This is a genomic window from Nocardioides aquiterrae, from assembly GCF_039526625.1.
Classification (GTDB): Bacteria; Actinomycetota; Actinomycetes; order Propionibacteriales; family Nocardioidaceae; genus Nocardioides; species Nocardioides aquiterrae.
In genome coordinates this window covers 277,622-333,341 of sequence record NZ_BAAAJE010000002.1, presented here as the reverse complement: position 1 = coordinate 333,341, position 55,720 = coordinate 277,622, and the positions used below count along the sequence as shown (strand labels likewise).

58 protein-coding genes and 2 pseudogenes (2 of these 60 cut by a window edge) are annotated in these 55,720 nt (G+C 70.4%); 42 read left to right on the top strand and 18 right to left on the bottom strand.

What is annotated here, in order from left to right; genetic code table 11:
* The 5 genes and pseudogenes from ABD086_RS04150 to ABD086_RS04135 form a co-directional block, all read left to right on the top strand.
* Positions 1-367, top strand: a pseudogene (locus tag ABD086_RS04150) (heavy metal translocating P-type ATPase); its annotated part reaches 1,589 nt to the left of the window's first position; the annotation flags it as partial.
* Positions 368-456: 89 nt separating this feature from the next.
* Entirely contained in the window at positions 457-819 is a 363-nt protein-coding gene (locus ABD086_RS25295; protein WP_425571525.1) for an HAD hydrolase family protein, read from the top strand.
* Between the two features lie 28 nt (positions 820-847).
* On the top strand, positions 848-1,387 hold the full coding sequence (locus ABD086_RS04145) for a hypothetical protein (RefSeq protein WP_343905925.1): 540 nt from the start codon (positions 848-850) through the stop codon (positions 1,385-1,387).
* A gap of 129 nt (positions 1,388-1,516) precedes the next feature.
* Positions 1,517-2,158 carry a DUF305 domain-containing protein gene (locus ABD086_RS04140; RefSeq protein ID WP_343905923.1) on the top strand — a complete coding sequence of 214 codons (642 nt, stop codon included), beginning with the start codon at positions 1,517-1,519 and terminating at the stop codon, positions 2,156-2,158.
* Positions 2,159-2,271: 113 nt separating this feature from the next.
* On the top strand, positions 2,272-2,862 hold the full coding sequence (locus tag ABD086_RS04135; protein ID WP_343905921.1) for a hypothetical protein: 591 nt from the start codon (positions 2,272-2,274) through the stop codon (positions 2,860-2,862).
* 322 nt (positions 2,863-3,184) lie between these two features.
* On the opposite strand, the gene ABD086_RS04130 is transcribed toward ABD086_RS04135, so the two are convergent.
* Positions 3,185-4,594, bottom strand: a complete 1,410-nt coding sequence (locus ABD086_RS04130) for a dihydrolipoyl dehydrogenase family protein (RefSeq protein WP_343905919.1) — start codon at positions 4,592-4,594, stop codon at positions 3,185-3,187.
* Between the two features lie 188 nt (positions 4,595-4,782).
* On the bottom strand, positions 4,783-5,082 hold the full coding sequence (locus ABD086_RS04125; protein ID WP_343905917.1) for a DF family (seleno)protein: 300 nt from the start codon (positions 5,080-5,082) through the stop codon (positions 4,783-4,785).
* 54 nt (positions 5,083-5,136) lie between these two features.
* Between ABD086_RS04125 and ABD086_RS04120 the strand changes: the two genes are divergently transcribed.
* Complete coding sequence (locus ABD086_RS04120) at positions 5,137-5,589, top strand: heavy metal-responsive transcriptional regulator (protein ID WP_343905915.1); 453 nt, start codon at positions 5,137-5,139, stop codon at positions 5,587-5,589.
* Positions 5,590-5,988: 399 nt separating this feature from the next.
* Here ABD086_RS04120 and ABD086_RS04115 read toward each other — a convergent pair whose 3' ends face one another.
* Positions 5,989-6,918: a LysR family transcriptional regulator gene (locus tag ABD086_RS04115; protein WP_343905913.1), complete on the bottom strand. Its 930-nt coding sequence runs from the start codon at positions 6,916-6,918 to the stop codon at positions 5,989-5,991.
* Between the two features lie 200 nt (positions 6,919-7,118).
* Between ABD086_RS04115 and ABD086_RS04110 the strand changes: the two genes are divergently transcribed.
* The 7 genes and pseudogenes from ABD086_RS04110 (at position 7,119) to ABD086_RS04075 (ending at position 12,146) form a co-directional block, all read left to right on the top strand.
* A complete protein-coding gene (locus ABD086_RS04110) occupies positions 7,119-8,108 on the top strand; it encodes a YeiH family protein (protein WP_425571549.1) in 990 nt (329 codons plus the stop codon).
* A gap of 280 nt (positions 8,109-8,388) precedes the next feature.
* The gene (locus ABD086_RS04105) at positions 8,389-8,961 is read left to right on the top strand and encodes a fluoride efflux transporter FluC (protein ID WP_343905909.1); all 573 of its coding nucleotides are present in this window, start codon (positions 8,389-8,391) and stop codon (positions 8,959-8,961) included.
* A pseudogene (locus tag ABD086_RS04100) lies at positions 8,958-9,325 on the top strand (DUF190 domain-containing protein). The gene ABD086_RS04105 and the pseudogene ABD086_RS04100 overlap by 4 nt, the downstream one beginning before the upstream one ends.
* Positions 9,322-9,693, top strand: coding sequence for a fluoride efflux transporter CrcB (crcB, locus tag ABD086_RS04090; protein WP_343905904.1), 372 nt, complete (start codon positions 9,322-9,324; stop codon positions 9,691-9,693). Before ABD086_RS04100 ends, crcB begins: the two are co-directional and overlap by 4 nt.
* Before the next feature lie 38 nt (positions 9,694-9,731).
* Positions 9,732-10,361: a phosphatase PAP2 family protein gene (locus ABD086_RS04085; protein ID WP_343905902.1), complete on the top strand. Its 630-nt coding sequence runs from the start codon at positions 9,732-9,734 to the stop codon at positions 10,359-10,361.
* Positions 10,358-11,197 carry an undecaprenyl-diphosphate phosphatase gene (locus ABD086_RS04080; RefSeq protein WP_343905900.1) on the top strand — a complete coding sequence of 280 codons (840 nt, stop codon included), beginning with the start codon at positions 10,358-10,360 and terminating at the stop codon, positions 11,195-11,197. Before ABD086_RS04085 ends, ABD086_RS04080 begins: the two co-directional genes overlap by 4 nt.
* Positions 11,198-11,531: 334 nt before the next feature.
* Positions 11,532-12,146, top strand: coding sequence for a recombinase family protein (locus tag ABD086_RS04075; RefSeq protein WP_343905897.1), 615 nt, complete (start codon positions 11,532-11,534; stop codon positions 12,144-12,146).
* A 144-nt stretch (positions 12,147-12,290) separates the two neighbouring features.
* Here ABD086_RS04075 and ABD086_RS04070 read toward each other — a convergent pair whose 3' ends face one another.
* The 3 genes from ABD086_RS04070 to trxA are packed head-to-tail and all read right to left on the bottom strand — an operon-like array spanning position 12,291 to position 13,323.
* A complete protein-coding gene (locus ABD086_RS04070) occupies positions 12,291-12,554 on the bottom strand; it encodes a metal-sensitive transcriptional regulator (RefSeq protein WP_343905895.1) in 264 nt (87 codons plus the stop codon).
* A complete protein-coding gene (locus ABD086_RS04065) occupies positions 12,554-12,964 on the bottom strand; it encodes a DUF302 domain-containing protein (RefSeq protein ID WP_343905893.1) in 411 nt (136 codons plus the stop codon). The genes ABD086_RS04070 and ABD086_RS04065 overlap by 1 nt, the downstream gene beginning before the upstream one ends.
* Positions 12,964-13,323 (bottom strand): thioredoxin, encoded by a 360-nt coding sequence (gene trxA, locus ABD086_RS04060; RefSeq protein WP_343905891.1) that lies wholly within the window; start codon positions 13,321-13,323, stop codon positions 12,964-12,966. Before trxA ends, ABD086_RS04065 begins: the two co-directional genes overlap by 1 nt.
* Positions 13,324-13,511: 188 nt before the next feature.
* On the opposite strand from trxA, the gene ABD086_RS04055 reads away from it, so the two are divergent.
* The 6 genes from ABD086_RS04055 (at position 13,512) to ABD086_RS04030 (ending at position 18,901) form a co-directional block, all read left to right on the top strand.
* Positions 13,512-13,832, top strand: a complete 321-nt coding sequence (locus ABD086_RS04055) for a rhodanese-like domain-containing protein (protein WP_343905889.1) — start codon at positions 13,512-13,514, stop codon at positions 13,830-13,832.
* Positions 13,833-13,891: 59 nt separating this feature from the next.
* Positions 13,892-15,310 (top strand): MBL fold metallo-hydrolase, encoded by a 1,419-nt coding sequence (locus tag ABD086_RS04050; protein WP_343905887.1) that lies wholly within the window; start codon positions 13,892-13,894, stop codon positions 15,308-15,310.
* A complete protein-coding gene (locus tag ABD086_RS04045; protein WP_343905885.1) occupies positions 15,307-16,137 on the top strand; it encodes a sulfite exporter TauE/SafE family protein in 831 nt (276 codons plus the stop codon). The genes ABD086_RS04050 and ABD086_RS04045 overlap by 4 nt, the downstream gene beginning before the upstream one ends.
* 58 nt (positions 16,138-16,195) lie before the next feature.
* Positions 16,196-18,379 carry an MMPL family transporter gene (locus ABD086_RS04040; protein ID WP_343905883.1) on the top strand — a complete coding sequence of 728 codons (2,184 nt, stop codon included), beginning with the start codon at positions 16,196-16,198 and terminating at the stop codon, positions 18,377-18,379.
* A gap of 53 nt (positions 18,380-18,432) precedes the next feature.
* Positions 18,433-18,615 (top strand): hypothetical protein, encoded by a 183-nt coding sequence (locus ABD086_RS04035; RefSeq protein WP_193591305.1) that lies wholly within the window; start codon positions 18,433-18,435, stop codon positions 18,613-18,615.
* Between the two features lie 82 nt (positions 18,616-18,697).
* Positions 18,698-18,901: a YgaP family membrane protein gene (locus ABD086_RS04030; RefSeq protein WP_343905879.1), complete on the top strand. Its 204-nt coding sequence runs from the start codon at positions 18,698-18,700 to the stop codon at positions 18,899-18,901.
* Between the two features lie 489 nt (positions 18,902-19,390).
* On the opposite strand, the gene ABD086_RS04025 is transcribed toward ABD086_RS04030, so the two are convergent.
* On the bottom strand, positions 19,391-19,858 hold the full coding sequence (locus ABD086_RS04025) for a hypothetical protein (protein WP_141003361.1): 468 nt from the start codon (positions 19,856-19,858) through the stop codon (positions 19,391-19,393).
* A 164-nt stretch (positions 19,859-20,022) separates the two neighbouring features.
* On the opposite strand from ABD086_RS04025, the gene ABD086_RS04020 reads away from it, so the two are divergent.
* A complete protein-coding gene (locus ABD086_RS04020; protein WP_141003360.1) occupies positions 20,023-20,250 on the top strand; it encodes a DUF2188 domain-containing protein in 228 nt (75 codons plus the stop codon).
* 212 nt (positions 20,251-20,462) lie between these two features.
* Here the strand turns inward: ABD086_RS04020 and ABD086_RS04015 are convergent, their stop codons facing one another.
* The gene (locus tag ABD086_RS04015; protein WP_181410975.1) at positions 20,463-21,308 is read right to left on the bottom strand and encodes a PIN domain-containing protein; all 846 of its coding nucleotides are present in this window, start codon (positions 21,306-21,308) and stop codon (positions 20,463-20,465) included.
* Between the two features lie 534 nt (positions 21,309-21,842).
* Between ABD086_RS04015 and ABD086_RS04010 the strand changes: the two genes are divergently transcribed.
* The 13 genes from ABD086_RS04010 to ABD086_RS03950 all read left to right on the top strand — a co-directional run bounded on the left by ABD086_RS04010 (position 21,843) and on the right by ABD086_RS03950 (position 37,610).
* The gene (locus ABD086_RS04010; RefSeq protein WP_296211294.1) at positions 21,843-22,796 is read left to right on the top strand and encodes a hypothetical protein; all 954 of its coding nucleotides are present in this window, start codon (positions 21,843-21,845) and stop codon (positions 22,794-22,796) included.
* 61 nt (positions 22,797-22,857) lie between these two features.
* Positions 22,858-23,076 (top strand): hypothetical protein, encoded by a 219-nt coding sequence (locus ABD086_RS04005; RefSeq protein ID WP_343905868.1) that lies wholly within the window; start codon positions 22,858-22,860, stop codon positions 23,074-23,076.
* Positions 23,073-23,933: a CpaE/TadZ family protein gene (locus ABD086_RS04000; protein WP_343905866.1), complete on the top strand. Its 861-nt coding sequence runs from the start codon at positions 23,073-23,075 to the stop codon at positions 23,931-23,933. The genes ABD086_RS04005 and ABD086_RS04000 overlap by 4 nt, the downstream gene beginning before the upstream one ends.
* A gap of 38 nt (positions 23,934-23,971) precedes the next feature.
* Positions 23,972-24,265: a hypothetical protein gene (locus ABD086_RS03995; RefSeq protein WP_056890610.1), complete on the top strand. Its 294-nt coding sequence runs from the start codon at positions 23,972-23,974 to the stop codon at positions 24,263-24,265.
* A gap of 1 nt (position 24,266) precedes the next feature.
* Complete coding sequence (locus tag ABD086_RS03990) at positions 24,267-25,151, top strand: hypothetical protein (protein WP_343905858.1); 885 nt, start codon at positions 24,267-24,269, stop codon at positions 25,149-25,151.
* Position 25,152: 1 nt separating this feature from the next.
* Complete coding sequence (locus ABD086_RS03985; RefSeq protein ID WP_343905856.1) at positions 25,153-25,950, top strand: hypothetical protein; 798 nt, start codon at positions 25,153-25,155, stop codon at positions 25,948-25,950.
* Entirely contained in the window at positions 25,947-27,929 is a 1,983-nt protein-coding gene (locus ABD086_RS03980) for a type IV secretion system protein (RefSeq protein ID WP_343905854.1), read from the top strand. The genes ABD086_RS03985 and ABD086_RS03980 overlap by 4 nt, the downstream gene beginning before the upstream one ends.
* 65 nt (positions 27,930-27,994) lie before the next feature.
* Positions 27,995-29,500 (top strand): SCO6880 family protein, encoded by a 1,506-nt coding sequence (locus ABD086_RS03975; RefSeq protein WP_343905852.1) that lies wholly within the window; start codon positions 27,995-27,997, stop codon positions 29,498-29,500.
* Complete coding sequence (locus ABD086_RS03970) at positions 29,500-31,038, top strand: ATP-binding protein (RefSeq protein WP_343905850.1); 1,539 nt, start codon at positions 29,500-29,502, stop codon at positions 31,036-31,038. Before ABD086_RS03975 ends, ABD086_RS03970 begins: the two co-directional genes overlap by 1 nt.
* Before the next feature lie 21 nt (positions 31,039-31,059).
* Positions 31,060-33,756 carry a VldE C-terminal domain-containing protein gene (locus ABD086_RS03965; protein WP_343905848.1) on the top strand — a complete coding sequence of 899 codons (2,697 nt, stop codon included), beginning with the start codon at positions 31,060-31,062 and terminating at the stop codon, positions 33,754-33,756.
* Between the two features lie 116 nt (positions 33,757-33,872).
* On the top strand, positions 33,873-35,000 hold the full coding sequence (locus ABD086_RS03960) for a tyrosine-type recombinase/integrase (RefSeq protein ID WP_068111598.1): 1,128 nt from the start codon (positions 33,873-33,875) through the stop codon (positions 34,998-35,000).
* Positions 34,997-35,356 (top strand): helix-turn-helix domain-containing protein, encoded by a 360-nt coding sequence (locus tag ABD086_RS03955; RefSeq protein ID WP_039346915.1) that lies wholly within the window; start codon positions 34,997-34,999, stop codon positions 35,354-35,356. The genes ABD086_RS03960 and ABD086_RS03955 overlap by 4 nt, the downstream gene beginning before the upstream one ends.
* On the top strand, positions 35,346-37,610 hold the full coding sequence (locus tag ABD086_RS03950; protein ID WP_343905841.1) for a hypothetical protein: 2,265 nt from the start codon (positions 35,346-35,348) through the stop codon (positions 37,608-37,610). The genes ABD086_RS03955 and ABD086_RS03950 overlap by 11 nt, the downstream gene beginning before the upstream one ends.
* A gap of 127 nt (positions 37,611-37,737) precedes the next feature.
* On the opposite strand, the gene ABD086_RS03945 is transcribed toward ABD086_RS03950, so the two are convergent.
* A complete protein-coding gene (locus ABD086_RS03945; RefSeq protein WP_343905839.1) occupies positions 37,738-38,334 on the bottom strand; it encodes a cadmium resistance transporter in 597 nt (198 codons plus the stop codon).
* Positions 38,331-38,690: a Cd(II)/Pb(II)-sensing metalloregulatory transcriptional regulator CmtR gene (cmtR, locus tag ABD086_RS03940; protein ID WP_207007912.1), complete on the bottom strand. Its 360-nt coding sequence runs from the start codon at positions 38,688-38,690 to the stop codon at positions 38,331-38,333. Before cmtR ends, ABD086_RS03945 begins: the two co-directional genes overlap by 4 nt.
* Positions 38,691-38,798: 108 nt before the next feature.
* On the opposite strand from cmtR, the gene ABD086_RS03935 reads away from it, so the two are divergent.
* The 6 genes from ABD086_RS03935 (at position 38,799) to ABD086_RS03910 (ending at position 43,474) form a co-directional block, all read left to right on the top strand.
* A complete protein-coding gene (locus ABD086_RS03935) occupies positions 38,799-39,320 on the top strand; it encodes a M23 family metallopeptidase (protein WP_343905834.1) in 522 nt (173 codons plus the stop codon).
* Positions 39,321-39,383: 63 nt separating this feature from the next.
* Positions 39,384-39,986, top strand: a complete 603-nt coding sequence (locus tag ABD086_RS03930; RefSeq protein ID WP_343905832.1) for a hypothetical protein — start codon at positions 39,384-39,386, stop codon at positions 39,984-39,986.
* Entirely contained in the window at positions 39,983-41,446 is a 1,464-nt protein-coding gene (locus tag ABD086_RS03925; protein WP_343905830.1) for a type IV secretory system conjugative DNA transfer family protein, read from the top strand. Before ABD086_RS03930 ends, ABD086_RS03925 begins: the two co-directional genes overlap by 4 nt.
* Positions 41,443-42,141, top strand: coding sequence for a hypothetical protein (locus tag ABD086_RS03920; RefSeq protein WP_343905828.1), 699 nt, complete (start codon positions 41,443-41,445; stop codon positions 42,139-42,141). Before ABD086_RS03925 ends, ABD086_RS03920 begins: the two co-directional genes overlap by 4 nt.
* Complete coding sequence (locus tag ABD086_RS03915; RefSeq protein WP_343905826.1) at positions 42,138-42,506, top strand: hypothetical protein; 369 nt, start codon at positions 42,138-42,140, stop codon at positions 42,504-42,506. The genes ABD086_RS03920 and ABD086_RS03915 overlap by 4 nt, the downstream gene beginning before the upstream one ends.
* 146 nt (positions 42,507-42,652) lie before the next feature.
* The gene (locus ABD086_RS03910) at positions 42,653-43,474 is read left to right on the top strand and encodes a M48 family metalloprotease (protein ID WP_343905824.1); all 822 of its coding nucleotides are present in this window, start codon (positions 42,653-42,655) and stop codon (positions 43,472-43,474) included.
* On the opposite strand, the gene ABD086_RS03905 is transcribed toward ABD086_RS03910, so the two are convergent.
* A complete protein-coding gene (locus ABD086_RS03905; RefSeq protein WP_343905822.1) occupies positions 43,471-43,968 on the bottom strand; it encodes a hypothetical protein in 498 nt (165 codons plus the stop codon). The two genes, ABD086_RS03910 and ABD086_RS03905, sit on opposite strands and share 4 nt — an antisense overlap.
* 67 nt (positions 43,969-44,035) lie before the next feature.
* Positions 44,036-49,933 (bottom strand): MobF family relaxase, encoded by a 5,898-nt coding sequence (gene mobF / locus ABD086_RS03900; RefSeq protein ID WP_343905820.1) that lies wholly within the window; start codon positions 49,931-49,933, stop codon positions 44,036-44,038.
* Between the two features lie 300 nt (positions 49,934-50,233).
* On the opposite strand from mobF, the gene ABD086_RS03895 reads away from it, so the two are divergent.
* Complete coding sequence (locus ABD086_RS03895; RefSeq protein ID WP_343905819.1) at positions 50,234-50,626, top strand: hypothetical protein; 393 nt, start codon at positions 50,234-50,236, stop codon at positions 50,624-50,626.
* On the top strand, positions 50,592-51,131 hold the full coding sequence (locus ABD086_RS03890; RefSeq protein ID WP_343905818.1) for a hypothetical protein: 540 nt from the start codon (positions 50,592-50,594) through the stop codon (positions 51,129-51,131). The genes ABD086_RS03895 and ABD086_RS03890 overlap by 35 nt, the downstream gene beginning before the upstream one ends.
* 61 nt (positions 51,132-51,192) lie before the next feature.
* Here the strand turns inward: ABD086_RS03890 and ABD086_RS03885 are convergent, their stop codons facing one another.
* The 6 genes from ABD086_RS03885 to ABD086_RS03860 all read right to left on the bottom strand — a co-directional run bounded on the left by ABD086_RS03885 (position 51,193) and on the right by ABD086_RS03860 (position 55,365).
* Positions 51,193-51,564 (bottom strand): hypothetical protein, encoded by a 372-nt coding sequence (locus tag ABD086_RS03885; RefSeq protein WP_343905816.1) that lies wholly within the window; start codon positions 51,562-51,564, stop codon positions 51,193-51,195.
* Positions 51,561-51,812, bottom strand: coding sequence for a hypothetical protein (locus tag ABD086_RS03880; RefSeq protein ID WP_343905815.1), 252 nt, complete (start codon positions 51,810-51,812; stop codon positions 51,561-51,563). The genes ABD086_RS03885 and ABD086_RS03880 overlap by 4 nt, the downstream gene beginning before the upstream one ends.
* Positions 51,809-52,114, bottom strand: a complete 306-nt coding sequence (locus tag ABD086_RS03875; protein WP_343905813.1) for a hypothetical protein — start codon at positions 52,112-52,114, stop codon at positions 51,809-51,811. The genes ABD086_RS03880 and ABD086_RS03875 overlap by 4 nt, the downstream gene beginning before the upstream one ends.
* Positions 52,114-52,449, bottom strand: a complete 336-nt coding sequence (locus ABD086_RS03870) for a hypothetical protein (protein WP_343905811.1) — start codon at positions 52,447-52,449, stop codon at positions 52,114-52,116. The genes ABD086_RS03875 and ABD086_RS03870 overlap by 1 nt, the downstream gene beginning before the upstream one ends.
* Positions 52,450-52,651: 202 nt before the next feature.
* Complete coding sequence (locus ABD086_RS03865) at positions 52,652-53,656, bottom strand: DUF932 domain-containing protein (protein ID WP_343905809.1); 1,005 nt, start codon at positions 53,654-53,656, stop codon at positions 52,652-52,654.
* Positions 53,657-53,778: 122 nt separating this feature from the next.
* Positions 53,779-55,365 carry a ParB/RepB/Spo0J family partition protein gene (locus ABD086_RS03860; RefSeq protein WP_343905806.1) on the bottom strand — a complete coding sequence of 529 codons (1,587 nt, stop codon included), beginning with the start codon at positions 55,363-55,365 and terminating at the stop codon, positions 53,779-53,781.
* A 321-nt stretch (positions 55,366-55,686) separates the two neighbouring features.
* Between ABD086_RS03860 and ABD086_RS03855 the strand changes: the two genes are divergently transcribed.
* Positions 55,687-55,720, top strand: partial view of a hypothetical protein gene (locus tag ABD086_RS03855; protein WP_343905804.1) — the beginning only. Its footprint extends 422 nt past the window's final position; the window shows 34 of its 456 coding nt (coding positions 1-34); the start codon lies at positions 55,687-55,689; the stop codon falls past the right edge of the window.

Here is a 55,720-nt window from a genome sequence, read left to right as displayed (position 1 = left end):
CGTCGACAAGGCCCAGGCTGAGCTCGCTGGGTCTGCCAACCGCACGCTGCCCGAGGTTGCTGACTTCGATGCACCCGCCGGCAAGGGCGTACTCGGCACCGTCGAGGGCCACCGGGTCCTCATCGGCACCGCCGGGTTCCTCACCTCCCAGGACGTCGACTCGGGCGCCCTGGCCGAGAAGGCCGACCAGCTGCGCCGTACCGGCGCGACCGCCGTTCTCGTCGCCGTCGACGGCACTCCTGCGGGTGTCATCGGCATCGCCGACCAGGTCAAGGACACCACCCCGGCCGCGCTCGCCGAGCTCCGCGAGGAGGGCATCGAGGTCATCATGCTGACCGGCGACAACCGGGTCACCGCGGCCGCTGTCGCCGCCGAGCTCGGCATTGATCGGGTCGAGGCCGAGGTGCTTCCCGACCACAAGGCCACGTCGTCAAGAGGCTCCGCGCCGAGGGTCGCGTGGTCGCGTTCGCCGGTGACGGCGTCAACGACGCCCCCGCCCTCGCCGCAGCTGACGTCGGCCTCGCGATGGGCACCGGCACCGACGTGGCCATCGAGTCCGCCGGCGTCACGCTGCTGCGCGGCGACCTCAACGGCATCGCCCACGCCCGCAAGCTCTCCCACGCCGTCATGAGCAACGTCCGCAGGGGCCTCGTGCTTGCTTTCGGGTACAACACCGCCGGCATCCCCATCGCCGCCGGGGTGCTCTACCCGGTGTTCGGATGGCTGCTCTCACCCATGGTCGCCGCAGCCGCAATGGCCCTGTCCTCGGTCAGCGTCATCATCAACGCGCTCAGGCTGCGGACCCAGCGGCTGCCCTGACACCACCTTCTCCGTAGCATCGAAGCCGATGAGCCCCTTGCCCGCGACCAGCCGCCGCACCCGCAACTCTCTGTGGGTGCAGATGGCTGCGCGGCTGACCAGCCGCAGCGCAATGGCCGTCCTCGTAGCGGCCCTGGCCGTCGGCATCCTCGGCATGCACGCCTTCGCCAGCCACGGCGCTTCGTCAACCCCCACGGCCCCAAGCAGGATGAGCATGACGGGTACGGCGACCATGACTTCTGCCCATGAGGCGGCGATGGCCTCAGGGGACTCGCACGCCGGACACGCCCACCCCGCGCGGTCCTCGATGGCAGCCACCGGATCCAGCGTTGGCGTCGGTGCTGACCCTGGTTCCGGCTCGGGTCACGGCATGGCGAGCATGGTGATGCTGTGCGTCGTCATGCTCGCCGCTGCAGCGCTCACGCTGCTGGCGCTCCTCGCCACCGGCTTCCTCCGGAGGCTGCATCCGGAGGCGTTCATGCCCGCAGCCGTCCGCGAACGGGCGCTGCAGTGGGTGCGTAGCACCGGGCCACCCCATCAGTGGCAGTTCTCCGTCATCAGGTGCTGACATGCCCTGCGACCACCCGCCACCGCTGACCTCGACCGTGAAGTCGTCGGCACCAGCGTCCCGGCCGGGTGTCGCTCCCGCCTGCCCGCAATACAGCCCACCTGACCACCTGACTTCAGGAGAACTCGCATGCACACCAAGACCAAGACCCGTACGCGCGCCCTCGGCGCCGTCGCGCTCACACTCCTCCTCGGCGCCGGCGTGACCGCCTGCGGCGAGGACACCTCCGACGCGGCCGGCCAGTCCGAGATCAGCACCACCGAGCACAACGACGCCGACGTCGCGTTCGCGAGCGACATGATCACCCACCACGCACAGGCGCTGTCGATGGTTGACCTGACCCTTAAGCGCGACCTCGACCCCCAAATCCAGGCCCTCGCCGAGGACATCCGCGACGCCCAGGGTCCGGAGATCGAGACCATGGCCGACTGGCTTACCCAGTGGGACGAAGACGTCCCCGAGACCATGCGCGACCACGTCAACTCCGGCCACGACATGGGCGACATGTCCGACAACATGGACGACATGGGCCACGACGACATGCCCGGAATGATGACCTCCGATGACATGGACGCCCTCGAGAACGCCTCCGACGCCGAGTTCCAGGACATGTGGCTCGAGATGATGATCGATCACCACGAAGGCGCCATCGAGATGGCCGAGACCGAGCAGGACGACGGCCAGTTCAAGGACGCCGTCGACCTCGCCGGCCAAATCATCGACGCCCAGCAGCAGGAGATCGACACCATGCAGGGCCTCCTCGACTCCTGAACCCGCAGCGCGGGCGGACGCCACCGCGCCGGTGGCGTCCACCCCGTTCGCGCACCCCACGTCCCCCACGCCGCCGGCGACCGCGACACGCCACCACAGCAAAGGCACACCCCGTGAAGACACCCACTCCCGCTCAGCTGGCGGCCGCCGCCGTCACAGCAATCCTCACCCAGACCGCCGCCGGATGCGGCACGGACCCGGCGCAGACCGGTGCCACTAGCGACACCAGCGAGACCAGCTCGAGCCCGTCGAGCACCGCCGGCGTCGAGCCCGATGACATCTCCCTCCCGCCATGGCCAGCACCCGGCGACGTTCCCGCGCGAGTCGCCGCCGCCGGCCTCGACCTCGGCCCCATGGGCACCGCCGAGCACTACCACCCCACGCTAGCCATCACCATCGACGGCCAGCCGGTCCCCGTCCCGCCCAACATCGGCGTCGACCCCGATACCGGCGCCATGTCCGCGGTCCACACCCACGAAGCCGACGGCACCATCCACATCGAAGCCCACACCGTCGGAGAGAAGTTCACCCTCGGCCAGCTGTTCACCCAGTGGGGCGTCGCCCTGACGCCGACCCAGATCGGTGGCGCCAAGGCGAACGCCGGTGAGGAGATGAGGGTGACTAGCAACGGTGCCCCCGTGCCCGGCGACCCCGCCGAGCTCCAGCTCGAACCCGACCAGCAGATCGAGCTGCTCCTTCCCTGACCCACGCCCACGCCCAAGAGGTCCGCGACCTCGCTGGAGGGACCGTTGAGGTCGTTCTCTCCAGTGGCACCGCACGTACGCTCTCCGGCCTGGACGTTCCGAGAGCCGAACCGCCAGTGGCGATCTGGTCCGCTCGGATCTTCCGTGGCGAGGTCGTCCCGGCAGGGGGCTCCTGGACTGGCACGCTCCAAGAGCCGATTCGCCTGCGGCCACGGTGCACCACATCTGCTCGTCGTCACGCGGACGCGACTACAGCCGGACCGTCGCCCGGAGCGTGCCACCACATGACCCTGTCTTGGTGCCCTGGGTCGGAGCGACGCACTCAGACCATGGATCCGAGATCGGACCCCACGGTCGGGTACGCGGCCGTGGTCGACTTGAGTTGACGGGTGGTGAGCCCGAGCGTGATGGCTAGGCCGAAGGTGTTGATGAGCTCCCCGTACTCGGGTCCCAGCAGATGGGCGCCCACGACCTGGTCCGTGGACCGGTCGATGAGGACCTTCGCGGCCGCAGTGGTCTCGCCGACGCGGTAGTTGGAGTACCAGCCGCTGGTGTCGCTATGACGGACGATCAGGTCGATGCCTTGCTCGCGAGCCTCTGCTTCGAGCATGCCGACGCGAGCGAGCTCGGGGATGGTGAACACCGCCGTCGGGATACCGCTGTAGTTGGGGGCAGTCGTGGTGCCCTTGATCATGTTGGAGGAGGCGACCTTGGCCTCGATGACCGCCACCGGCGTCAGCGGCATCCCCGCGGTGTCCGCGGAGTCCCCGGCAGCCCACACGGCCGGGTTCGTGGTGCTCTGGAGGTGATCCGAGACGCTCAGGCCACGCTCGCCCCATTCCACCCCGGCGGCGCCGAGGGCAAGGCCGCTGAGGTCCGCGACACGACCCGCGCCGTGCACGACGAGGTCTGTCTCGATGGTGTCGCGAACTCCGGCCCGGTCCAGGGTGACGATGTAGCCGTGGCCGTTCGGCTCGACAGTCGCGATTTCGGTGGAGCGTCGCAGCTCGACGCCGATCTCGGCGCCACGGGCGACCAGCAGCTCGACGAGGTCGGGGTCGAATCCCCCCAAGGGGCGTTCGCCGCGGTCCACGATGACCAGTGACGCGCCGGCGCGGGCGGCGATGTGGGCGAACTCGAAGGAGATGAAGCCGCCTCCGACGAACAGGATCCGTGACGGCAGGTCATCGAGGTCGAGGAAGCCGGTGCTGTCGATCAGGTGCTCGTGCCCCGGGACGTCCAGGGGGCGGGGCGTGGCGCCGGTGGCGATCAGGAAGCGATCGGAGCCGTAGCGGGTGCCGTCGACGTCGATCTGTCGCTCACCGGTGAAGCGCGCCGGGCCGTGGAGCGTCTCGACGCCGTTCCGGTTTAGGCCGGCCTCCATGCTCTCCGGCACCGGGTCGGTGAAGCCGTGCTTGTGCTTCATCAGGTCGCCCCAATTGATCGACAGACCGCCTGCGTCGATGCCCTTGCCCTCCATCAGGCGCGCGCTGTCGATGATCTCCGCGCCGCGGCGGAGGATCTTCTTCGGGTCGCATCCCCGCAGCGCGCACGTGCCGCCGTAGGGCAGCGGGTCGACGATCGCGACGCGCCACCCCTGGCTTGCGCACTTGTTCGCAGACGCCACACCGGCCATCCCGGCGCCAAGGACGATCAGGTCATAGCTTTCGCTCATCGGTGGTTCTCCCTCAACAGGTTGTTGGCGGTCTCGTTGACGTCTGACGCGGGACATCTCCGGCGCCGCACCCGCGTCACCCAACCGAGGACGAGGAGCACGAGGCCGACCCCGATCAGGGCCCAGCTCTGGAGGGATATGTCTGCCACCCCACCGAGCACCCCAGCGACAGCAGCACCGGCAGTCCGCAACAGATGCCACTGCGCCGACGACGACGGCCACGGGTGCGGCAGTGCTCACCTGGGTCACGCATCGGCGAGGGCCTCGCGGATCTGGTCGAGTGTCGGCGAGCCTTCGTGGCCACCGGGCACCGCGTATCTCCGGCAAGCCAGCCCGACGTGTGCGCCGGGTTCGGCGAACATGTCGACGCCGTCGATTTGGATGCTGGGTGAGCCCAGGAATCCGACGCGCTCGGCGTCCTCCGGGGTCTCAACCAGTCGGCGGGTCACCGTCACGTCGCCGCGCTCGGCTGCGATCAGCGCCAGGCGCTCGCCCGCGACCTTCCAGTTCGGGCAGTCCTCGAAGTAGAGCAGCGTGATGTCCATGCCCCGACGCTAAACCTTGAACCGCAGCTTAAGGTCAAACCGTAAGGTGGGGTCATGCGCATCGGAGAAGTCGCCGAGGCCGTCGGGGTCCCGACCGCCACCATCCGCTTCTACGAACGCAAGGGACTGCTGCCGCAACCGCGCCGGGGACCCAACGGCTACCGCGAGTACGACGACTCGACACTCACCACGCTCGCTTTCATACGCAACGCTCAAGCCGCCGGCCTCACCCTGGTCGAGATCGCCACGATCCTCGACCTGCGCCGCGAAGGCGCCACTCCGTGCCGACACGTGCAAGACCTCCTCGCCGCCAAGTTGCTCGACGTGCAGCAGCGGCAACGCGAGCTGGCCATCCTCGAAGCGGAGCTCGGCCACTTGATCAGCGTCAGCCGTCGGCTCGACCCCGCCGACTGCTCCGACGAGGCGATCTGCCACATCATCACCCAACCGCAGGCCCCACGACCGCGCACGGATGCCGTGGGCCCAGAGGTAGGTTCACCGACATGAGGCGCCGCATCATCATCCTGGTCGCCCTCTACCTCACTGCGGCGCTGGGGAGTCGGGCCGCCGAAGAGGCGGGCTTTCAACGGTGCCATTGCTCGGCGACGTGCTGGTGCCGCACGCCCCTGCTGAGCGCCTTCCGCTGGGTTCTGCCTATCGGCCACCGCTAAAGGTCGACCGCTCGAATCGCACTATGGCCCGAACGGTGTACGACTCGTGACCGCGGTCCCGGACGCAACGGTGCCGGCGGATGACCACGAGCGGATCGTCACACGGAGCCTGACCAGTACGGGATCCCGTACTGGCACGCTCCGCGAGCCGATCCTGCTGCGGTCGCGCTCTGTGTGACCAGTAGTTTGTGGCGCGTTGACCAGCTCGCGCGAGTCACGGTAGCGCCAGCGATCCTCAACGAACTCGCGCTCTGCTCCGGGGTAGACGCCGGGCTCGTGGCCTCTCGGGGACTGCAAGACGAAGCAGGTCCTCTGCCGGGCCGACCGGTCGCTGGCCGGTGAGCCAGACGGCACGTAGCGAGCGGTCGAGGTCGACTCCGTGAACGGGGACCTGGACTAGGCGGCCGGCTGCGACGTCGTCGTGCACTGCCAGGTCGGAGAGCACGGCCGGGCCGGCTCCGGCGATGACTGCGGAGCGGACGCCGCTGCTGGTCGACACCTCGAGCAGGGGTTGGGTGGGGGTGCCGAACGGGGTCAGGGCTCGGTCCAGCGCGGTGCGGGTCCCCGACCCGGCTTCGCGGTGCACCAGCCGCGTTGCGGCCAGCTCCTCAGCCTCTACCGATTTACGGCGGTGGGCCCACGGGTGAGCGGGCGCGACGACGACCACGAGCCGGTCGGTCGCCACGACCTGAGCGGACAGGCCGGAGGGAAGGTCGGGGCCCTCGATGAAGCCGAGGTCGGCGTCGCCCGCGAGAACCGCGGCCGCCGTGGTGTCGCTGTTGCCTGCGGTCAGGCTGACGGCGGTGTCCGGATGCGTGGCGGCCAGCACGACGAGCCAGCCCGGCAGTAGATGCTCGGCCACGGTCAAGCTCGCCGCGACCCGCAGCCGCGCGATGCGGTCGCTGCGCAGGGACGCGATGCCCGCCTCGAGGACGTCCGCAGCAGCGAGGACCCCACGTGCCCACTCGGCCAGCAGTGCACCGTTGGGGGTGAGGTTCGAGCCACGGGCTGAGCGAGTGAGGACCGCGAACCCGACCAGCCGTTCGAGTCCGCGCACCCGTGCGCTCACGGCAGGCTGGCTTAGCCCGCGGGAGGCACCGGCCTTGCTCAGGCTGCCGCTGGCAGCGATCTCGAGGAGCAGCGACAGGGTGTCGAGGTCGGGCACCCGGGTGAGAGTCATCGACCCACTCTAGAGCCCGCCATCAGTCCGGTGGATGACGTCATCGATCCAGGATGTCTACCGAGCGCCCGTCTGCCGGCGCAGGCTGGAAGTACCGACGAAGGAGAATGCCTGTGACCACGGCCCACGAAGCCCCTGTCCACCGACACCGCACCGGCAGCCGCTGCCGCCCGTCCTGCCCGCCCATTCCCGAGCCCGGGCACCGCAGTCCGGTACCTGGGTTGCTCGCCGTCGCAACCGCCACCGGCGTCGCGTTCGGCGTGCATGCCTTGGTCCCAGCGGTGAACCCCTCCACCGTCGCTGTGGTCATCGGCGCGATCGCGGTCAACATCGGGCTGCACCACCCCTCCCTGCACGTCGGCACCCACGTCGCCTCACACCGGTTCCTGCGCCTGGCCGTCGTGCTGCTTGGCCTGCAGCTGGGGCTGCAACAGCTGCTCGACCTGGGGCCGCGCGGTGCCCTCGTCGTGGTCACCACCGTCACGGTCACGTTCACCGGAACGCGCCTGCTTGGGCGGCTGCTGGGTGTGCCGCCGGCCCGGTCCCTGCTCGTCGCCACCGGCTTCTCGATCTGCGGCGCCTCCGCCGTCGCCGCGATGGAGGAGGTCGCCGGCGGGGACGAGGACGACACGGCGGTCGCAATCGCGCTCGTCACGTTGTGCGGGAGCCTGGCCATCGTGCTGCTCCCGCTGCTTCGTGAGCCCCTCGGGCTCGACCCTGCTGCGTTCGGCAGCTGGGTCGGCGCAAGCGTGCACGACGTGGGCCAGACCGTCGCGACAGCCGACCGCGTACCGGGAGCCCTGACGACCGCGGTCGTCGTCAAGCTCAGCCGCGTCGTGCTCCTCGCCCCGCTGGTCGCCGGGACCGCCGTTGCGCTGCGGCGTCGCACTCCCGCGGCGGCGACGGGGCGCCGCCCACCGCTGCTTCCCCTGTTCGTCGCCGGCTTCCTGGCAGCGATCGCCGTCGCGAGCACCGGGCTCCTGCCCGATCCGGTCCTGCACGGCGCGAAGGTCCTCCAGGAGGTCTTGCTCGCCGCAGCCCTGGTCGGTCTGGGCACCGGGATCCACCTCCCGGTGCTGCGGCGCACCGGAGGCCGCGCGCTGGTGCTCGGCCTCATGTCATGGGTCCTCGTCGCGGGGGTCGCCTACGCCGGCGTACAGCTCACCGGCGCATGACGGGCAAGGGGTGGTGGTCGGTTCGACCAACCCCGCGGTGGGTGGGTCGTGTGGTTCGGGCACTCCTGCGCCCAACCTGGCCCAACTTGGCCCGACCCTTCGGCGTGATCGTCGGGGATCCCAAACGCTGGGCGGTCCGCGCTGATGTGTTCGGGGTGTCCGGGTTCGCCGGTGAGTGTCGCAGTTGGTTAGCATGAGCGCACACGATGGCGGTGGGGCTCGCCGACAACCGTGGCGGCAGGCCACCAACAGTCCCTACCTGAGACAGGTAGGAGTTCGTGTGCCCGAAAATAGTTACCCCGACGTCGGCGATCTGCCGATCGATCCCGATACGTCCGGTGACAGGCTCACCGGCACGGTCCACCGGTTGCCTTCCTTATTCACGTCGCAGTGGGACGTGCTGCTCGCCATCAGCGCCGGCGGCGCACTGGGGAGCCTGGCACGTTGGGGTGTCGGTGAGCTCCTCCCATGGTCCGGGACCGAGTTCGCGTGGGGGACCTTCGTTGAGAACGTCTCTGGTGGGTTCGCGCTCGGCGTGCTGATGGTGTTCGTGCTGGACGTGTGGCCGTCGCAGCGGTACGTGCGCCCGTTCCTGGGCGTCGGCCTCCTCGGTGGCTACACCACCTTTTCGACCTACATGCTCGACGCACGCCTCCTGCTCGGCGAAGGACAGGTCCTCACCGCGTTCGCATATCTAGGAGGGTCCCTCCTGGCCGGCCTGCTCGCCGTCTGGGCCGGGATCGCCTCCGCACGGTTGATCGCACTCAGGCCGAGACGGTCACGACGCCGACATCCAGCACCTCCCGAGTCTTCCATGTTCGCGCACGACGATGACGAGGTGAGGAACCGATGACGCTGCGGGGTCCAGCGAGCAGGCTGACGATCATGGTGGGGGAGTCCGACCAGGTGCACCACCATCCCGTTTACACCGAGATCGTGCATTTGGCGCACCGGGCCGGGCTGGACGGGGCCAGCGCCTTTCGTGGCATCGAGGGGTTCGGCAAGTCGAACCACATCCACACCCCCAGGTGTGGTCGCTCCGCAAGGACCCGCCTGTCGCGGTGGTCATCGTGGACACCGACGAGCAGATTCGTGGCTTCCCCGAGCTGGAGCGGCTGGAGCTCGAGGGCATGGTGATCGTGGAGCCGGTCGAGGTCATCCGCTACGCGGGCAGAGGACCAGCCGGCCCGGCCGGCCCGGGGGAGGACCGGCGATGACAGTTGCGATGGTGCTGCTGGGTGGCGCTATCGGCGCTCCGTTGCGCTACCTCACCGACCTGGTCGTCCAGTCCCGCCACGACAGCGTCTTCCCGTGGGGAACCTTCACCGTCAACATGACCGGCTCGCTGGTCTTGGGCGTCACGGCGGCTGCGGTGACCGGCGCTGGGGTGCCGTCGTGGGTGCTGGCCTTGGTCGGCACCGGGTTCTGCGGTGCCCTCACCACGTTCTCCACCTTCGGGTTCGAGACCGTCCGGTTGCTCGAGGAAGGCTCGGTCCTCACCGCGGGGTTGAACTGCCTCGCGAGCCTGGCGGTCGGTCTGGGCGCGTGCGCCGGCGGGTACGCGATGACGGCCGCGCTCCTGTGAGCGAGGTGACGCCGGTCCGAGGACCGCGGCCGCGCTGGGTGAGATGGCTGCTGGCTGTCGCGGCCGTCCTGCTGTGCGTGCTGACCATCGCGTTGGCCGTGGGCTCGGAGCAGCTCGCGCGGCTCGACCAGACGGTCGCTGACTGGGGCTACCACTCCACCTGGGGCCACGCCGGTCGAAGCTCGTTCTGGGTCGCGGTGGCGACCTACGGGCAGCCGATGGTCCTGCGTGCGGTGCTGGTGCTTCTCCCGCTGCTGCTGGCCCGGAAGCGCAACTGGTGCTTGGCGGCGTGGCTCGTCGCCGTCACCGTGACCGAGAACGTCATCGCCCCCTCGACCAAGCTCCTGCTCAGCCGCCCGCGCCCGGAGTGGCTCGAGCCGATCGCGGTCGAGCACAGTTTGTCCTACCCCTCGGGGCATGCCGCGATGGCAGGGACCTTCGCGGCCGCGGTGATCCTCGTGGCGCTGGCGATGATGGGTCCGGGATGGAGTCGGCGGCTGGTCGTGCTACTCGCTCTGCTGGTCTACCTTGTGATCTCGGTGGACCGGATCTTCTTGGGTGTCCACTACCTCAGCGATGTCGTCGCCGGAAACCTGCTGGGGCTGTGCATCGCTCTGGCGGGGTGGCTGCTGCTCCTCCGGGTCACGTCCTCCGGGAGCGGGTGGTGAACTTGTGGGAGGCGGTGCTGCTGGGCATCGTCGAGGGGGTCACGGAGTTCCTGCCGATCTCGAGCACCGGCCATCTCACGATCGCCGAGGAGCTGCTCGGGTTGCCGGTTGATGACCCCGGCGTCACCGCCTTCACCGCTCTCATTCAGGTCGGGGCAATCGCTGCGGTTCTCGTCTACTTTCGCACCGACATCCGCACACTGGCGGTGGCGTGGTGTCGGGGACTTGTCGTGCCCGGGGAGCGGCACCGACCCGAGTACCGGATGGCCTGGTGCGTCATTGCGGGGTCCGTCCCGATCGGTGTCGTGGGCTTGCTCGCCAAGGACCTGGTCGCCGGCTCCCTACGCTCCCTGTGGGTCGTGGCCGTCGCACTCGTGGCGTGGAGCTTCGTCATGGTCTTGGCGGAGCGGTCTTCCTCGCGGCGCGGGCAAGCGGGCCGCGACCTCACCGTGCGCGATGCGGTGGTGATCGGGATTGTCCAGTGCGTGGCGCTGGTGCCGGGGGTTTCTCGTTCCGGAGCCACCATCAGCGCAGGGCTCTTTCTTGGACTGGACAGGGTCACTGCCACCCGGGTGTCGTTTTTCTTGTCCATTCCAGCGCTGGTCGCGGCCGGCGCCTACGAGGGGCTAATCACGGCCTCGCAGATCTCCACCACCGTCGGCTGGGGGCCCACCGTGGTGGCGACGGCGGTGAGCTTCGTCGTGGCCTACGTATCAATTGCGTGGCTACTCCGCCTCGTGGCCGGACACCCGATCACCGTCTTCGTCCCCTACCGGTTGGGATTGGCAGCGGTGCTCGTCGGGGGACTGCTGACAGGCCTGGTCAGCGCCACGTGACTCGTCCTTGGTCCGGAATCTTCAAACCGAGGAGGGTGGCACCGAGCGGCACGGCCCTCGTGGCGTTTGGGCTCAGGGTTGGGGTGACCTCGCCGTAACGGCTCGTCGCTCCGCGAGCCCATCCCGCATCGGGTCGCTCCGCGAGCCCATCCCGCATCGGGTCGCTCCGCGAGCCCATCCCGCATTGGAGTGACAAGGAGGCCCGCCGGCAGTTCGGGCCTTGGGTTGCTTGCGGTAGACGGCAGCGAGGCGCTTGCTGAGGGGTCGGGCGACACCCGACACCCGAGTCGGCCACAGCCCGTGTCTCGACCGGGTCCACTTCTGGAGGTGCGCCATGAGCGCCCTGCTTGTCGGGTACGCCCGATGCTCTACCGATCAGCAAGACCTCACCGCCCAACGAGACGGGCTCCTCGGCCTCGGCGTCGAGCCGGACCGGATCTACGTCGACCACGGCCTGACCGGCACCAACCGCGAACGTCCCGGACTCCGCGAAGCCCTCGCCGCCTGTCGGGCTGGAGACACCCTGGTGGTCACCAAGCTCGACCGCCTGGCCAGGTCGCTACCCGACGCTCGAGCCATCGCCGACGAGCTAACTGTGCGGCAGGTCAGCCTCAGCCTTGGCGGGTCGGTCTACGACCCCACCGATGCTGTCGGGAAGCTGCTGTTCAACGTCCTTGCGATGGTGGCCGAGTTCGAGTCCGACCTCATCCGGCTCCGCACCGTGGAGGGGATGAAGGTCGCTCGAGCGAAGGGACGACTGCGCGGCAAGCAGCCAAAGCTCAGCCGCAAACAAGAGGCACACCTCGTTTCCCTAGTCCACAGCGGTGAGTACAGCACCCTCGAAGTGGCCGAGCTCTTCGGGGTCGGACGCTCCACCGTCTACCGCGCGATCGAACGCCAGCGAATCGCAGCCAAAGCCGGTATTGCGGCGACACCGTCACGGCGCTGAACGGGCCCCTGGCGCCGGTTGTCCCGCATCGCACACCTCACCGGGACGCCGGCGCCTTCCGGTGATGGCTGAGCCACCCAACGTCGCTAGCGGTTCGCTGAACGGTGACGTCCGGATACGGCAGCGGAAGGCGCACCCGGTGGCTCACGCCAAGGAGAGGAAGAGCTTCTCCATCTTCTTGACGTCGACCGAATCGACGCCGTCGCCTTCGGCCAGGCACTGCTGCAGGCCGGTCGCGACGATGGCGAACCCGGCCCTGTCCAGGGCCTTCGAGACCGCGGCGAGCTGGGTGACCACGTCTTCGCAGTCGCGTCCCTCCTCGAGCAGACGCAGCACGCCGGCCAGCTGGCCCTGGGCGCGTTTGATGCGGTTGATGACCGGGGTCATCTCGGCGGGGTTGAGCTCCATCAGCGTGTTCCTTCGGCGGAGGTGAGGGCGTCCAGGGCGGCGGTGAGCCGCTCCTTCGCGTCAGTGGCGACGGCGTGCAGCGCGTCGTTGTCGGCCAGGCCCATCATCGCGTCGGGGTCGAACGCCTCGAGCAGGCTGGTCTCCTCGTCGAGCGCGCGCACCACCACGTTGCACGGCAGGACCGCCGCGATGGACGGGTCCACGCTCAGCGCCTCGTAGGCGAGCGCAGGACGGCAGGCGCCCAGGATGACCTGGGGCGCGACGTCGACGTCGAGCTTGGTCTTCAACGTGGCCTTGAGGTCGATCTCGGTAAGGATGCCGAACCCCTGCTCGCCGAGGGCGACGCGTGTGGCCTGCACGGCGTCGTCGTAGGGCAGCGCGAGGGTGGTGGTGAGGGTGAAGGTGGTCATCAGGCGCTCTTCTTCTGCTCGGCGAGGGCGGGGGCGACGTCGAGGTCGCGCACGCCAGTGATGACCTGCTCGAGCGCGGCGGCCGGCAGGGCGCCGGGCTGGGAGAACACCAGGGTGCCGCCCTTGAAGGCCATGAGCGTGGGGATGGACGTGATGTTCGCGGCGGCGGCGAGGGCCTGCTCGGCCTCGGTGTCGACCTTGCCGAACGCGATGTCGGCGTGCTCAACCGCGGCCTTCTCGTACACGGGGGCAAACATGCGGCAGGGGCCGCACCACGACGCCCAGAAGTCGACGAAGACGATGTCGTTGTCGGTGATGGTGCGCTCGAAGTTCTCCGCGCTCAGGTTGATGGTGGCCATCGGGCCTCACTCCTCTGCTGTGTCTCACGTGGTTGTACCCACCCCAACGAGGATACCCCCCACCGTATTCCATGGCACAGGTCACAGCCCTGCCCCGTCGGTTTGAGGAATACCCCCGGGGGTGTGTACCGTTCGGCTCGTCGAGATACCCCACCGGGTATCGACCATCTCACTGAGGGGACCAGTTCGTGAGCAGCCGTACGCCCGAAGTTGATGTCGCCCAGCTCGCCGCCGCCGTGGACCAAGGCGCCGTGGTGGTCGATGTTCGTGAGCGTGGCGAGTATGCCCAGGTGCACGTCCCGGGCGCCGTGCTCATCCCGATGGGCCAGCTCACCGCACGCATGGGCGAGCTCGACAAGACCGCACCCGTGTACGTCGTCTGCGCGACCGGAAACCGGTCCAGCGCGATGACCGACCTGCTGCGCGCCGCCGGCTTCGAGGCCTACTCCGTCTCCGGCGGCACCCAAGCCTGGGTCGCGTCCGGCCGCGCCGTCGGAGTCGGCCTGTGATTCCCGACCTGTTCGACATCCCCGCACCTGAGCCGACCGACTCGAAGGAGACCTCCGAGATGACCGACCTGAATGACCTGACCATCCTCACCATCGAGACCCCTACCCTCGGTGACCGCGGCTACCTGGTCCATGACGGCTCCGTCGCGTTCGTCGTCGACCCCCAGCGCGACATCGACCGTGTGCTGGACCTGCTCGACGAGCACCAGGTCCGCCTCACCCACGTCGCGGAAACGCACCTCCACAACGATTTTGTCACCGGTGGCTACGCCCTCGCGGAGCACACCGGTGCGGCCTACCTCGTCAATGGCGAGGATGACGTCTCCTTCTCCCGCACCCCCGTAGCGGACGGAGACGTCATCGAGGTGGGTGAACGTATGCGCCTCACCGCGCTGGCAACCCCCGGCCACACGTTCACCCACCTCTCCTACGCGTTGACCGACGCCGCAACCGGCAGGCAGGTGGCTGTGTTCACCGGCGGGTCGCTGCTCTTTGGCGCCACCGGTCGCCCCGACCTCCTCGGCGAGGAGCACACCCACGACCTGGTGCACCACCAGCACGCGTCCGCGCGCAAGCTCGCGAAACTGCTGCCTGACGACGCCGAAGTGTTGCCCACCCACGGGTTCGGGTCGTTCTGCTCCGCCAGCCAGTCGGATGCGACGGCCTCGACCATCGGGCAGGAGAAGAAGTCCAACCCGGTCCTCACCCAGGACGAGCAGACCTACGTCGACGAGCTCCTGGCGGGCCTCGGCCCGTACCCGGCCTACTACGCGCACATGGCACCAGCCAACGTGGCCGGCCCGTCGGCACCCGACCTGTCGCCGCCTGCGAAGGCCGACGCCATCCAGCTGCGTCGCCGCATCGAGGCCGGCGAGTGGGTTGTCGACCTGCGCACCCGCACCGCGTTCGCGGCCGGTCACGCACCGGGCACCCTCAACTTCGGACTCGACGGCGGCTTCGTGACGTACCTCGGCTGGCTCATCCCGTGGGGCACCCCCGTCACGCTGCTCGGCGAGAGCGCCGACGACGTCGCCGAAGCACAGCGCGAGCTGGTACGCATCGGCATCGACCGGCCCGCAGCCCATGCCACCGGCGGGCCCGACGACTGGTCCGACCGCGAGCTGACCTCGTTCCCCACCGCCACGTTCGCTGACCTCGCCCAGGTCCGTCACCACCGCGACGTCGTCGTCCTGGACGTCCGCCGCGCCGACGAGCACGACAAGGCCCGGATCGCTGGCGCCGTGAACGTGCCCATCCACGAGCTGCCCCAGCGTCTGGCCGACGTCCCGGCCGGCGAGGTGTGGGTTCACTGTGCCGGCGGCTACCGAGCCTCCGTTGCGGCGTCCTTCCTCTCCGCTGCCGGGCGGAACCTCGTCGCCGTCGACGACAGCTTCGACAACGCCGAGAAGGTCGGACTCCACCTCGTTGGACCCGACGTGGAGTCCCACTCCGAGTCCCACGCCGGGTCACCGGCGTGACGTTCGCGCTCCTGGCCGCCGCCGTCGCCGGCGCGCTCATCGGGCTCAGCCTGGGAGCGCTCGGCGGCGGCGGCTCCATCCTCGCGGTCCCCGTGCTCCTCGCGCTGGGACAGAGCGCGACGCAGGCCACCACCGGGTCCCTGGTCGTCGTCGGTGTCACCTCCCTCGCAGGAGCCGTGACCGCTTACCGCGCGGGGAACGTCCTCCTGGCGCGCGGCGTCGCGTTCGGTGCCGTCGCCATCGGCGGCGCGGTTGTCGGGGCGCATGCGTCCGCGGCCGCGCCTGAGCCGGTGCTGCTGGCCGCGTTCGCGGGCCTGATGCTTGTCGTGGCCGGCCTGATGACGGCCCGTCAGGTACGCAGCCGCCGCGGCGCCTCCGCGGGCTCGCACGTCGACCGGCCCCGGCTGGACGACCCCATCATCACGTTCAGCCCGACCTTCATGTGCCAGTGCCCGCGAGCCCTCAAGTTGCTCGTCACCGCGACCGCGGTCGGCCTGCTCACCGGTTTTCTCGGCGTCGGCGGCGGGTTCCTCGTCGTCCCCGCCCTGACCCTCGCCCTGGCGCTCCCCATGGGCTACGCCGCCGGCACGTCGCTGGTCGTCATCGCCATCACCAGCACCGCTGCCCTCGCCACCCGTGCCGGCACCGGCATCGCGCCCGACTGGTGGCTCGTCGCCGCCCTCACCGTCACCGCCGTCGGCGGCTCCGTCGCCGGCGCCCGTCTGGCCGCCCGAACCGACACCGCCCGGCTCTCCGCCGCCTTCACCGGCCTGGTCCTCATCGTCGCCGCTTACACCGTAGCGACGGCCATCCCGGCCCTCATCTGACCCCTCATATGACCTCTCGTCTGACCCTTTCGCCCCCGACACAGAAACGAGTTCTCTCATGACGTCGACGGCCACCCGCCGCCACGCCCAGACCCCGCCCGACGCTGACCCGTACGGCATGGGCTACCGCCCCGGTCCCCTCGGTCGGCTCGGCCTGTGGGTCACCCACCACCGCAAGGCCACCGCCCTGGTGTGGCTGCTCCTCGTCATCGGCCTCGGCGCCTTCGCTCCCAAGGTCGAAGCCAACCTGTCGGGTGCCGGCTGGCAGGCCGACGGCTCCGAGTCCGTCGCCGTGCGCGAGCTCGCCACCAAGAACTTCGGCGGCAACGCGAGCTCCGCCATCCAGGTCGTCATCCACTCAGGCGGCGGCCCCGTCACCAAGGGCACCGGTGCTGACGTCATCGACGAGGTCACCACCATCCTCAAGGACGAGCCCCGCATCGCCGACGTCGTCGCACCCCAGCCCGGCGCCACCTTGAGCCAGGACGGCGAGACCGCCGTCATCCTCGCCGGCGCCGGCGCCGACCCCAACGAGATGGTCCGCGTCGCCGACGACCTTAAGGCCGAGCTCGAGGCCCTCTCCGGGAACGGCATCGAGGTCAACCCGACCGGGGCGTCCCTGCTGTGGTCGGACTTCAACGAGGCCAACCTCGACGCCATGCTCAAGTCCGAGATGGTCTCGTGGCCCGTCACCCTGGCCATCCTCGTCCTCGCGTTCGGTGCCCTCGTCGCCGCCGGCCTGCCGCTCATCTTGACCCTCGCGGGGCTCGTCGCCTCGGCGGGCTCACTGGTGCTCATCAACGAGCTCGTCCCGGTGTCCATCTGGGCGATGAACTTCGCCATGATGTTCGCCCTCGCGCTCGGCATCGACTACGCCCTGTTCCTGGTCGTTCGCTTCCGTGCCGCCCGCATGGGCCACCACGAGACGCCACGCCAGGCCATCGCCGAGACGATGGACACCGCCGGCAAGGCCGTCCTCCTCTCCGGCGCCACCGTCCTCGTGTCCCTGACCGCAGTGATGCTGGTGCCGTCACCGGCGTTCCGGTCGATGGCCGGCGGCATCATGCTCGCCGTCGTCTTCGTCCTCGCCGCCACCCTCACCCTGCTCCCGCTCGTGCTGTTCAAGCTCGACGACCGCATCAACAAGGGCGCGCTCAAGTGGGTCCACTCCGGTGAGCACCGCTCGGCCAGGTTCGCCGCCTGGGGCGAGCGCCTGTGGAAGCGACCCATCGCGTTCGGGCTCGCGTCCCTGGTCGTCCTCCTCGTCCTCGCAGCCCCCGTCCTCGGCCTCAAGACCGCGATGCCGTCCATCCAGGTACTTCCCGATGACGCCAGTGCACGCATCGGCTACAACCAGGTCCAGGACGCGTTCGGTGACGGAGCTCCCGGCACCCTCCAGATCGTCACCGACGCCTCCGACGCCAAGGCCACCGCCAAGGTCCTCACCGCCGACCCCGGCATCGCCGGCGCCATGCCCGCCCAGCCCGCCTCCGACGGCAGCGACGCCGACCTGGTGCTCATCCAGGCCGTCCCGACCGTCGACCCGTCCGACCTCGAGCTCTCCACCACCGTCGACCGGCTCCGTGCCGACCTGCCCGACTCCGCCCTCGTGGGTGGCGCCGCGGTCGAGAACCTCGACCTCAAGACCCAGCTCGACGACTCCACCCCGCTCGTCATCGGCGTCGTCCTCGCCCTCGGATTCCTGCTGCTGCTCATCGCCCTGCAGGCGCCGCTCATCTCACTGCTTGGCACGCTCGCCAGCCTGCTGTCGACCGCCGCCGCGTTCGGCGTCGCCCGCCTCGTGTTCCAAGAAGGGATCGGCGCCGACTTCCTCGGGTTCGAGTCCCAAGGGTTCCTCGACGCATGGGCGCCGGTGTTCTTCTTCGCGATGATCTTCGCCATCGCCATGGACTACACCGTCTTCCTCCTCGCCTCCGCCAAGGAGCACTACGAGAAGTCCGGCGACCCCAAGGAAGCCATGGTCGGCTCGCTCGCCCACTCCGGACGCGTCATCTTCGCCGCCGGCGCCGTCATGGTCGCCGTGTTCTTCACCTTCGCGCTCTCCGGCCCCCTGCCCCCCAAGGAGATGGGCATCGTCCTCGGCGTCGCCGTGCTCCTCGACGCGTTCCTCGTCCGCCTCGTCCTGCTACCCGTGATGCTCCGCCTCACCGGCAAGGCCGCCTGGTGGACCCCCCGCTGGCTCACCCGGGTGCTGCCGAAAATCACGTTCTCGCACGGCTGAGCCTGTATCGACGCCTCACATCCCGCACACACACCCTCAGAACGGAGCACCTCATGTGCCGACCAACTCGATGCAAGACCTGCGGCAAGACCACCTGGGCCGGCTGCGGCCAGCACGTCAGCCAGGTCAAGGCGGGCGTCCCCGCCAAGGACTGGTGCGACGGCCAGCACACACCGGCCGAGAAAGCGGCCGCCGGTTCCGGCGGCGGCTTCCTCTCGAAGCTCTTCGGCCGCTGACCCCCTGAACCGGTGGGGGCGCGCACTCCCCCCGGCGCGCCCCCACCACCTCCACCCGCAAACTTCACTGACAGGACCCCTGATGAACCTCGACCGCGCCGTCCTCGGCCTCGCCGGAACCATGACCGTTGCAAGCGTTGCGCTCGCTGTCTTCGTCTCCACATGGTGGTTGCTGCTCACCGCGTTTGTCGGCCTCAACCTGCTTCAAGCCAGCGTCACCGGGTTCTGCCCGGCCGCCGCCGTCTTCCGCCGGTTCGGCGTCGAAGCCGGCTGCGCCCTGCGCTGAGGTCCGTCCACCGAACGTTCGCACCCCGCCGCGAGAAGTTCGTCGTCTCAGGGATCGTTGCGCGGAGCGTGACCAGAAGCCGATCCTCTGTGACACATCAAGGAGCGCGTCCTCAAGGGTGCGCCATATGAGACGCCCGACGATCGGGCACGCGGTCGAGCCCTTCAACGCCAGGCCCGACTTGCTCGCCGTATGGCTTGCCGCACGCGGCTCGATGGTGAGGGCCATTGTCTCGGCGACCTTGCCCTCATCGGGTGCCACGGCACGCGACCCACGGAGCGGGAGGCTCCTGGCGCAGCGCACCGCCGCGTCGCAAGGCCCGCGGTCTCGGCTTCAGTCAGTCGCCCCGAGTCTCGACTCGCCCCGGCCTCTGCTCGGGTTGAGGGGACTCACGGATATCTGGAACCACGGGATCCGGAAGCGGCTCAAGCCGCGGCCGCTCCGGCGGCTCCGGACGCTCCGGCGGTGCCGTGTCGTCACTCATGCGGATCATGAAAGCATGAGCCGGACCACCAGCGCGACTGTTTCGATTGACAGTCCGAGCACGCCGATCGCGATCGCCGTCTGCATGTGCTCAAGCTTCCGATAGTTGTACGCGTGGTGTTCATCGTGGCGGATAGCCAAGCTGTAGTGGAGGTGGGCGATCCCCTCGTAGCTCGGCAGGTCGAGAGTCGACTCGATCAGCCGTGCGCTCAACTCGAACTTGAACACGCGCGGCTTCAAGATGTATAGCGCACTCCCGGCGACCACGACGAAAGCCAGGAGGGCGAGGATACCGACGATATCGACGGCACGGGTGTCACCGAGGCCGAAGGCGGCCGCCACAATGGCACCGAAGCCGACCAAGCCAATGGCGCGCTCGCGCACCGTCTGTACGCGCTCGCTTTGTCGGTCGATCGACCGCCTGGCCTCCTCAAGCATCAACCGGTACTCCGGATCCCAGTCGCGTGCGGCCATGACGACAGAGCCTAGTTGCCTGAATCGGAGCATTCGCTGAGCCGAAAGCTCTTTCCGTGGGTGCCGCGCTCACTGCAGGAAGTGGACCCGTCCACGGGTCCAGATGGACTGAGATGATGGCAGCCTTGGCCCCCTCGCCGGAGGGCGCCGGAAGGGAAACGGTTATGGCCGACAAGAAGAACATTCACACGGTGCCGACCGAGGACGGGTGGGCCAACCGCCGCGAGGGTGGAAAGCGCGCTTCGAGTACGCACGACACCAAGGCCGAGGCGCAGGCGGCCGGTCGCGCAGCGGCGAAGAAGGATGGCGTCGAGCACCTGATTCACAAGAAGGACGGCAAGATCGGAGAGCGCAACTCATACGGCAACGACCCTCACCCGCCGAAGGGCTGAGCGACAGATCGATTGGGCCGGTCAATACTTCCTACGGCCAGCATGAGCAAGTTGCCCACCTCGTCGGGCATGTTCGCCAGCGCGATCGAAGAGGTGCACGCTGCAGCTCGTGTCGAGGACCGCGCGCAGGGTCAGCTTCGAGCGCGACTTGGCGTTCGAACGAGCGATGAGGGATGCGCTTCGCGAACTCCTCGGCTTCTGGTCCTCGCGGATCAGTCTCCCTTGGTCCTTGGTGGGGTAGGTGCATGCCGCGGCATCAGCCCGGAGGCGCCGGCACGGAACGCGGCACCCCCGTCTTGGGTGAGAAAGAACATCTGACTCGCCGGGTGGCCGATGAAGTCGCGCAGCACGAGCAGACGCTCGACCAACTCGTCATCGTTGTTTGGCAGCCGTCGGTGGCTCAACGGGTCGAACAGGAGTTGCGCAGTTACGGCGCCCCGCGCGGGCGTCTCATCACGGATCTGGCGCGGCTTGCCTGGATTGTCAGCCAGCAGGTTGTAGAGGAACTTGGTGGCACCGAGGACCTTCGGACGTGTGTCGCGGCGGTGTGACTTCTCATCGAGTTCGTCGATCACCAACAGCGGGACCACGATCCGCAGCTCGTCCTGCATTGCCGGGTGACTGAGCCCGGTGGCGTCGGCGAGCGCTTGGTGCCAGTCCAGGGCATCGAGATCCCTGGAGGTCTTCTCCATCCAAAAGTTGGTGTCGATCAACACGTAGTTGGTGAACTGACCGTCGTTTGGCGACCACGCCTCGGCTTGCTGCGCGACGGCATCCGCAGTCGCCTCGAGTACCCGCCGGCGATGCTGGAGCTCGTCGGTGATCACGTTGACGGTGGTGAGGACAGAGGTCCTGTCCGCCTGCGTCGCCCAGTAGCGCGGGGTGGTGATCAACCGGTCCAGATCGCTGGGGGAGAGCATTCCCTGAAGCATGCGGATCTGGTCGGCCGCCCAGCGCAGATAGCCGTCGACGACGTCGGTTGCGCCCCCGGACACCGAGTGGGTGGCGTTCGCGGCCGACCGTAGCGTCTCGGCCAGGTGGTCGCCTGTGCCGCTCATGGGCCAGACCATGTTTCGACGGTCCACTACACACCTTCCTCACTTCGGAAAGCGTACGGACACTGCCACGGCTGGTCTGTTCTAGCCAAGCTGGTTCACCTCAGCGAAGTCCTTGAGCAACAGCCACCTGCCTGCGTCCGGAGGCCCAGCCTCGAGCTGGGGTTCGCGGCGCTCTGAGAACTCGGCACCCAACAACCTGGCCCAGCGCCGGACGTCGTTGGCGATGGCCCCGCCCGGATCTATCCCCGGCTCGCCTCGTGCGGTCCTTGACCAGACGCCGAATGTCTAGCTGATCAGTGTTGAAAGAACCATCTGGTCCGTTTGGAAATGTTCGCTGCATCTCGACACTGACGTCGCCGCAAGGGCCTGGCCGGAAATTTCCTGAACTTTCGGGGGGACGCCCTCTGACCTGCGCAAACGCGCGTCCCCCCTCAGTGTCCCCCCTCGAGATCAGGGGTTTGGGGGGACGGATGCGGGGACGCCCGCTCGCGACCTTTCTGCCGTGCACAGCCACGGACGAAAGGAGCGAGTGCGATGAGTGTGGGCGACCAGCTCGGCCTCGACGACAACAGCGAACTGCTCGACCAGGCCCGCCAGAAGTGGCCGGCCTGGGTGGCCACCGATCCGCGCCTCGGCGTGGTCGACAACTTCGACGACCTGCGCTCCTGGCTGCCGACGGTGGACCACGAAGAGTCCGACCAGGTCCTCCTGGCGCTGGCCATGCTGGCCGCGCCCGACGGTGGTGACGACATCGCGGCTGCGGCCGCGCTCGCCAAGTGCCTGCTGCCCGGCGCCTGCCGGCTCGCTGGCTGGCTGAGCACCCTTCCGCCGCGCGAGGTCTTCCGCGACAGCCAGCCGGTCATGGCGGGCACCTGGTCGGCGGTCGAGCGGGTCGACGAGCTGGTGGCCTCGCAGCTGTGGATCGAGGTCCGCACGTTCAAGTGGCGCCGGCTCCGGAAGGTCGCGGCCAACATCTTGATCAACACCCGCGTCGGCGTGCTCCGCGAGGTCGGCGACTTCTTCTACGTCTCCCGGGCCGACCGCACCTGGGCGAACACGACTCTCGTCGAGTCGTTCTCGGCCGGCGACCTGACGAGCGCCGACGGCGGCGCCGGCTACTCGGCCGAGATGCCGACCGAGCGGGTCACCGGCGCGCTGTTCCACCGCCCGGAGATCCTCGCCGACGCCGGACCCGAGCAGGAGGAGCCCACGGCCACTGAGGAGCTCCTGGAGCTGCTCGCGTGGGCGTGCGACCACGATGTCATCAGCCCCGCCGACCGGTACCTGCTGCTGTGCCTGGTCGAGGAGGCCGACCGGGTCGAGACCCGGCGTCTGGCGCGCGGCTACGGCGGCCTGCTCAGCAACGAGGTCTCCAGCCGGGTCGCGCCCCGCATCGGGGTCTCGGAGGCAACCGTCCGACGCCACGGCTCGCGCACCGTCCGCGCCCTCGCCGCGGCCGCCCCCAGGAAGTTCGGCCATGACGAATAGGCCCGGAAGTGATCGCTCGCACCGCCCCGCGACACATAGGCGACTGGAGGTGGTGAAGCCCATGACAAACACCCACGACGGCGAGACCCGAACGCCGGAGCAGGTCGCGGAGCTGTTCGCGATCGCCGGCCGCGAGATCGAGGCCATCGAGCAGCTGACCGGCTGCGTCGCCCAGCTGCACGAAGTCCAGGCCGCCAAGGCACAGCTGGCGACCCTGACCCCGGCCGAGGTCCGCGCCGCACTCGAGTTCCGCCGCGGCACCATTGGGGAGGTCCAGTGAGCACCCGAGTCATTGCACAGGCCTCGAGCCGCCCGGTCGGCGTCGACGAGCTCAAGCGGGCCTGGAACGCGGTGAGCGCCGGTGAGTTCCGCACGAGCCCGGGAGCCGGTTGGGGACCCCGCGGCCGCGGCACCGCCGCCGAGGAGGACTGGACCCCGGCCGACGGCGAGCACACCATCGCCGTGATCGGTTGCGCCGGGTCGGTCGGCGCAAGCACCGTCGCCCTGGCAGCTGGTCTCGCTGCCGCCGCCCCGGTCCGAGTCATCGAGTGCTGCTCGGTCACCGCCTCCGGGCTCGCCGCGGCCAGCACCGCCGAGCTCGGCCTGCACCCAACCGACTGGCGCCAGGGCAAGCGCGACCACGTCCTGCTCGAGCGCGCCAGCGAGGTCCTCGCCGGCGTCGACGAGGTCCCACTGCCCACCGACGCCGAGCACGACACCCAGCTGACCATCCTCGACATCGGCTGGGAGGCCGGCCAACTGCTGGCCACCGACTGCTGGCTCGCCGAGGCCGTCCGCACCGCCGACCAAGTCGTCCTGGTCACCACCGCCACCGTCCCCGGGATGCGCCGCGCCGGAGTCGCAATGGACCTCCTCGCCGGCCACTGGCAGCCCGAGCAGATCACCCTCGCCATCCGCGGCCCGCGCCGCAAGAAGTGGCCCCGCGGCCTGGAGCACGCCGGCGGCCCCGCCGTCCGCCGCGCCCTCGACGCGGACCGGTGCGTGGAAATCCCCGAGGACCGCGAGCTCGCGGTCAACGGCCTGGACTCCCGGCCCGTCCCGGCCCCCCTGATCTCGGCAGCACGTCAGCTGCTCGAGCCCCAACACCTGTCCACCGACACCAGCGAAAGCGCCTGACCCGCCCGGGTCAGCAACCCCAGAAAGGAAGTCCACCCATGGACGTCATGACCGCACTCCTCCCGATGGCCGCCCAGGTCTGCCCGAAGGCGCCCCCGGGTGCTGTCGGCCCCACCAACGAGATCACCAGCTACGTGCTGTGGGGCGTCATCGTCCTGTTCGGTCTCGGCATCATCATCGCCATCGGCGCGATCATCGCCGGCCGGGTGTTCTCCCTGCCGCACGCCTCCAAGGTCGGCGTGATCTCGGTGGTGGTCGTGTTCGCCTGCGCGATCGCCTACCTGGTGCTGCCCGGGATGCTCAACGGGATCCTCGGCAAGGGCTGCATCTGAGATGCGGCGCGCAGCCACGAAGAAGGCAGAAGGCACCAGCGAGTGGAGCCGGCGCCGGTTGCTCGGCATCCTTGCCGCCGCCGTCGCCGTGGCTGCGCTCCTGCTCGGCGGCCTCGTGTACGCGGTCTACCTGGCGGTCTCCGGCATCGGTGGCGAGGCCAGCGCGAACACCGGCGTGGCCACCGGCGAGACCGAGCGCTCGGCGGTGGCCCGCGGTGCCGCGCATCGCGACGAGATCGCGGCCGAGCCGATGCTGACCGTGCCCGAGAGCGCGGCCTTCCCGGCCGAGACCACCAGCGTCCAGGCCCCGGAGATCAAGATCCCGACCGGGACCGGAGTCAACGGACCCGCGTTCGTGATGACCGGGTTCCCGCAGACCCCGGAGGGCGCGATCGGCCAGCTGGCCCAGATCGACCTCGCGGTGCTGCAGTCGATGAGCCTGAGCACCGCCGAGGAGGTCTACAACGCCTGGGCGCTGCCCGGCGGGGTCCGGGCGGAGGACTGGTGGATCACCGCCAGCGTCCGCGCGTTCCTCTCCAGCACCGGGATGGGCGAGGTCAAGGACCCCAGCGCCTCGGTCTCCCTGGAGCCCGCCGCCGCGCTCGTCAAGGGCACCGACGGCCCCGACTGGGCCACGGTCTGCGTGCTGATGAAGGTCAGCGCCACCTACAAGTCCGAAGGCCAGATCGCCTTCGCGCACTGCGAGCGCATGCAGTGGGTCGGCGGCCGCTGGATGGTCGCCCCCGGCGCCCCGCCGGCACCCGCACCCGCGACCTGGCCCGGAACCCAGCTGGCACACGAGGCCGGCTGGCGCACCTGGTCCACCGACCACACCACCGAACCCACCAACCCCGGCGACCACGGCGACCACGAAGGGGAGCACTGAGATGAGCAACCGCATGAACGAGTCGATGGGCGAGTCCCGCACCACCCTGCTGCGCGTGGGCGTCCTGGTGGTGATCGCCGCACTGGTGGCGACCGCCGTCTGGCTCGGAGCGCGCGGCCGGACCGATGACAGCGGCGGCACCGACAACACCAGCGGCGACTCCTCGAGCCAGACCGGGCAGCAGGGGCAGAACGTCTCGGTCGATCAGGTCGCCCCGGAGACCGCCCCCGCCGACGGCGTGGTGATCCCGACCGGAGCCGACCAGGTCGACGGCTACCCGACCCGGTTCCCGCAGACCGACCTGGGCGCGGTTGCGCTGCAGGTCGAGGTCGCCAAGGCGCAGGTCGGGTTCGACTACGACCAGGCCGCCGCCGTCGCCGGCCTGTACGCCAACCCCGAGGACAAGGCTGTCTTCGAGCAGCGCGCCCGTGACGCCGTCGCACTGCGCCGCCAGCAGGCCGGCGTCCCGAAGGAGGGTGACGTCCCCCCGCCCGCGTCGTACGCCGTGACGCCGATCGCCTACACCCTCGAGGAGCTCGACACCGGCTACTACGCGGTGAACCTGCTCAGCTACGTCACCCTCACCACCGCCAACGGCAAGGTCAGCGACGGCCTCTACGCCGGCACCCAGCTGATGCGCTGGATCGAGGTCGACGGCGTGGGCGACTGGCGCCTGGTCCAGGGCAGCGATGAGGACATCGAGCACCTGGTCTCCACCGGCCAGCCCAAGGCGGTCGCGCCCGGCACCCCGGAGTACAAGCAGGCCGGCTGGATCCCGATCAACGGAGCCCCCCAGTGACCGCCGGCGACCTCTTCCACCGGGTAACCCGGCTCGGCATCGGCGCCCTGGCGGTCCTGGTCCTCACCACGCTCCTCGGGGCGGCCATGGACATCCAGCCGCCCGCCGCGGCCGCGGCCGAGCAGCCGGCCGCCACGGCGCACGTCGCCACGGTCGAGACCGCCGGCCAGCTGCCGGCCCGCAACGTCAAGATGGGCTGCCCCGGCCCCGACGCGCTGTGCGACCTCGGCGGTGACGCCGTCGACTGCGCCAAGGACCCGATCGACTGCGGCAAAGAGGCAGCCGGCGGTGTCAAGGACGGAGCTGGCAACCTGATCAACGGCGCCGGAGACGTCCTCGACGGGGCCGCCGGGCTGCTCCCGGACGGCTGCGGCATCCTCGACGCGATCTGCGACGGCGGGCTCCCCGGGCTCCCGGGCCTGCCTGGCGTCCCCGGTCTGCCCGGGATCCCCGGCCTCCCGAACGTCGGCGACCTGTTCGGTGGCGGCATCCCGGGCCTCGGCGACATCCCCAACCCGTTCGAGGCCATCGGCGACGTCATCGCCAAGGCCGCGGCCGACGCCTGGACGGCGGCCATGCTCGCGGTCTGGAACTCCGGCCTGTTCGTGCTGCGCATCGTGCTCACGTTCAGCGAGCTGTTCTTGACCCCCGACCTGCGCGCCGACGGACCGGGCAAGGACGTCTACGCCTTCACCCTCTGGCTCGCGCTCGCCCTGGTGGTCATCTTGGCGATGATCCAACTCGGTGCTGCGGCCTTCAAGCGCGAGGGCAAGGGGCTCGCGCGGGCATTCATCGGCGCCGGCCAGTTCGTCTTGGTCTGCGCCTGCTGGTTCGGCTACTGCGTGATGATCGTCGCCGCGTGCGGCGCCATCACCAAGGCGCTGATGAAGTCGCTGCTCAAGGTGCAGACCTGGCCCGACTGGGACCCCCTGGGCGGCCTCGGTATCGACGACATCACCGACGCCGGCGTGGCCACCGCGCTCGCCTTCCTCGGCATCTTCCTGTGGCTGGCCGCGATCGGGCACGTCCTGGTCTACCTGGCCCGCGCCGCCTCGCTGCTCGTGCTGACCGCCACCGGCCCGCTCTCGGCGGCCGGGCTGGTCTCCGACTTCACCCGCTCCTGGTTCTGGAAGAGCCTGCGGTGGTTCCACGCCGCGGCGTTCACCCCGGTGCTGATGGTGATGGTGCTGGGCATCGGCGTGCAGTTCGCCAACGGCGTCGCCGCCCACCTCGCCGACGACACCGCCAAGGCCTTCGGCACCGCCCTGCCGGCGGTGATGACGATCCTGATCAGCGTCGTCGCGCCGCTTGCCCTGTTCAAGCTCCTGGCCTTCGTCGACCCCGGCACCCCCAGCGGAGCGTCGTTCCGGCAGGGCATGGCCATCCAGGGCGGCCTCCAGGGCCTGCTCAGCGGTGGCGGTGCCGGCGGCGGCTCCTCGGCCGCGTCGACCACCGACGGCAACGGCCGGTCCTCAGGTGAGCAGAGCGCCGAGGCCTCGACCGGTGACCGGTTCAACAAGTCCACCCAGGGCGTCCTCGGCAGCTTCGGCCCGGTCGGGCAGGCGCTCTCGACCGGCATGGGCTGGATCAACTCCGCCGGCGCCAAGGCCACCTCCCTGATGTCGGACGAGACCAACCAGGCCGGCGTCGGGCAGAGCACCTACGGCCCCGATTTCAGTGGCATGGGTGGCCGCCAGTCCGGTGGCCAGTCCGGCGACCAGAGCAGCGGCACGCACCCCGGCTCCCAGAACAACGGCGACGACGACCCGCCCCCGAACCCGCCCATGCCGCCGGCACCGCCGACCCCGCCGACGCTGCCCACCGGTGGCGCACCGGGCGGCGGCTCGGGTGGTGGCCAGAGCGGGTCCGGAGGAGCCGCAGCTACGCCCAAGACTCCCGCCGCCGGTGGCGGGGGAGCGGCCGGCGGCGCCGGCGGGGCTGGTGCGGCCGCCGGCGGGATCCCCCCGGTGGCGGTGTAGCCGATGCGCCCCGCGACCTGCCCGCAGCCCCGATCGACCTCTACTGACCCGGAAGGAAGGCGACGATGACCATCTACGCCGACTACCAGCGCGACCGCATCGGCTGGTTCTTCGGCCTCTCCGGAGGCCAGCTGATGTTCCTGGCGCTGGCCAGCCTGCCGGCGTTCTGGGCGATCAGCCGCGGAGCGTGGTTCTCCGCGTTCCTGTTCGCGCTGGTCTGGCTGTTCCTGCTGGGCATCACCGTCATCCCGGTCCGGGGCCGCTCGGCCACTGGCTGGGTGTTCGCCTCGAGCATGTACGCCGTCGGCGGGCTGCTCGGCTGGACCTCCTTCCGTGCCAAGGCGGCCCAGGGCCGAGCTGAGGACCTCGACACCCCGGATATGCCCGGGGTGCTGCAGGGCATCAAGATCCACGACGGCCCGCCGCACGGCTCGCAGCTGCAGCGCGTGGGAGTGATCCACGACGACGCCACGAAGACCTGGGCGGTCACCGCCGCGGTCGTCCACCCCGGCATCGGCATGAAGGACACCGAGGAGCGCAGCCGCTACGGCGAGGCGCTGGCCGGGCTGCTCGACGTCGCCGGTCGCACCGAGAAGATCGACGAGATCCTGTTCATGATCCGCACCGTCCCCGAGGACGGTGCGGAGCGCGAGCTGTGGGTAACCAAGCACCGCCGCGGCAACGCCCCTGAGCTGTCCGAGGTCGTCAACAGCGACCTCGCGGTTGGCCTCACTCAGGCTTCGGTGCGCACCGAGCAGTTCGTCACGATCGTCGTCCCGGAGACCCGGATCGCCCGGTCGGCCAAGGAGTCCGGTGGCGGGTTCGAGGGCCGCTGCCGCGAGCTCTACCTGCTCATGGCCGAGATCGAGGCCCAGCTGCGGGGCCCAATGGGCATGACGTCGGTCCGCTGGCTCACCTCACCGGAGCTCGCCCTGGCGTCCCGGACAGGGTTCGCCCCCGGCGACCGCGCCAGCATCGTCGAGGCCCTCGCCATGCGGGAGAAGGACCCGAACGTGAACGCCGACGTGCCTTGGGCTCTGGCGGGCCCCTCGGGCGCCGACGCGACGGTGCGGCACTACAGCCACGACGCGTGGAACTCGATCAGCGCCACCATCAAGCTCCCGACCCGCGGCGTCGCGATGGGCGCACTCGCGCCAATGCTCACCCCCAGCGAGTCGGGGGAGCGGCGCTCGTTCGTCGTCGCCTTCCCGATCGTGTCCCAGTCCAAGGCCGACCGGCAGTCCGGCAACGCCGAGTGGGCCGCGGACCTGGCCGAGGGCATGAACGAGAAGCTCGGCCGCAAGACCCGCGCCAAGCAGCGGGACGAGGCCCACAAGGCCCGCGGCCTGGACGCCAAGCTGGCCCGCGGCAACGCGCTGGTCCGGCCTTACGCGGTCTGCACGGTCACGGTTCCCAAGACGCTGCGAATCACCGAGTTCGGCCGCCGCCTGGACGCCTCGATCCGTCGCGCCGGGTTCGCGCCGCTGAGGCTCGACCTCGCCCAGGACGTCGGCTTCGCCGCCTCGACCATCCCCGTCGGGATGAGCCTGACCCGGAGCGGAGACGCCTGATGCCCACCACCACCCGCCGGAACCGTGGCAGCGGCCGCGACATGGCCGCCCTGCTGTCGGACTTCGGCCACGACCTGCCCACGATCCCCACGCTCGCGCCGGAGGCCAAGGAGCCTCGGATCTTCAAGTACGCCCCGCGCCGCGGGGCAGCGCGCCGCGGCCGCGGCTGGGCGCCCGCCTCCGCGCCGGCGCAGGCCTGGCGGATGACCAGCGACCAGGCGCCGGTGTTCTGGCCGTTCGTGTCCGCGCCGGCCCTGCCTCCGACCGGGGCGCAGATGGGCGTCGACCAACTCTCCGGCGGTTCGTTCTACTGCGACCCGTTCGGGTGGGTGCTGCGCGACGACGTGCCGGCGACCAACCCCAACATCTTCCAGTTCGCCAAGCCGGGAAGCGGCAAGTCCGGCACGACCAAGGCGTTCTGCACCCGGATGATGCCGTTCGGCTACCGCACCCTGGTCACCGGCGACGTCAAGGATGAGTACGAGTCGCTGTGCCGCGCGCTCGGTGTTGAGCCCTTCGTCATCGCCCCCGGCTTCTGGGCCCGGGTCAACCCGCTGTCCATGGGGCCGCTCGGCGACGGATGGGAGAAGCTCTCGGCCGAGGAGGCGCAGCGGCGCGCCACCATCATCTTCAAGCGGTGGCTGGTCCTGGTCCGCGGCCTGGTCGGCTCCATGAAGATCGACGACGAGCGGCGGGTGCCCTTCGGCCCCGACGAGTCCGACGTCGTCCGGAACGCGCTGGCGATCCTCACCGGCTACGCCGCCGGCAACACGGTGTTGCAGGAGACGACCATCCCGCGGCTGTGGGACCTGCTCCGCAACCCCACCGAGGAGCTCGTCCGGGCCTGCGAGTACGCGAACCCCCGCGTGTTCCTCGACGAGACCCGGCTGCTGCGCAACGCGCTCGGCGAGCTGGTCACCGGCACCCTGGCCGGCCTCTTCGACGACTTCACCAACATCGAGGTCGACTGGCGCGCCCCGATCCAGTCGTTCAGCCTCTCCCGGCTCGACGGCCTGGGCGACGAGGCCGTGGGCATCGCGCTGCTGTGCATGAACTCCTGGGGCCGCGGCCTGCGGGAGATCGCCGAGCCCGGCGACCTGCGCATCGTCGTGCGCGACGAGGTCTGGAAGCAGATGCGTCTCGGAACTGCGGCGGTGGCCAGCTTCGACGCCGACCTGCGGCTCTCTCGCGGCATGGCCGGCAAGGGCGGCGACATCCAGTTCTGCAACCTCCACAAGCCCTCCGACCTGCTCTCGGTCGGCGACGCTGACTCCCAGGCCGCGATGATCGCCAAGGACCTCCTCGAGCTGGCCGACATCAAGATCCTCGGCGCCCAGAAGCCCCGCGTCGCCCGCGAGCTCGACTCGATGCTCGGGCTCGGCCCGATCGCCCAGGACCTCGTCTCGGGGTGGGCGATGCAGGACAAGGGTCGCGCGCTGTGGTGCATCGGTGACGCCACGTACAAGGTCCAGACGGTGCTCCACCCGCTGGAGAAGAAGCTCTACTACACGAACGAGGCCATCGAGGCCGCCGGCTGAGGCGCTCGGGACTGACCTGTCGTGAAGAAGCTTCTGCTCGCCGGACTGCCGGTCCTGATCATCTTCATGGGCCTGCCGCTGCTGGTCTCCCTGATGGTGGTCATGAGCACGACCGCGGCCGCGGAGTGCCGCACCCAGACCAACCAGACCGCCCCCACCGAGCTCGGGGACCTCGGCGTCATCGACGGGCCCGTGGGCGGTCCGGTCAAGGGCAAGGTCACCCTGGCGCAGGCCAACATCCCGCGCCGGTCCGGCCTCGACGGCTTCCGTGCGTCCATGCCCAAGGTCCTTTCGACCAACCCTGACTTCGTCACCCTCAACGAGGCGAGCGGGTGGACCCTGGCGCAGATCGAGGCCGCCGCCCCCGGCTACGGCGCGTTCCGGGTCGCCGACCACACCGGCGACAACAACTCGATGGGCAACGTCGTGCTCTGGAAGCGCGACACCTGGTCCAAGGCCAACGGCGGCCGGGTCACCCTCGTCGTCGACGACAACACCTACTACCAGGGCCGGGCTGTCACCTGGGACCGGTTCGCCACCTGGGTGATCCTCGAGCGCGCCGACGGCGCCGTGGTCTCGGTCATCTCCACCCACCACATGACCAACCCGCACAAGTACCCCCGGCAGCACGGGAACCCGCCGCTGACCAGGCCCCAGCAGTACGGCGCCGGCATGGACATCCTGCTGCAGCTGCGCAACTCGCTGGCCACACACGGCCCGGTGCTCATCGGCGGCGACATGAACACCCACGCCTCCTACACCAACCTGCCGTGGGCGGCAGCCGCGAAAATGAAGGCCGCCGGCTACGGCTGGCACAACCACGCGGTCGACTTCGTCTTCTTCCCCCAGCACCAGGGCGTGCGCCTCGAGCGGGGATGGTCCGGAACGATGGTCTCCGACCACCACTGGATCTCCGCCCGCCTCTCCATGAACGGCGCGGGCCCCGAGAGCGCGCCCGCGCCCGCGGCCACCAGCGGTGGCGTCGTGAACGCCGCCCACACCACGAAGACGGCGGCCGAGCCGCCATCCGGGGACGTGCTCGCCCAGCTGATGCGTCTGCGGTTCGCCTCCAGCTACCCGACCATGACCGCCGAGCAAGCCCGCAACGCGATCACCATTGCCCAGGTCGCCCGCGACCTCCAGGTGCCCCGCCGCGGGCTGCAGATCGCCATCGCCACCGCGATCCAGGAGTCCAAGCTGGTCAACCTCACCGGCGGCGACCGCGACTCCGGCGGCCTGTTCCAGCAGCGCCCCTCTCAGGGCTGGGGCAGCCGTGCCGAGGTCACCAACCCGGTCCTCGCGGCGCGGGCCTTCTTCGGTGAAGCCCAGCACACCGGCAACCCCGGCCTGCTCGACATCCCAGGCTGGCAGAGCATGCCGCTGACCCAGGCCGCCCAGGCGGTGCAGCGCTCCGGCTACCCCGACGCCTACGCCCAGTGGGAGGGCGTCGCCGGCGACATCACCGATCTGCTCGGCGGTGACCTGCCCGACCTTCCCGACGACGGCTCCACCACGAACGTGGCCAACTGCCAGGGCGAGACCGTCAACCCGGTCACCGTCGGCACCCTCAATCTGCTCGGCGCCGGCCACACCGACAAGGCGGGGGAGCGGCCCGGCTACGACACCTGGGACAAGCGACTGCCCGGCGCGATGCGCACGATCGAGAATGCAGGCGTCACGATCGCCGGCCTCCAGGAGGTGCACGGCCCGCAGGCCAAGGCGCTGGAGAACCAGTACGCCGCCAAGTGGGGGATCTACCCGGCCAGCGGGAAGGCGCAGAACCGGGTCATCTGGGACCGGAACGAGTGGAAGCAGACGGACGGCCGCCTCGTCGGCATCCCCTACTTCGGCGGCAAGGACGTCGGCATGCCCCTGGTGCAGCTGACGTCGACGACCACCGGCCAGGTCATCTGGGTGTGGAGCATCCACAACCCGGCCGACACCCACGGGAACGCCGCCGGGCACCGCAAGGAAGCGCTGCGGCGCCAGCTGGCCACCATGACCGACGTCGCCGGCACCGGGATCCCGGCGGTGATCCTGGGCGACTTCAACGACGGCAAGGACGGCAACAACTCCTCACACTGCGCGCTCACCCCCGAGCTCACCAACGCCTTCGGTGGATCGGCAGAGCCCTGCAAGCAGCCCAAGAAGGACGCGCCGATCGACCACATCTACGGCGCCAACCTCACCTGGGCCAGCGCCGAGGTCGACAACAGCACGCAGGCCAGCAAGATCGCCGACCACCCGCTGGTGGTCGCCACCACTGCCGGCAGCAGCGCGGGCTGCGCGGTCGCGCAGGCGACCAACTACAACCTCGGCCCGGTCAAGCCGCAGCTGACGCAGCTGGTCAACATCCTCGGCCCGATGTTCGACATCAAGACCGTTGGCGGCTACCGCGAGAGCGCCACCGACCCCAACGGCCACCCGGCCGGGCTCGCGGCCGACTTCATGGTGCCGCTCACGCCCGCAGGCAAGGCCCAAGGAGACGCGCTCGTGGCGTACGCGCAGGCCCACGCTCGCGAGCTCGGGATCGACTACATCATCTGGTACCAGCGCATCTGGTCGGTCGCGCGCGCCGACGAGGGCTGGCGGCCGATGGAGGACCGCGGGACGGCCACCGCCAACCACATGGACCACCCGCACATCAACGTGCTGCCCTTACCTCGGAAATTACATCTAACGGAAGATTCTTACGGTAGATGTAAGCGTGAACGGTGACGTGAGCGGCAGTCCGACGGTTCACTACCGACGGGCCATTGGTGTCGTGACCTGCAGTTTAATGCATGGGATTACATCGGATGCACGATACTTACATCTGATGTAAGGTCGCCGGCATGGGATCTCGGGAGGATGGTGGGCATGGCTCGGTCGTCGTGCTGCGGCCGGGCAACGTCTCTGCCCTCCGTCCCGCTGAGCAGATGTTCGACGAGATGCTCGCGGGGTGGGCGGGCCAGCAGTCCTCGCGCCTGTTGGCGTCGCGGACGATCCAGACGCGGGAGTCGCAGGTCCGTCGGTTCGCGGACTTCTGCGCCTCTTCGCCGTGGGAGTGGGGCGCCGCCGACGTCGAGGAGTGGACCAGTGAGCTGCTGTCCGGGACTCGGCCGCTGACGCCGTCGACGATCAGGGCGTACCAGAACTCGGTGGCGCTGTTCTGCGCCTACCTGATCGATGGCCGCTATGGCTGGGCCGATCAGTGCATGGAGCTGTTCGGCACTCATCCGATCCAGGTCTGTCACGAGTGGAACACCGCGGTCCACGTGGCCGACCACGAGGCACGGCCAGCGGTTCGCCCACTGACCCGGGGCGAGGTCCAGGCGTTGTTCGACCACGCCGACGACCACGTCGACTTCGCCCGCACCTCGAAGCGGAAGGGCTGGCTGACGCTGTTCCGGGACGCGACCCTGTTCAAGGTCATCTACGGCTACGGCCTGCGCCGTCGTGAAGCGGCGATGCTCGACCTCCATGACTTCACTCGCAACCCCAAGGCGCTCGAGTTCGGTCGCTACGGCGTGTGCAACGTCCGATGGGGCAAGGCCAGCCGCGGCTCCCAGCCCCGCCGACGGGCGGTGCTGACGGTGTTCGACTGGACCCGGCCGGTCGTGGAGGAGTACGTCGAGGAAGTCCTCCCGCGCTTCGGGCTGGCCGACCCGGCGGTGTTGTGGCCCACCGAACGTCAGGGCCGCATCCGGCTGGCCCACATCGACGACCGGTTCGCCGACTGGCGCGACCAGCTCGCCCTCGACCGGGTGCTGCACCCGCACTGTCTGCGGCACTCGTACGTGACCCACCTGATCGAGGACGGCTTCGACCCGCTGTTCGTCCAGCAGCAGGTCGGCCACCGCTGGGGCTCGACCACCGCGCTCTACACCGGCGTCTCCGGGGACTACCGCAACCGCGTGCTTCGCAACGCCCTCGACAACGCCTTCACCTCCCCGCCCGACGACGGAAGCGAGCAGCCATGACCACCCCGATCACGAAGAGCGTCGCCTACCGGTGGCACCTGCGGAAGGTGATGAGCGAGGCCGGCCTGCACAACACCACCGAACTCGTGCCACTGCTCGCCGACCGCGGCGTGGTGATGACCTCCACGCAGGTCTACCGGATCGTCACCGGCGAACCCGAACGCCTCAACATGCGACTCCTCGCCGCCCTGTGCGACATCTTCGGTTGCACCCCCAACGACCTCATCGAGCCCTACGTCATCGCCACTTCCAAGCGCGGACGGAAGGCTGCCGGCGCGGCGCCGGCCACGGGCACCGGTCCGGTGAGCAAGAACCGGCCACGGCGGGCCACCATCACCGGCGCCAGTGACGCCTGAGCCGGCGCCAGTGTCGCCATCGCCCGGCGCGCGGCCCTGCGCGAACTGCGGTCGGGCACGCAGCGGTCGCGCGCCCGGGGTGCTGATCTGCAGTTGCCACGAGCGGCGCCGAGCCGCCGAGCAACTCGCCACCAAACGAGCCGACCAGCTCGCCATCGTGACCGGGCTGCTCCTCGCACGCGACCCGACGGTGACCCCGGAGTCTGTCGGGGACCTGATGGCTCAGGTCGCTCCCGCGCCCGGTGCCCGCGCTGCAATCACCCGCCACCTCGTCGCACATCCCGAAGCGTTGACCGCCGGTGGGTCGCGGATGCCCAAGGTGGTCGCCGAGTTCACCTACGCCGCCATCGCAGCCGGCATCACCGGGTTGACCTCGCCCGGTTGCGCGCTCTGCGGACGTCCGCGAACGCTGGTCCACACCCACGGCGACAGCGAACGGATCTGCACGACCTGCTACAGCCGGCTCCTCACAGCGACCTGCTCGAGTTGCGGACGCGACGGGCACCGCATCCGATCGCGCGACGTTGATGGCCAGCCCGTCTGCCCGCGCTGCCACGACCGGGCCCGGCCACTCGAAGTGTGCGCCGGGTGTCAGGAGTTGCGGGGTCTGAAGCGCTCCACCCGCGACGGACTGGGCTACTGCCGCTCCTGCATCGCTCGGCGGGCGCCGACCGAACCATGCTCGATCTGCGGCCGAGATCGCCGGGTCAACGCCCGCACGGCGACCGGCGGGGCGGTCTGCACCGGCTGCTACGACAAGACCCGGACCGGCACCGTTGCCTGCGATGAGTGCGGTCAGGTAGTTCCACTCGCTGCTCGCGCGGACGGGCGCATCGGCACCGGCACCGGCAAGAACCTCTGCGCCGGCTGCTACCGCCACCCTGAACGCGAGTGCGGCATCTGTGGCCGGACCCGCCGCGTCGCGCTCAGGGCCACCACCGTCAGCCCCGACATCTGTGCGACCTGTTACCAGGCGCCCATCGTCGATTGCTCCGTGTGCGGGCAGCACGCTCTGGGCCGACGGGCCACCAGGAACGGCCGACCTTGGTGCTTCGGCTGCCAGGCCACCGACCGGATCGACCGTCTCCTCGCCGGACCCGACGGCACCATCCCCATCGGGGTGAAGGAGGTCCGCGACGTCCTCGTCGCGACCCATCGCCCCCGATCCATCCTGAACAACTGGGACCGCATCGAGAGCCTCACCCTGCTCGCCCGCCTCGCCCGTCAGCACGACGAACTCAGCCACGAGCTCCTCGACGCCGAAGGCGACCGGTTCTCCGTCGGCTACCTACGCGCCCTCCTCGTCGCCACCGGTGTCCTGCCCGACCGCGACGAGCACGCCACCCGTCTTCGACGCTTCGCCGCCGCCGTCATCGACGAAATCGCCGACCCTCGACACCAGCAGACGCTGGGACGCTACGCCCGCTGGCACGTCATCGCCCGCGCCAAACCGGATCGCCACGGTCGACTCAACGCGACGATCAGCGACCGCTGCCGGCAAGAGATCCGAACCGCCCAACGTTTCCTCGACCACCTCACCAGGCGTGGCCGGACCGTCGACGACTGCACCCAAGCCGACCTCGACACCTGGCTCTCGACACGACGCGCGACCCGGATCCGATTCCCACGCTGGCTCCTCGACCACGGCCACCTGCCCGGACTCGCGCTGCCCGATGCCGTCCCAGCGGCAGGACCCCGCACTCAGCTCGACCAGGACGAACACTGGGCACTCGTGCGCCGCATGCTCCACGACGAGGACTCCGCGAGCATCGAGGACCGCGCAGCTGCCTGCCTCGTGCTGCTCTACGCACAACCCCTCAGCAAGATCGTCTCCCTCACCACCGACGACCTCACCCTCGACGATGACGGCACCTACCTCCGGCTCGGTGCGGAGCCACTCCTACTCCCGCCGCCCCTGGACGCGCTCGTGACGTCGCTGCCGATCGCGAAACCGTTCGGCGCGGCCAGCACCCTGGCCGACCAGCGCTGGCTGTTCCCCGGCAAGTGGGCCGGCCACCACCAGAACCCGACCTCGATGATGGGCCGGCTCAACAAGCTGGGCATCACCACCCGGACCAGCCGCAACTCCGCCATGCTCCACCTCGCGGCCACCGTCCCACCCGCGGTGTTCGCCAGCCTCATCGGCATCAGCACCGGGGCCGCCACGAAGTGGGCCGGGTACGCCGGCAGCAACTGGACCACCTACGCCGCCATCCGCACGAACGCGACCGCCAACCCACCTCAGAACCAGTAGCCGATGTCCAGCAGGCCACAGCGCAACGTTGCGGGCATTTGCGGATGTGCCTTCGCCTCCACGCCGAGATCTGCCCAGGCCCCAACGAGCAGAGCCCGAGCGAGCGACACGATGTGTTGTCGTTCGATCAGAGGCCGAAGGCTCCGCCGGTGTAGAGGATGACGATGCCCAGTCCGACCAGGACGATGGGGAACAGAACATGCTCCCAGCGTTCGAGGACCTCGTCGATCCCGGGACGAGTCGCAACGAACTTGGCCAGCATGACCAAAGCTGCCACGAGGACCAGGAAGACGACGCAGAACGCAACAGTGGCAGCGACCCCCACGTTGAGGAACACCGGCACGTAGACCCCGATGTTGTCCCCACCGTTGGCGAACGTGACTGCAGCCACCGTCCAGGCAGCCACCGGCTTGCCGGCGATCTTCGCGTCGTCATCATCGTCGCCGGATCGCCAGACTTGCCACGCTGCCCACAGGCCCAGCAGCAGGGGGACCAGTCCGAAGTAGGGGATCGCTTCCTCGGGCAAGAACGCTCCTGCGCCCAACGACACGAGCACTGCTGCGGCCAAGATGCCAGCGAACCCCAGGTACTGGCCCACCAGGATCCGGGCCGTGGTCCCACTGCGTCCGGCTCCCCGCGCGAAGAACAGTGAGAGGACGATGATGTCGTCGATATTGGTAGCGATGAACAGGCCCATCGCCTGCAGCGCGGAGGACAGGATCACGCCCCTGCCCCTCCGTTCCCGCACTCGGGTACCGAGCATGTCGGGTCGATACAAGGTGCACTCTCATCGACCGCGAGAGTGACCTCGACCAACGCAGTCAGGGCACGCGCCAGATGCGGATCGGCAATGACATACCGCGTCTGCCGACCCTCGGGTTCAGCCACCACGATGCCGCAGTCCCGCAGGCACGCCAGATGATTCGACACGTTCGACCGGGTCAACCCGAGCTCGCGGGCCAACTCAGCGGGATAGGCAGGCCGCTCCAGCAGAGCCATAAGAAGCCGGGAACGGGTCGGGTCCGCCATCGCCCGACCCAACCGATTCATCACGTCCAAACGCGTAGCGATGGTCAGCATGTACTGAACAATACAGCCTCTGCTGAACCATTGACGATGGGCGCGCCATCGACGTCAACCGCGTCCCTCGCACGCCACCACTCGGCTGGAGGAAAGAACATTTCCGCCATGCCACTCCGTCGGTTCGATCATCCGACGGCGCCGGTAGACGCCAAGATCACCCCGATCGGTCTCGACGGCGCATCCTGCGACGAGGTGGTCTACCCGGTTCCCGCGCAGTACATCGGCACCGACAACCACAACTGGCACGAGACCGGGCCCTACTGGTCCAACTGGCACACCGGGACCGACTTCTCCGCGCCCTGCGGCACGACGGTCTACGCCGCCCACGCCGGCACCATCGAGATCGACACCAGCCAGGGCTGGGCCGGCCCGCAGCTGGTCAAGGTCACCACCGGTGCCGGGTCGCTGACCACGTGGTACGCGCACATGCAGAGCGTCAGCGTCAGCCGCGGCCAGACGGTCGCCGCCGGCGAGCCAATCGGCCAGGTCGGCAAGGAGGGCAACGTCTCCGGGTGTCACCTTCACTTCGAGGTCCACCTCAAGAACGGCTCGATCTACGGCCCCGACAACGTCGACCCCTCGACCTGGCTGGCTGAGAACGCCTCAAAGCCGACCCGCTCCGTCTGATCGCTGCCGGGCACTCTCGGCACATAGGTGACCAGCCAGAACTTTCGACCACGAGGTGAATCCATGCAGAGAGAGCGCCGACGCGACCCGTATCCCTGGACCTGGGAGATCCCTGTCGCCGTCACCCTGGCGACGCTGTTCGTCATCGTCATCGGCATCCAGCTGGGCCGATCGGTCGCTAACCTGCTCGCCGGCGCCGGGTGGACCTGGCCGGACGCCAACGCCGGCGCGTTCCCCTCCCCGATCGGGACCAGCTTCTGGACCAGCCTCCCCGGCGTGCTCGGCGGCCACGCCGACGCCGGACTGCCCACCCCAGCGCCGGACGACCTCGCCGGCCGCGGCCTGGTGTGGGTCAGCCTCGCACTCACCGAGACCGCGCTGCTGACCGCCACGATCTGGGTCGGCGTGTGGGCCTACCAGCGCTGGGGCCCCGGACGCATGCGCGGCATGGCCACTGCCGCCGAGGCCGAGAAGCTCCTGGGCGTCACCCGGCTGCGCAAGGTTGCCGGCATCGTCCGCCCCGACCTCTACGGCAAGCACGCCACCGCCCCGGCGGCACCCGTCCAGCGCACCGCCGGCGACCTCACCGAACAACCCGGGCCACAGCTCGGCCACGGGCTCAGCCCCTGGCTCCTGGACGGCCGCCGCACGAAGGAGGAGCGATGAAGCTGAGGTTCAACCCGCTGGACGTGGGCTGGCGCATCGGCGACGCACACGAGCCGCGCGGCGGCGAGCTGTGGGTGCCGTGGGACCGCACCGCCGGCGTCATCGGCCCGCAGGGCTCCGGCAAGACACTCGACCTGCTCACCCCGGCGCTGCTCGGCGCCCCGGGCGCTGCCCTGGTGACCCTGACGAAGGTCGAGGACCTGCTACTCAGCCTCACCGAACGCTCCCGCGACGACCGGCCGTGCGTGGTGCTCGACCCGTTCGGGCTGGCCGAGGGCGTCATCGACGAGCTGATCTGGGATCCGATCGCCGGCTGCGTGGACCCGAAGGTCGCCGAGCGACGAGCCAAGGCCTTCACCGCCGGCACGGTCAAGGGCGCGATCACCGGCGGCACCGGCGACGACGCCGCCCGCTTCTACGCCGCGGAGTCCGCGAAGGTGCTGCAGGGCTACTTCCACGCCGCGGCGCTCACCGGCAAGACCCTCGAGGACGTCCTGCAGTGGGTCGCGAACCCGACCGCGGCCACCCAGCCGATGGAGATCCTGCGCCGGCACCCGCACGCCGAGCCGTTCTGGCACGGCCTGCTGCACGGTGCGCTCAACGGTGACGACCGCACCGCCGGCAACACCGTCACCACCGTGCAGCAGGCGGTGTCGCTGTTCTTCCAGGCCGACATCCGCCGCCGCTGCGTACCCAGTCCCGGGCACCCGGCCACCGACCTGGCCGACGTGATCCGCCGCCGCGGCACCATCTACCTGCTGGGCCGCGAAGACCCCTACGCCTCGGCCAGCCCGCTCATGACCGCGGTGGCCGAGCACGTCTTGGACACCGGGCTGCTGCTGGCCAACAACTCCCCGTGGGGTGGCCGGCTGTGTCCACCGCTGGTCTCGGTGCTCGACGAGCTCCCTTCGACCGCGCCGCTGCCTACCTTGCGGACCCGCATGGCCAACGAGCGCGCCCTGGGGCTGTCGTTCATCTGGGCCGCCCAGACCCGGCCCCAGCTGACCAGCATCTTCGGTGAGCACGAGGCCCGGGCGCTGCTCGGCCTCACCAACACCCTGGTCATGTTCGGCGGATCCAAGGACGTCGCCTTCAACCAGGAGATCTCCGACCTCCTCGGCCAGGTCCGGATCGGCCGGCGCACGCACCGTGGAGGTGGCAGCGGTTACGAGGGTGACGACATCGCGATCATGCGGCCGGAGGAGGTCCGCCAGCTCCCCGAGCGGCGAGCCCTGGTGATCGCTGAGAACGGCAAGCCGATCATCGCCAAGCTGCACCGCTGCGTGGAGGGCAAGGCCGGCGAGAGGTTGCTGGCCGACCAGCGGGCGCTGCGTGCGCGGTTGACGACCGACCGTCGCATGGTCATCACCCCGGAGGCCCGGGCGACCGCCGCCCTCGTCGAGGCGCGTCGCCTCGGCTTCGTCGACGACGAGACCGAATCGACAAGGAGTGAGCTGTGACGACCGAGCAGGCCCGACGGGCCGCACCCACCCCGATGGTCTACGCGTTCCCTGTGCCGGGGGAGCACGTCCGGCTGGCCTACCGCGAGCTCCACATCGCCATCAACGGCACCGAGGAGCAGAAGAAGGCCCTGGGCAACCACGCCCTGTTGCCCCGGCCCTGGGAGCCGGCCACGTGCCTGGACCCCGAGCTGCGTCACCAGCTGTGGGAGTGGCTCGAGGACGTCGTGATCTGGCTCAACCGCGAGTACACCTGGGACGTCTCCGGACTGATTCCCAGCTGCTGGCCCGTGCACCCGCACCTGGTCCACGAGATCGCGGTCCTGGCCGATCAGCGCCGCCGCGCCGGACTCGCGATGACCAGCGACGCCCTCGAGGAGTGGCACCGCTACTGCCTCCCGGCGTTCGCCGACCGCATGCGCAACCGGCTGCGGACCCACTGCGACGACGAGCACAAGAGCTGGCCGGCCAAGCCGCGGCACAACGAGCACCTGGGCGAGGCCAGCACCCAGCGGCGTGAGAACGCCTTCGCCCACGACGTCGACGCGCTGCCCGTCAACCGGCGGGCCTACGAGCAGCCCGAGCCGACTGGTCGACCGCGCCTGGTCGAGGTCGACCTGGACACCGGCGAGATCAAGGAAGACCCGCTCGGTGCGCAGCCGCGCACCCGAACTGAGAAGGGACCGCGCGAATGAGCGAGGCGACGATGCAGATGAAGGAGCGGTCGGAGGCCATCGGTCGCGCACAGCGCGCTCTCAAGGCCCTCGGCGAGCACCCACGCTCGAGCAAGAAGGAGCTCGGGCACGCGCGCGAGCACCTCAACGCCTGCTACTCCCACGGCTCCGGCGAGTACGTGTGGAACGCCGTGGCGCAGGTCGAGGCGATGGCCGAGCGTCGCTACGGCGTCCCCAGCACCGAGGAGCACCGCCAGCTGGTCGACGCGGCCGGCGACCTCGAGGAGCCTGCGACAGCCGCCCGGGGCCGCGAGGCCGAGGACCGTGCCGTCGCGCCGGCGACGTCGGGACCCGATGTGGGACTCGCACCCACCGCGTCGAGATGACCCCGAAGGCTGCATTCGGTGCGCGGATCGGGCTCAGAACGCCGCTGAGGGGCCGGAAACCGGGTCTGATGGGCACCGCGGCGGGCCCGCGTTGTGTCAGAGCGATTCTGAGCGGTCCCGCCGCCGCGGCCGTCAAGGTGTAGACCATGTCCGACACGGTGGCCTACGCGCTCCTCATCGTCGTGGCGATCGCCTACCTGGGCGGCGCGGTCCTGGTGGTCGCGGCGCTGGCCAAGGTCATGGCCACCTGGTCGCAGGGCTGGCGCACCCGCCGTGCCGCCGAGCCGGTCGACCAGGCGCTGCAGCAGCGGGCCGCCGCAGCGATGGCGGCCGTCGCGGAGCGCGCGAACGTGGCAGCGCCGGCCACCGACGTCGTCGCGATCCTCGGTGCGCCCACCGGTGCCGCCGACCACGTCGTGGGTGACGGAGGGCTGGCCGTGACCCGCTTCCGCAGAGGACAGCCGGCCACCGTGGTGTTCGCCCAGGTCGCACTCACCGGGCTGAGCTGCGCCGCGGTGGAGAGCCTGGCTGCTCATGAGCTCGCCCACGTCATCCGACGTGCTCGGACCTCGGCCGCGGCGCGCTACGCGTGGGTGCTCGGCTACCTGGTGCTCGTGCTCGCCGGCGCCGGCCTCACCGTCACTGCGGTCGTGGCCGCACCGCAGCTTGCCGGTCCCGCGATGCTGGCCACGATGACTGCCGCCGTGGCGTTCCTGGCGTTGCGCGTCGCCTTCGATCGCCGGGAGGAGATCGCGGCCGATCTGTTCGCCGTCGACCTGACGCGCGACCTGGACGCGGCAGCCGAGTTGATGCGGTTCTACGAGGACAACGTCGTCCGGCCGCTGCCTGCTGGTGTGCTCGGACGCGCGTGGGCGCGCCTCGAGCGGCGCTGGTTCGCCACTCACCCTGAGCCGCAGGTACGGCTGGCCGCCATGCGACGGCACCTGGGCGACCAGGCGGGCGACTAGTCCCCGACGTCGCCGACGTCCTCGGCCACGGCCAGCGACCGCGGCTCGGTGCTGTAGGTCAGCACGCCTTCACGTGCGAGCGTCCGGATGATCCGCTCCCGCAGCATCGGCGGCCAGCCCAGCGCATCACCGAGCTCGGTCCAGGTCGGTCCGGCCCCGGTGCGTTCCCACACGCTGGCGACGTAGGCCCTGGCCCGGTCGGCGTCGCGCTGGACGGCGGTCGCGGCGGTGGCTGCAGCCTCCGCACGGGCCTGCTGCTGCTCTCGCCAGGCCGCCTCGAAGACGTCCAGTGCGGGGGCGGACCAACCAGGTGACTGTGCGGTCAGATGCACTGCCAACCGGTGCCGAGGCAGCCCCGGGCGCCCCGCAGCGCTCACCAGGTCGACGTAGGTGTCGACCAGCTCGTCCGGCGGGGTGCCGGCGTAGCCGGCGGCCGCGAGGAACTGCCGTACCTGAGAGCGCGTCGCACGTCGGGGTCGCTTCGTCGCAGACATGGCACCTTGATCGGCCGGGGGAGTGGGCGCCCAAGGCTACTGATCGCCGCTCGACGCGGTCGGGCAATCAGCGCCTCGGAGTGCCGCGCCGCGGCGGCCGCGGACGGTTGACGTCCTGCCGGTCGCGCGCTGCTCCCTGCGACGTGGGCGGTGCCGGCGTGCCCTCGCCGGTGTCGATCGGGATCTCGAGACGGGAGACGATCCGGTAGCGCAGATCGCGGGCGGGGCTGTCGCCCAGCGGCTTCTCGGTGACGATCGCACGGGTGGCGGCACCGACGTCGTGACCCTGCTCGTGGGCCTGCTGCAGCATCGCTGCGGTGGCCGGCCAGTCGCCCTGCTCGAGCAGGCGCGGGTCGAGCTCGCGGGCCAGCGGCGCCCAGCGCTCGGCCGGGGTCTGCTCGGCCGCGGCCGCGAGCCGTGCGCGGACGTCGCTGCTCTTGTGCAGCTCGGCCAGAGCAGCCTTCCGCGGGTCGGCATCCCAGCTCTTGACCGCGTCGCGCAGGTCGCGGCGGGCCTGCAGTTGGGACAGCTGCAGGCGGGCCCGTACCTGGTTGACACCCGGCTCCCAGGCCCGGCTGGGACGGGCCGAGAGGATCCGCATGGCCGCCACCCGCGCCTGTTCGGGGGCGAGGTTGTCGAGCCGCTCGGTGAGGAGCTGGTCGCCGAGGGCCCGGAAGGCGGGCTGACCGCTGGCCACCGCGGCGGTGAGTGCGGCCGGACCGCGCTGGGCCAGCAGGTCGGCCGGGTCGAGGCCGTCGGGGAACCGGGCGAAGCCGGGGTCCATGCCGTGCGGGGTGAGCATCCAGAAGTCGCGCTCGGCAGCGACCTGGCCGGCCAGGTCGGCGTCGGTGGCCACGATCGGGTCGCGGCCCACGGCGGCCAGCTGGGCGGCCTGCTCGTCGGTCAGGGACGTGCCGAGAGGGGCTACGCCGAGGTAGAGGCCGGCGCTGGCGATCGTGACGGCGACGGCGTCCATCGGGCCCTCGACGATCACCGGGACGGCACCTTCGGCGAGCACTTCGTCGACGACGCCGAACAGCTGCGCACCCTTGTGGAACAGCGGGGTGTCGGCGGTGTTGAGGTACTTCGGTCCGGCCTTGTCGGCGTCGGTGAGGTCCGGTCGGCGGCGGCCGACGAAGCCGAGAACCTCGCCCTGGTGGATCACCGGGAACATCACGCGGTCACGGAACCGGTCGATGAGGCGGCCGGTGCTGGCCTCGGTCGCCACCCCGGTGGCCAGCATCTCGGCGTCGCTGACGCCGCGGCCGCGGAGGTGGTCGACCAGGTTGGTCCACCCGGCCGGCGCCTGTCCGGGACGGAACCGAGCGTCGCCGGCGAGGTCGACCCCGAACCGGCCGGTGAGGTAGTCGCGGCCCCACGAGTCGGTGAACCGGGCCTCGAAGAAGGCCTGGGTGAGCTCGTTGATCTCGACCATGCGCTCACGCGTGACGGGGGAGGAGTGCCACTCCTCGGCCCGCTGGTACATGAGCCGGATGTCGGCCTCGGTGGGCTCCAGGCGGGCGCCGCCGAGGTCGCGGAGGTAGGCGGCCAGCGTGAGGTCGGGTTCGACGTACTGGTCCTCGTTGACGTCGATGACCAGGTCCTCCTCGAGCGCGTGGACCAGGTGCTCGTCGACCACGTCGGCGGGCGGCTCGAGGTCCTCGGCCAGTGGCCATGGGGCGTCGTCGGGGTGGTCGACGAACGCCGCCGGGTCGGGCTCGACGCCCTCCCACAGGTCGGCGGGCGGCTCGTCGAAGTGGACCTCGTGCGCGTGCTCGTCGGGGGCGGTCTCCAGCGCGATCGAGGTCCGCCATACCAGCGCCTGGCACTCGTCGACGCCCTCCCAGCCGTCGCTGGGCATCGCTCGGCCGGCGCCCAGCAGGGCCTCGAGCTGCCAGCCGCGCTGCAGGCCGTGGTCGACGTTGGAGACCAGCGCCGGCCACCAGGTGCTGCCCTGGATGCTCGCGGCCCGCTCGGGACCGAACAGGTCCGCGAGCCGCGGCGCCCAGTCGGTGGTGACGCTCTCGCCGTGGGAACCGTCGCCGATCTGCGCGGCGACGGCCGGCGTGAGCTGGCGGGCCATGCGCCACCAGACCGCGGCCGCGGCGTGCTCGTCGGGGAGCGGGCCGGCCGGGTGGTCGGGCGCGGTAGCGGTGCGCAGCAGCTGGTGGGCGGTGACGCCGGCGCGCGACATCGCGGCCAGCCGCTCTGCCAGGAGCGGGGTGAACTCGTCGTCGCGGACCTGCGGGGCCAGCGTGTAGAGCAGCTGGCGCCATTCCTTGAGCGCCGGCGTGTGGTCTCCGGTGACGGCCCGGTTGAGGCGCCGCTGGTAGGTGGAGAAGGCCTTCTGCAGCTGCGGAGCGCCGGTCGGTCGCCGGTCGTCGACGGGGACCTGCATGGCTGCTCGCCACACCTCGACGTCGGCCACCGTGGATGCTTCGGGGCGGATGCCGTTCTGCGCCCACGCCGGCAGCGAGGGCTGCTCGGCGGCGCGGGTGTGGACCTGCTCGGCGAGCTGCTCGACCAGGTGCGCGCGCTGGGAGAGGTAGGCACCCCAGTGCGGGTCCTCGGCCAGACGGGCCGGGATCCCGGGCATCCACGGCAGCGGCCCGGCCCCGGCGTTGCGCAGGCCGGAGGCGTCCAGGCGCCAGTCGAGGACCGCTGCCCGGTCGCGCGCGCTCTCCAGCTCCCGGTCGCCGGCCGCAGCACGGAGCGCTTCGACGGGGTTCTCCCCGGTGGCGCCGAGCAGGAGCAGGTGGGCGCGCAGGGTGGGCCGGGCGGCCTCGTCCGACAGCCCGGGCGCCAGGGTCTCGACGGCGGTGTCCAGCGCGTCGACCATGTTGACCGCGGTGCCGTCGGCGCCGGTGATGGTCTCGTGGCGCAGCAGGTCCTCGGCGGCGACGTAGAGGCTGTCGAGGTAGCGCTGGGCGGCCTCGCCCAGCCGGGTGGCCGGGTCGGCCTGCTCGCGGATCAGGCTGGTGGCGGACCGCTGGGCGTCGTCGCGGGCCAGCATCGACTCGAGGATGTCGGGGGGGGTGAGCGGCCGAACCAGCGTCGGGTGGATCACCGAGTGCGGATCCCCATCGCCCACGACCTCGAGGTAGACGTGGTTGGCGTGCGCGCCGCGGGTCATCATCGTGTAGAGCTGCTGGCGCGACTCGGCGCCGGTGGCCAGGCCGTGCATCGTGTCGGCGGTGACGCCCTGGGCGGTGTGCACGGTGCACGCGTAGCCGAGCTCGGTGGAGCGGGCGACGTAGTCGGCGGGCAGGCGCACGGTGCGGCCGTGCTGGGTGTGCTGGACGGTCAGGTCGCCGCCGTCGTGGATCTCCAGGACGGTCCAGCGGTCGCCGTTCTTCACCCAGTCGGTGGCTGAGGTGCGCAGCCGGCGGTCGTTCTCGCGGGTGATGATCAGCTCGCCGATCGAGGCCTCGTTGCCGTCGGCGAGCCGGCGGACCGGGCCACTGGCGGCGACGTCGGTGGGGTCGATCCCCTCGAGGCGGTGGGCGCGGGCCTGCTGGTTCAGCTCGCTGACCAGGTCGCGGGTGGGGGCGAGCATGATCGAGTCGAGCCCGGCTGCGCGGTCGGCCTGCCAGGCGGCGAAGACATCCTCGGTCATGGTGGCCAGGTCGCCGACGTGGACCCGGTCGCGGTCGAGGTAGAAGCCGAGCGCCTCGGCCTTGCCCTCGCGCAGCGCGAGCGAGGCGGCGCCCTCGGCGGGGTCCTTGAACCGTACGAGCTCGGTGAGCTGCAGCGCGCCGTGGGTGGCGCGGATGTCGCGGAGCACGCCGCCGGCGCCGATCGCGGAGAGCTGCTGGTCGTCGCCGATCAGCCGGACGCTGCCGCCGCGCTCGAGGATGTAGGAGACCGCCGCGTCCAGCGAGAGCGTGTCGGCCATGCCGGCCTCATCGATGACCACGAGGGTGGAGGAGTCGATGCCCGCGACCCAGTCCGGCATCGCGGCTCCGGTCTCGCGGGCCTGCTCGAGGGAGTGGGTGAGCTTGGCCAGGGTGTCGGTCTGGGTGTCGATCTGGCAGCGCAGAGCGTCCGCGGCCGCGGCTGAGGGGGCCAGGCCGATGATGGTTCCGCCGCCGTCAGCCCAGGCGCTGGCCAGGGCTCGCATCGCGGTGGTCTTGCCCGATCCGGCCGGCGCGATCGCCAGCTGGAGCCGGGCGCCGGAGGTGGCCATCTCCCGGACCAGGGTGGCCTGTCCGGCGTTGAGGGTGATGCCGTTGGCGGTCGACTCCAGCAGTGCCAGGTCGACCGACGCGGCCTCGACGGCGTACCCGTCGTGGCGGCCGGCGGCGTCGACCAGGCGCTGCTCGGCGGCCAGCACCTTGCTCGAGGTGAACAGGTCGGCCCCGGCCTGGGCGTAGACCGAGGAGCCGTCGGCGCGGCGCAGCTCGGCCGGCTCGCTGATGGTGTCCCAGGGGCGAGCCATGCTCACCGAGTGGTCGTCGAGGACCTCGCTGACGAGCAGGTCGACGACCTGGGAGACCTGGTTGGTGGGCACATTGGCGGCCCGGACCTGCCGCTGGGCCTCGGCGTAGACGTGCCAGTACTGCCAGGTGGACCGGCTGCCCTCCATCGTCGCCACGATGCGGTCGGTGGTCTTGGCGAACCAGGCTGAGTCGGCCAGCGAGCGGGCCGCGCCCTTCGGGTTGAGGGCGCCGTGGACCATCTGCTTGACCCGCTGCGGGGTGCCCAGCACCTCGACTGCCTCGCGGTGCCACGCCTCGCGCTGCTCGGCCAGCGAGCGCGGCTCGTGCTTGGCCTCGCGGGTCTCCAGCGTCGCCTGCTGGGACAGCTGGATGGTCTCCACCGGAGTCGGGGGACGGCCGTGGGTGGCCTCGAACGCGGCCGCGAGGACCTTGCGACGGTCCTCCACGTTGAGCCGGCGCTTGGAGAAGCGGCGGTTGAGCTCGGGGTCGACCCCGACGATCTCGCGGATCGGCCGCTTGCGGGCGTCCTCGTTCGGGCGCTCGGCGAACTGGACGCCGAGGGCGTCGACCAGGTGCCGCTCGAGCGCGGTGTTGTAGGTCTCCGAGGCCGAGACGACCGCCTTGTGCAGCGGTCGCCCGTCGATGGCCAGCCACTTGCCGTCGAGGGTCTGGACCTTGTTCGCCACGGCCACGTGGGTGTGCAGGCCGGGGTCGCCGGCGCGGGAGTCGCGGTGGGTGAACGCGGTGGCGATCAGGCCGCGGACGTCCACCTGGCGCACACCGTTGGTGCCCTGGCGGGTGAACAGTGCCTTGGACTCGATGAAGTCCAGGGCGTCCTTGATCGCCGCTTGGTGGGCCCGCTCGATCACCGCGGCGGTCTTGGGGTCGGCGATCGCCCACAGCACCGAGACGCTCTTGACCGGGGAGAAGGTCAGGTCGTAGCCGGCCACCGCGTTGGTCTTCGGGCGGGAGTGCTTGGCGATCGTGGCGGCGAGCTCGCGGGCGTCGGCCGGGTCGCGGCCGTGCTCGGCGCGGAAGAACTCCGCGGCCACCTCGGTGCGGATCTTGGCCCGGTCGGCCGCGGGGACCGGCCAGTCGCCGGGCGGGCCGGCGGCCTCGTTGAGGGCCGCGATGCGCTTGGCGACCTCGATTCGGAACGGGCTGATGTCGTTCTCGTAGACCTTGTACGGGGTGCCGAGGCGGACCGCGGTCTTGTAGTCGGCCTCGGTCGGGCGGCCGGCCTCGTCGCGGCCGATGCGCAGGTCCAGCTCCTTGGTCCGCTGGGTGGCCAGCGGGTGGTGGCCGGAGCCGAACAGGCTCTGCATGTGGTCGGCGGTGACGATGTCGCCGGCGTCGAGTCCCTCGATGCCCTCCATGCCCGATCCGAGCCACACGCCGGGCGTCTCGCCCTTCTCGGTGTAGTAGCTCGCCAGCCCGGTGTGGCCCTTGTCGGTGGCGTCCATCGCTGCGACCTGCCGGGTCAGGTAGTCGTACCCCGACCCGGCCGTCAGCTTGTGGAGGCTCATCGTCACGGTCACCTACGTGCGTGCGCGCGCGGCAGACGATCACTTTCGGCCGGATTTCTGGTGTGTTCTTTCTATTCGGCGAACCGAGAATGCAAGAGGTGTGTGGCACTTGATCGGCCGTGGAAATCTGGGGGGACGCTGAGGGGCGTGGGTGACGACTGGGGCGTCGGGCTCGGATCGGGCTGGCTGGATGGGTCGAGGGGAACGGGTTTGAAGGTTCCTGGGGTTCGGTGATCGCTCGGGCACGGCGGAATGTCGTAGGTGACTGTCAGAGTCCATGTCGACACGAGTGAGGACCGGGTGAGTCAGCAGACGATCAAGCAGCAGGCGCGGCGTACGGCGCGGGAGATGGCCGAGAAGCGGCGGCGCGAGCGCGAGGAGCGGGAGCGCCGGGTGATCGACCTGGTCGAGCGGGTCATGGTCGCGATCGGTGAGCGTGACGCTGCGGTGGCTGAGACCGAGAAGCGCGCGGGTGAGGCGCTGCGGGAGTTGACCGAGCGCGAGGGCCTGTCCCTGAGTGAGGCCGTCGAGTGGTGCGGCGAGACCGTGAGTGTGCGGGAGGCCACGCGGCTGCGGCGGCTGGCCAGTGAGCCCCAGGCCAAGGACGGCGGCGGCGAGCAGGGCGGCGACGGCGCGGCCGCGCTGGCGGCTGCGGGGAGTGGGGGAGCGGGTGGCGGTTCGGCGGCTGGATGACGCCGGCCTCGCGGCGGTCGCGGCAGCGATCGCCGATCCGGCGGTGCTCACGCGGTACCGGGCGAAGGTCGCCACGGTGCCGGGCAGTGAGTGCCTGTGGTGGACGGGCGCGGTGGCCGGTCGGTCCGAGCGGGAGCGCACGGACGGCGGCGGTCATGGCCGGTTCTGGTACGCGCCGGGGCGGGTGATCATCGCGCACCGGTTCGCGTACGCGGTCATGCACGGTGTGGACGCGCTCGCGGAGGCGCGGCTGCTCGGGCATCGGTGTCACAACCCGCTGTGCCAGCGGATCGCACCCGATCACGTCGTGGTGTCGAGCGCGGCGCAGAACCGGCGTGAGTGGTCGGTGCAGCGGCGGCTGCCCTACAGCCCGCTGGCCGACCCGCGCGGGCCGCGACGGCGGGCGCGGGAACTGCGCGACCTGGCGCGTGAGGACCCGCAGCTCGTAGCCGACGACCTCGCGCGGCTCCAGGAACTGCTGGGGGAGCAACTGACCCTGTGGTGACCAGCCGGACGCAGAAGGCCGCCCGCACCGTCGATGGTGCGGGCGCCCTCGCGGTTGTTGGTCAGGCTGGCTCGCCGTCGAGGAGTCGGCCGAGCGTCTCCCACAGGTCGAGGTAGCCGTCCGCGTCCTCGGGTGCCTGCTCGCCCCACTTGGCGTGCAGGTGGCGGATGCGGTCGAGACGATCGAGGCGGTCGGGCAGCGCGGTGCGGGCGGCGGCCATGAACTCCACGTCGGGCGCGTGCTCGGGAACGTCGCCCCCGCGCGGGTACTTCTTGATCCCGAGCCGCTGCCAGTGAGCACCGGCGTAGGCGACGAGGATGTTGTCCGGGATCAGGGCGTCGGCGGCGGTGGCGCGGATCTTGTCGCCGTGCGGAGTCCACGGGCCTGGGGTGGCGCGGGACTCAAGGGCGCGGAGCGTGGCGTCGTCACTCATGCTGGCTGGTCCTCTCGGTCGGTCGCGTCGGCGCGGTCGAGCCTTGTGGACGCGGCCGCGACGACGGCGCTGATGCGGGCAGCCAGCGCCCGCAACTCGGCAGGCGTGCCCTGGATCGCCACCACGTCGTCACCGGCGAGCGTCAGGACCGGTTGGCGGTGCTCACCGGCTCCCACCCAGTCCTCGCCGCGAGTGAAGACCTGGAGGCTGGTCTCGCGGGCGGCCAACCACTCGATGTGCGCGCTCACGGGGTCACCTCGGCGGGTGCGGTGCCGATGAGGCGGCGGAACGCCTGCACGTCGGCCTCGAGAGAGAACAGGCGTCGGCGGTGCTGGTCGTTCTCGGCCGAGACCTCGGTCAGGACTTCGGCGAGGGCGTCGAGGAACGCCACGACGGCGTCGGCGGTGACCGTCTCGCCCATCGCGGTCCACGGCTTCGGGACGCGGCTGCTGGCGGCGTACGGCATCTTCATCATGGCGGCGAGGATGCGGCGCTGGTCGCGCTCGCTGATCACGGTGCCGGTCGGGTCCGGCTGGGTCTGCTCGGTCATCACTGCTCCTGTTCGGTGGTGCGGGTGGCGTACTCGGCGTGCAGGGCGTCCAGTGCCGTGGCGACGCTGGACAGGGCCGCGTCCAGGTGGGCGCGGGCGGTCTCGGGAGTCCAGCGGCGCACGTCGCGCAGCCGGTGCTCGATGACGATCAGGTCCGACGTGGTCTCGCTGAGGGTGTGCCGGTCCTTGGCCGCGCTGGCGGCGATGTCGGCGGCGTTGCCAGCCGGGGTGGTGTCTCGCTTCGCGATGGTGACGAACTGGTTGAGCGGCAAGGGTGCGGGGGCCGAGGACTGGGGCTGCGATGTGGACTTCGCGTCCGGCGCGACCGGGCTCATCCACCCTCACGGTGGTGATGGGGAATGCGATGCCGGTGTCGGGGTCGACCAGGGTGTCGGTGGGCCGGAGATCCCATGCGCGGACCTGCTCGGTGGCGAGGCCGGTGTGAGTGGTGGTGTCGGTCATGGCTCCTCGTTCGGTTGGGCCGGCGGCGGGCCGGACTCGGGTCTCGGCCCGCCACCGGAGGAACTGGGGTGACGGTCAGGCCGGGGCGAGCGCGGTCCAGGCGCGGCGCTTGATCCGGTCGGGGTCGTCGCTGGTGAGCACCCGCGTGGCCCGGGCCATCTGCTCGTCGCCCTTGGTGCGGACCGGGGCGTAGTGGTCGACGTACTCGGCCACGGCCTGGTAGCCGGCCCACGCGGTGTCGCGGATGCCGGCCTGCGTCTCGGCGTCGGCGAAGAGCCAGTGCAGCCGGGAGCGGCGACGGCGCTCGGTCTCGCGGACTCGCTTGGTCGCGCTGGCCTCGGCCTCGCCGAACGTGGCGTCGATCAGGGCGTCGAACACGGCATCGGTCATGGACTGCTGGATCAGCCGCTCGGCCTCGGCCTGGAACGCGTCGACGTAGGTGAAGGTCAGCCCGAGCGCATCGCGGGCGGCCTGTACGGCGGCCTTGGCGTTGCGGGTGTGCCGGATCGAGAACGACGACTCGTGGTTGCGCAGGGCCGCGCTCTGGGTGTTCGCGCACACGACGCGGACCGGGGTGACGAGGATGCGGAACGCGCTGGACCCGTCGTGGCTGTTGAGTGCGGCGATGTTCAGGTCGACGCGGTCGGTGCCGCCGACGGTGAGCGAGTTCGGCAGCTGCATCGTGATGAACACCTGCCGACCGCCGCGCAGCGACCCGGCGGTGTCGAAGATCGCGCCGGACTCGTCGGCCAGCAGGTTCAGGAACTCGGCGTGGTCCTCGTTCTGCAGCGGGGTGTAGCCGCCGCCGACGACGCCGAGCGCCTCGGGCTCGCCGGTGAACGGGTTGGTGCGCACCGTGGCGAAGCCGGGGACCTCGATCGCGGTGACGCCGCCCTCGCTGACCTCGGCGGTGGTGAGCGGCAACTTGCGGACGTCCCAGCCGCCCAGGTGGCCGAGCGTCATGGCCTCCTCGGCGGTGAACGCTCGGTCGCGGACGGTGGTACCCAGGCGGTGCCAGGCGTCCTTGCGGGCGAAGACGGCTGCGGCCTGCGAGCCGTGGGTCTCGATCTCGTGTGACATGTCGGGGTCCTCCCGGTAGCGGATCAAACGAACTGAGTTCATTCTATGGTTTCTATTCCACTGAGGGCGGTTCTCCACAGGAAGAACCGCCCTCAGGTGGGGGGTGGGGGAGTGCGACCCGGTTAGGCGGCGCTGTCGCTGGCCTCGTCGTCGCTGGCCTCGTCGTCCGGCTCGTCGCTGCCGGTGCTCGTCTGCGGCTCCTCGCCGAGCAGGATCCGCTCGACCTCGCTGGGCTGGTAGCCCCACTCCACGAGCGCGCCGAGCACGCGGGCGTCCCATGCGGTCGGGTTGCGCCACGAGTGCTTGCCGGTCGTGGCCTCCCACGCGGCGATGACGGCGGCGAGCGTGGTCATGGTCGCGGCCTTCGGCGTGCTCGCTTTGGCGGCGATCTTGTGGCACTCGTCGTGCCCTGCGCCGTAGTAGCCGGTCGGACGGTCGACGCCCAGCAGCGTGAACAGCATCGGGTGCCGGTGGTCCATGGCCTTGCTCAGCGAGTGGTGGCCGGTGACGACGGCCTCGCAGATCAGGGCCTCGGCACCCTTCGGGGCGGTCTTGCGGGCGACGAACGTGGCCAGCCACTCGCGGCGCACCGTCTCCGCGCTCGCCCAGGCCTTGTTGTTGGCGATCACGCGGCGGCGCTCCTCGCGGCGGACCTCGGCCTGCTCCTCGCTCTCGCCCTCGTCGCTGCTGTCGGCGCTGGTGCTGCCGGAAGTGCCGCGACGGCGCAGGCCGGAGGCGGCGAGGTCGGTCACGACCCACACCGGCACGTACTGCTGGTAGGGCTCGGCGGGCTCGTAGTCCTCGTCCTCCGACTCGTCGCCGTCCTCGCTCTCCTCGTCGTACTCGTCCTCGGGGTAGACCCACTCCTTGACGACGTGGACGCGAGCGCCCGGGACGTTGGGCCACTCCTCCTCGGGCAGCGGCTCGCCGTCCTCGGTGACCAGCCGCTCGATGCGCAGCACCTCGTCGGCCTCCTCGACCTCCTCGGCGCTCAGCACCGGCAGGCCCTCGGCGCGCAGCCGCTCGACCTCGGCGGCGTCGGCCTCCCGCTCTGCGGCCTCGTCGCGCAGCCGCTGGGCCTCGTGGGCGAGCGAGCGCCGCCACCGCTTGGCGTTCTCCAGGCGCTCGACGGCCTCGGGGTCGTGCTCGAACTCGGCGAAGATCGCGGCCTCCTCCAAGGTCAGGTCGCCGGAGTCGAGCCGGTTGCGGCTCTGGTCGGCCTTGGTGACCGCCAGGGCGGCGTTCACGGTCGGGCGGTCGATGCTGGTGCGCTTGGCGATCTGCGCGGCGCTCACGCCAAGCAGGGCCAGCTGCTCCACGCCCGCGACGATCTCGGCCTCGCGCATCCCGGCGCGGTGGATGTTCTCGACCATCTGGTCACCGATCCGGTCGGCGTCGGCGGGCTGGGGCACGACGCGGGCCGGGATCAGCCCGGTCGGGGTGCCGACCTCGGCGGCGGTCACGGTGCGGCGCTGGCCGCGCAGCAGGACGTACTGGCCGTCCTCGTTGCGGTAGACCGTGACGGCCTCCAGCACGCCGCGCTCCTTGATCGACTTGCGGAACTCCTTGTGGTCGGCGCGCAGGTCGGTCCGGACGTTGGTGCCGATGATGATGTCGGCGGGGTCGAGGTACAGGAACTCCTCGGTCTGGACGACCTCGGTGGCCTTGTCGGCGGCGGTGTCGGCGGGGGTCTGGATGGTGTCGGTCATGCTGCTGTCCTCCATGAGTAGAATAGAAAGAACTGACAGGACTAAGTCTCCCAACGGGGACCGACGCCTACCGGGCCACAGGGCGCGCACCTGTGGAAAGGTGGGCACCGGGTGAGGGTGGGGAAAACCCCGACCTCCCCGGGCGCGGACTCCGCTGTGGCTGCGCGGCGCAGCCGCACCTCGTAGCTGTCTGGACGGAAGGAATCGAGCGAGAGTGGGAACGGCTGCACACGGCCCCGCCCGGGAATGCAGCGGCGTTGGTGTTAGCCGCTGCAGCTCGCTGGCGATCGCGACCGGCACTCGAGGCAGGGGAGCGACCGCGTGACCAGCCAGACCACGATCCCGGTGGGCATCT

Bases quoted from the DNA above. Each gene is read 5' to 3' on its own strand.
- ABD086_RS04145 (WP_343905925.1), top strand. From the start codon at position 848: ATGAGCCCCTTGCCCGCGACCAGCCGCCGCACCCGCAACTCTCTGTGG.
- ABD086_RS04140 (WP_343905923.1), top strand. From the start codon at position 1,517: ATGCACACCAAGACCAAGACCCGTACGCGCGCCCTCGGCGCCGTCGCG.
- ABD086_RS04130 (WP_343905919.1), bottom strand. From the start codon at position 4,594: ATGTCCCGCGTCAGACGTCAACGAGACCGCCAACAACCTGTTGAGGGA.
- ABD086_RS04125 (WP_343905917.1), bottom strand. From the start codon at position 5,082: ATGGACATCACGCTGCTCTACTTCGAGGACTGCCCGAACTGGAAGGTC.
- ABD086_RS04120 (WP_343905915.1), top strand. From the start codon at position 5,137: ATGCGCATCGGAGAAGTCGCCGAGGCCGTCGGGGTCCCGACCGCCACC.
- crcB (WP_343905904.1), top strand. From the start codon at position 9,322: ATGACAGTTGCGATGGTGCTGCTGGGTGGCGCTATCGGCGCTCCGTTG.
- ABD086_RS04075 (WP_343905897.1), top strand. From the start codon at position 11,532: ATGAGCGCCCTGCTTGTCGGGTACGCCCGATGCTCTACCGATCAGCAA.
- ABD086_RS04070 (WP_343905895.1), bottom strand. From the start codon at position 12,554: ATGGAGCTCAACCCCGCCGAGATGACCCCGGTCATCAACCGCATCAAA.
- ABD086_RS04065 (WP_343905893.1), bottom strand. From the start codon at position 12,964: ATGACCACCTTCACCCTCACCACCACCCTCGCGCTGCCCTACGACGAC.
- trxA (WP_343905891.1), bottom strand. From the start codon at position 13,323: ATGGCCACCATCAACCTGAGCGCGGAGAACTTCGAGCGCACCATCACC.
- ABD086_RS04050 (WP_343905887.1), top strand. From the start codon at position 13,892: ATGACCGACCTGAATGACCTGACCATCCTCACCATCGAGACCCCTACC.
- ABD086_RS04040 (WP_343905883.1), top strand. From the start codon at position 16,196: ATGACGTCGACGGCCACCCGCCGCCACGCCCAGACCCCGCCCGACGCT.
- ABD086_RS04035 (WP_193591305.1), top strand. From the start codon at position 18,433: ATGTGCCGACCAACTCGATGCAAGACCTGCGGCAAGACCACCTGGGCC.
- ABD086_RS04030 (WP_343905879.1), top strand. From the start codon at position 18,698: ATGAACCTCGACCGCGCCGTCCTCGGCCTCGCCGGAACCATGACCGTT.
- ABD086_RS04025 (WP_141003361.1), bottom strand. From the start codon at position 19,858: ATGGCCGCACGCGACTGGGATCCGGAGTACCGGTTGATGCTTGAGGAG.
- ABD086_RS04020 (WP_141003360.1), top strand. From the start codon at position 20,023: ATGGCCGACAAGAAGAACATTCACACGGTGCCGACCGAGGACGGGTGG.
- ABD086_RS04015 (WP_181410975.1), bottom strand. From the start codon at position 21,308: ATGAGCGGCACAGGCGACCACCTGGCCGAGACGCTACGGTCGGCCGCG.
- ABD086_RS04010 (WP_296211294.1), top strand. From the start codon at position 21,843: ATGAGTGTGGGCGACCAGCTCGGCCTCGACGACAACAGCGAACTGCTC.
- ABD086_RS04005 (WP_343905868.1), top strand. From the start codon at position 22,858: ATGACAAACACCCACGACGGCGAGACCCGAACGCCGGAGCAGGTCGCG.
- ABD086_RS03995 (WP_056890610.1), top strand. From the start codon at position 23,972: ATGGACGTCATGACCGCACTCCTCCCGATGGCCGCCCAGGTCTGCCCG.
- ABD086_RS03990 (WP_343905858.1), top strand. From the start codon at position 24,267: ATGCGGCGCGCAGCCACGAAGAAGGCAGAAGGCACCAGCGAGTGGAGC.
- ABD086_RS03985 (WP_343905856.1), top strand. From the start codon at position 25,153: ATGAGCAACCGCATGAACGAGTCGATGGGCGAGTCCCGCACCACCCTG.
- ABD086_RS03975 (WP_343905852.1), top strand. From the start codon at position 27,995: ATGACCATCTACGCCGACTACCAGCGCGACCGCATCGGCTGGTTCTTC.
- ABD086_RS03970 (WP_343905850.1), top strand. From the start codon at position 29,500: ATGCCCACCACCACCCGCCGGAACCGTGGCAGCGGCCGCGACATGGCC.
- ABD086_RS03960 (WP_068111598.1), top strand. From the start codon at position 33,873: ATGGGATCTCGGGAGGATGGTGGGCATGGCTCGGTCGTCGTGCTGCGG.
- ABD086_RS03955 (WP_039346915.1), top strand. From the start codon at position 34,997: ATGACCACCCCGATCACGAAGAGCGTCGCCTACCGGTGGCACCTGCGG.
- cmtR (WP_207007912.1), bottom strand. From the start codon at position 38,690: ATGCTGACCATCGCTACGCGTTTGGACGTGATGAATCGGTTGGGTCGG.
- ABD086_RS03935 (WP_343905834.1), top strand. From the start codon at position 38,799: ATGCCACTCCGTCGGTTCGATCATCCGACGGCGCCGGTAGACGCCAAG.
- ABD086_RS03930 (WP_343905832.1), top strand. From the start codon at position 39,384: ATGCAGAGAGAGCGCCGACGCGACCCGTATCCCTGGACCTGGGAGATC.
- ABD086_RS03925 (WP_343905830.1), top strand. From the start codon at position 39,983: ATGAAGCTGAGGTTCAACCCGCTGGACGTGGGCTGGCGCATCGGCGAC.
- ABD086_RS03915 (WP_343905826.1), top strand. From the start codon at position 42,138: ATGAGCGAGGCGACGATGCAGATGAAGGAGCGGTCGGAGGCCATCGGT.
- ABD086_RS03910 (WP_343905824.1), top strand. From the start codon at position 42,653: ATGTCCGACACGGTGGCCTACGCGCTCCTCATCGTCGTGGCGATCGCC.
- ABD086_RS03905 (WP_343905822.1), bottom strand. From the start codon at position 43,968: ATGTCTGCGACGAAGCGACCCCGACGTGCGACGCGCTCTCAGGTACGG.
- mobF (WP_343905820.1), bottom strand. From the start codon at position 49,933: ATGAGCCTCCACAAGCTGACGGCCGGGTCGGGGTACGACTACCTGACC.
- ABD086_RS03885 (WP_343905816.1), bottom strand. From the start codon at position 51,564: ATGAGTGACGACGCCACGCTCCGCGCCCTTGAGTCCCGCGCCACCCCA.
- ABD086_RS03875 (WP_343905813.1), bottom strand. From the start codon at position 52,114: ATGACCGAGCAGACCCAGCCGGACCCGACCGGCACCGTGATCAGCGAG.
- ABD086_RS03870 (WP_343905811.1), bottom strand. From the start codon at position 52,449: ATGAGCCCGGTCGCGCCGGACGCGAAGTCCACATCGCAGCCCCAGTCC.
- ABD086_RS03865 (WP_343905809.1), bottom strand. From the start codon at position 53,656: ATGTCACACGAGATCGAGACCCACGGCTCGCAGGCCGCAGCCGTCTTC.
- ABD086_RS03860 (WP_343905806.1), bottom strand. From the start codon at position 55,365: ATGACCGACACCATCCAGACCCCCGCCGACACCGCCGCCGACAAGGCC.